Source organism: Streptomyces griseus (genome assembly GCF_900460065.1).
Classification (GTDB): domain Bacteria; phylum Actinomycetota; class Actinomycetes; order Streptomycetales; family Streptomycetaceae; genus Streptomyces; species Streptomyces griseus.
Genome location: NZ_UAVD01000047.1, coordinates 1 through 57,671, shown reverse-complemented (window position 1 = coordinate 57,671; position 57,671 = coordinate 1). Strand labels below are relative to the sequence as shown.

Here is a 57,671-nt window from a genome sequence, read left to right as displayed (position 1 = left end):
GACCGGTCGGCCACTGGTAGGTTGACCCACTCGGGAGGGGAGGGCGGCGGCATGGGCAGACCCTGGGAGGCCGATCCTGACACCGGCTTCAGCAGGCGCCTCGGCAAGTCGGCCCTGGAGCTGCGCGCCACCAGCACCGGACCGGAGTGCCCGGACATCTGGGAGCTGGAGAACGGCGACATCGCCGTGATCGGACGCGACCTCACCGACTCCCTGGGGACACGCCTGCCGGACGGGGTCTCCGTCGGCACGGACGAGCGTCTCGTGGTCATCCCCCGCAGAATGCTCATCGCGGCGAAGGCGGACATCCCCGATGTTTGAGTGCTTCCGCGGCGGTGCCGGTGACGTCACGACAGGTCACTGCGGTCACGGCAGGCTTTCGAGGTGTTCCAGGTGCTCCTCGCCCCACTCGCCGAGCGGCGTGAGTGCGGTGGCGAGAGGAGCGGAAGATGTCCACGCGGCCACAGCAGAAGCCACTCCCGGACCAGGTCCTGACCCCGGTGACCGTCATCGGTCTGGGCGCGATGGGGAGCGCCCTGGCGGCGGCCTTCATGGCGGCGGGGCACCCGACCACGGTGTGGAACAGAACCGCTGCGCGGGCGGTGCCGCTCGTCGCCGGGGGCGCCGCCCATCCGGCGGCGGTGGCGGAGGCCGTCGCGGCGAGTCCGCTGGTGGTCACCTGTCCGACGACGTTCGAGGACACCGTCGAGGCCCTGGGGCCGGCGGCCGGCGCACTGAGGGGCCGGGACCTCGTGACCCTCGACAGCGGGTCCCCCGAGGGTGCCCGCCGTGCGGCACAGTGGGTGCGCGGGCACGGCGCGCGCTTCCTCGGCGGTGCGGTCAAGAACGTGCCGCCGGCGGTGGGCGCCGAGGAGACGCTCCTCTACTACAGCGGCGACGCCGAGGTCTTCGGCACGCACGAGCCGGTCCTGCGGGTGCTGGGCGGGGACACCGTGTATCTCGGCGCCGACCCGGACCTCGCCGCCCTCTACGAAATAGCGGTGGGCGGCACGTTGTTACCCGCGCTCGTCGGCTTCTTCCAGGGCGCGGCGGCGTTGCGGGCACGTGGCCTGGAGGCGGCCTCGATGGTGCGGTTCAGCGAGCGGTGGCTGGAGATGATCGCTTCGGTGCTGCCCGTGCTGGCCCGGGAGATCGACAGCGGCGACTACAGCGAGCCGCTGTCGTCGGTGAACGTCTTCGTGGCCGGGGCCGCGCACGACGCGGAGCTCGGGAGGGAGGCGGGCCTCGACGTGGGGTGGCACGAGCCGTTCCACGAGCTGCTGGACCGGGCGGTGGAGGCCGGTTACGGGACGCAGAGCATCGCCACGCTGACGGAGATCCTCAGGGAGCCCCGGCCCGCCGCCTGAGGGCTGTCCCGCCGAAGTTCGTCGCCGGCGCGCCGCGGGGCGTGCTCATCCCGCCCACCGCCCCGTCAGGAACGTCAGCGCGACGAGCGTCGTCACCGGCGCGGCCACGCTCAGATACGCCGCCCTGAACCACGGCCGCCGCAGGCTCAGCGCGGCCAGCCCGATCCACAGGGGCCACCAGAGCAGCGTCGCGCGCGGGATCGACGTGTACCAGTACGAGGTGCCCAGGGCCCAGAGGCTGAGGGCCACGTACAGCGCCTCGGGCCTGCGACGGCGGTGCAGCAGTACGGCCACCAGGGCGAGCCCCACCAGCATCGCCACGAGTTCCGCCTGGAACATGAGGGCGTACCCGGTCGTCTGCGTGTGGCCGAACGCCCCCTTCCAGGTGTTCGCCCACGCCTCCCACGGGGTGTGGAACGTCCGGTACCACCCCCGTTCCTGCGCGTGCTTCCAGGCCATCCAGTCGCCGGTGCAGGCGTGCAGGTACCAGCTGTACGCGGCCGGGGGCAGCGCCGGGAGCAGCGTCCAGCCGGCGGCCCGCCGGTCCCGCTTCTCCCGGGCGCTCAGCACGAAGAACAGGGCGATGGCGGCGGCGAGGAACAGGCCGCTGACGCGCACCGTCGTCGCCAGCGCCGTCAGCACGCCGGCCCACGCCCAGCGGTGCCGCAGGGCGGCGAGCCAGGCGGGCAGGGCGAACGCCAGGAACAACGCCTCCGTGTAGCCGGCGGCCAGGAACACCGCGCAGGGCGAGAGCAGGAAGAAGACGGCGGTACGGCGGCCCGCCGTGTCCTCCGGCAGATACGCCCGCGCGATACGGGCCAGGGCCAGAACGGCCACCGCCCCCGCGAGGAACGAGATCAGCAGCCCGGCCGCCGTCCAGTCCGGCACCACCGTGTGGACGGCCCGGAGCAGGAAGGGGTAGCCCGGGAAGAACGCCTCCCGGTTGTCCCAGCCGCTCGTCCACGGACCCGTGCCCGCGGGGAAGTAGCCGTCCCGCGCTATGTGGAGGTAGTGGTTCGCGTCCCACCGCTGGAACGGCGCGAGTACGGGCGCCGCCTCCCGTGCGCCGGGGCGGGCCGGGAACAGCCAGCGGGCGAAGTGGGCCGTGATCCACAGGGATATCCGGGTCAGGAGGTAGAGCCACAGCACGGCCCGGTCGTCGGGCGTCAGGCGGGCCGCCGCCCGGCGGAGCCGCCCCGCCCGGGGCTCGGCCGGGCCGCCGGTCCGGTGCCCGGGGCGTGAGCAGGTCCGGGGCTCGGCCGGTCCGGGGCCGTCGGCGGGGGGCCGCAGGCCGGGGGAGAGCGTGGGCATCTGGGGCGCCTTTCGGGCGTGCCTCGCGGATGCGTCGAGGCGTACGGGACAGCCCGGTGAAGCCGCCGGGGAAGGGGAGGGGAGGGGAGCGGAAAGGGCGTGTTCTTCGGTGTGGTGTCAGGGCATCGATGTCGCCCCGCCGGTCGCCGTCGGCGGAGGATACGTCGGCGGCGGCCTCGTCGTGCTCCCGGTCGTCCCCGTACTCGCCCCCGTCTCCGTCCGCGTGCTCGTCGTACGGGTCCCCGCGGGCGCTCCGCCCGGGCCGGTGGACCGGCCGTCCTCCGCCCCCGAGGTCTCCGTACCCCCCGGCGACGTGGAGCTCGGTGTGGGCGGCCGGGACGGCGACTGGGCGGGCAGCCGGTCCGACGGTACGGGCGACGGGTAGCTGGGCGACGGTCCCGTGGCCGGGGCGACCGGCTGCGGCCGGACCGGCAGCAGGCCCACCGCGACCGCGCCGCCCCCGCCGACGACCAGGCAGACCCCCACCGCGACCACGGCCATCCGGCGTCGCTGCGCGCGCATGCCGCGTCGCGTGATGCTCGACGCGTCGTCCGCGACGGAGCCGGTCCGCCCGAACTCACCGGCCTCCCGGAACAGGGACCGCAACGGGTCCCGCGGGTCAGACATCAGGGGCCTCCTCGATGCGGGGGTCCCGCAGACGGTGGGCGAGCGCCGCCCGTCCCCGGACCAGATGCGTCTTGATCGTGCTGCCGGAGAGCCCGGTCTCCCCGGCGATCTGCTCGACCGTGAGGTCGCACAGGTAGTGCAGGGTCAGCGTCCGCCGCTGTTGCGGAGGCAGTTCCCGGAGCGCGTCGACCAGCACCACATGGCCCGGGTCCGGCGGCTCCACGTGCCCGGGCCCACCGCTCCCCCGGTTCCAGGCGTCCGCCGAACGCCGCCGGAAACGCCAACGGCTCACCGCCAGCCGCCAGGCCACCGTCCGGATCCACGCTTCCGGGCCGCCGTCGCGGTCCAGCCGGCCGCGCCGGACCCACGCCTTGACGAACGCTTCCTGCACGACGTCCTGCGCCTCCTGGAGATCGCCGGTCATCACGTACAGCTGGCCTGTGAGACGCGCGACCGCCTGGGCGTAGAACTCTTCGAACTCCTCGACGGTCAACAGTCGCTCCCGGGTCTTTCGCTTCACCGGGTATACGCCCGCCGCAGGTCATCCGGTCGACACTACCCAGGAGGAAATCGGGGTGACGGTCGTCACAGCACCGCGCCGTCGCCCGGCATCACCCCGGACGCCGAGGAGCCCGGGCCGCTACGCCCGCCGGACCCTCACCGCGTGTCCGCCGCCAACTGCGTCGTCGCCAGCTCCCGGTAGAGGTCGTCCCCCTCGATCAGCTCCTCGTGCGTGCCCGCCGCGCGGACCCGGCCGTCCTCCAGGACCACGATGCGGTCCGCGTGCCGGACGGTGGAGAGACGGTGCGCGATGACCAGAACCGTCGTCTGCTCGGCCAGTTCGAGGATCAGGTCGCGCAGCGCCTGCTCGTTGACCGCGTCCAGCTGCGAGGTCACCTCGTCGAGCAGCAGCAGGCGCGGGCGGCGCAGCAGGGCCCGCGCGATGGCGATCCGCTGGCGTTCGCCGCCGGAGAGGGTGACCCCGCGGTGCCCGACCGCCGTGTCCAGGCCCTCCGGCAGCCGGTCGACCAGCGTGTCCAGGCGGGTGCGGGCCACCGCCGCCGCCAACGCCTTCTCCTGCGCGTCCGGGGCGGCGAAGACGAGGTTCTCCCGCAACGTCCCGGCCAGGACCGGCGCGTCCTGTTCCACATACGCCAAGGAGCCCCGCAGCTCGGCCAGCGGCCAGTCGCGGATGTCCCGGCCGTCCACGGTGATGGTGCCGGAGTCGTGGTCGTAGAAGCGTTCCAGCAGGCTGAACACCGTCGACTTGCCCGCCCCCGACGGGCCGACCAACGCGACGAGACCGCCGGCCGGGACGTCGAACGTCACCCCCTGGTGGGCGGGGCCCCGCTCGCCCCCGTACCCGAACGCCACGTCCCGGAACGTGACGCCGAACGGGGTCGCGGGGGTCTCCCGCCCTACGGCTCCGGGCGCGGCGGCGGGTTCGCCGGGCAGGGACTCCACCTCGTCGATCCTGCGCACCGCCGCGAGCCCGCTCTGGAGTCCCGTCCAGCCCTCGACCAGGCCGCCGATCGGGCCCATCAGGTAGAAGAGGTAGAGCAGGAACGCGATCAGCGACGAGATCTCCAGCGAGCCGGACGCGACCCGTGCGCCGCCGACGCCCAGCACCGCCAGGAACGCCAGCTGGATCGACATCGCCATCGTGACGTCGGAGACCGACGACCACCGCGCCACCGAGACGCCCCGGTCGTGCGCGTGCCGGGCGGCCGACGCGACGGCCGCCGTCTCCCGCTCCTCCGCCCCGCTCGCCTTGACCGTGCGGAACGCCTGGAGCACCCGGTCCAAGGCCGCGCCCATCGCGCCCACGGACTCCTGGGCGCGGAGCTGGGCCCGCTGGATGCGCGGCATCAGCAGGGAGGTGACCGCTCCGATGCCGACGATCACCACCAGCGTCACACCGAGCAGCGTGAGGTCCATGTACGCCATGAAGCCGATCGTCCCCAGCAGCATCAGCACGCTGTTGAACGACTCGACCAGGCCGCTGGAGAGGACCGTCCGCAGGAGGTTCGTGTCGCTGGTCACGCGTGACTGGAGGTCGCCCGGGGTCAGCCGGTCCACCGCCGGGACCTTCAACCGCATGATGCGGCCGACGAGTTGGTCGCGTGCGCGCAGGACGACGCCTTCTCCCGTACGGGACATGAGGTAGCGCCCGTACGCGGAGAGGACCGCTCCCAGCAGCACGAGCGCGGTCAGCGCGAGGAGCGGTCCCGCGGGCGAGCGGTCCGCGGCGAACGCGTCGACCGCGTGCTTCGCCGTCAACGGCATCGCGAGGCCCGCGACGGATCCGGCGAGCGAGAGCAGACCGGCGCGGACGAGCACGCCCCGGTGCGGACGGACCCGGGAGAGGAGGAGCCGGAGCGGGGACGGGCCCGCACCCGTGCCCCCGCCCGCCCTCGGCCCTTCTTCCGCGGCGTTCCCGGCGGGCTGTTCCGCTGCCGGCCGCTCCCCTGCGGGCCTTCCCTCGGGCTCCCGCGCCCGCGGCGCTGCGGTCCCCTCGGGCCCGCGGCCCCCGTCCGCCTCCGTCGTCCCCGCCACCGTGCTCACCCGGACCCCCTCCGTCTGCCGTCACCACCGTCAAGAGACGCAGATCCGCCGGTTCCGCCTGCTCGCCGGCCGTACGCCCCCCGTCCGCACCCAAGCATGCGGGGAGAACGGCGGGGCCGCCCGCACCCCCGCGCACCGTCGACGCGGGCCGCCGCCTCGTCCGTGCCGTCCGCGTACGGCTTTCGTCCCGGCGGCGGGAACGCCACAGGGGCGGCACCTCCGCGAAGGAGATACCGCCCCTGTGGGACGTACGACAAACTTCGATCGGCCGGAGGCTCCCGAGGGACCCGGGACTCCGCGGCGGATCAGAAGTCCATGTCACCGCCCGGCATGCCGCCCGGAGCGGCCGCGCCGGCCTTCTCGGGCTTGTCGGCGATGACGGCCTCGGTGGTGAGGAACAGCGCGGCGATGGACGCGGCGTTCTGCAGGGCGGAGCGCGTGACCTTCGCCGGGTCGAGAATGCCCTCGGCGATCATGTCGACGTACTCGCCGGTCGCGGCGTTGAGGCCGTGACCGATCGGCAGGTTGCGGACCTTCTCCACGACGACGCCGCCCTCGAGACCACCGTTGACGGCGATCTGCTTGAGCGGGGCCTCCAGCGCGAGCTTCACGGCGTTGGCGCCGGTCGCCTCGTCGCCCGTGAGGTCGAGCTTCTCGAAGACGGCCGAGGCCTGGAGCAGAGCCACGCCACCACCGGCGACGATGCCCTCCTCGACGGCGGCCTTGGCGTTGCGCACCGCGTCCTCGATGCGGTGCTTGCGCTCCTTGAGCTCCACCTCGGTGGCGGCGCCGGCCTTGATGACGGCCACGCCGCCGGCCAGCTTCGCCAGACGCTCCTGGAGCTTCTCGCGGTCGTAGTCCGAGTCGGAGTTCTCGATCTCGGCACGGATCTGGTTGACGCGACCCTGGACCTGGTCGCTGTCACCGGCGCCGTCGACGATCGTCGTCTCGTCCTTGGTGATGACGACCTTGCGGGCGCGGCCGAGCAGGTCCAGGCCGGCGTTCTCCAGCTTGAGACCGACCTCCTCGGAGATCACGGTGCCACCGGTGAGGATGGCGATGTCCGCGAGCATGGCCTTGCGGCGGTCGCCGAAGCCCGGGGCCTTGACGGCGACGGACTTGAACGTGCCCTTGATCTTGTTGACGACCAGGGTGGAGAGCGCCTCGCCCTCGACGTCCTCGGCGATGATCAGCAGGGGCTTGCCCGACTGCATGACCTTCTCCAGCAGCGGGATGAGGTCCTTGACGCTGCCGATCTTCGAGTTGACGATCAGGATGTACGGGTCGTCGAGCGACGCCTCCATACGCTCCATGTCGGTCGCGAAGTAGGCCGAGATGTAGCCCTTGTCGAAGCGCATACCCTCGGTGAGCTCCAGCTCCAGACCGAAGGTCTGGGACTCCTCGACGGTGATGACGCCTTCCTTGCCGACCTTGTCCATCGCCTCGGCGATCTTGGCGCCGATCTCGGTGTCGGCGGCGGAGATGGAGGCGGTCGAAGCGATCTGCTCCTTGGTCTCCACGTCCTTGGCCTGCTCCAGCAGAGCGGCGGAGACGGCCTCGACGGCCTTCTCGATGCCCCGCTTGAGGGCCATCGGGTTGGCGCCCGCGGCGACGTTGCGCAGACCCTCGCGGACGAGCGCCTGGGCGAGAACGGTGGCGGTGGTCGTACCGTCGCCGGCGACGTCGTCCGTCTTCTTGGCGACCTCCTTGACCAGCTCCGCACCGATCTTCTCGTACGGGTCCTCGAGCTCGATCTCCTTGGCGATGGAAACACCATCGTTGGTGATCGTGGGCGCGCCCCACTTCTTCTCGAGGACGACGTTACGGCCCTTGGGGCCGAGGGTGACCTTGACGGCGTCGGCGAGCTGGTTCATCCCGCGCTCGAGACCGCGCCGTGCCTCCTCGTCGAACGCGATGATCTTGGCCATGTGAAGTGGTCCTCCCGGACAGGGGTGGATTTCTCCGGACCGAGAGGCGCCCGCGACGGACGGCCTGCGTGCGTGGTGGTTCCTTGCCCCACCACACCTGCGGGCCTCACCGGCCCGGTCCACGTTTCTGTCACTCTCACCTGGAGAGTGCTAACGCCAATGATTAGCACTCGACCCCTGCGAGTGCAAGCGTCCCTCTCCGGATGTGGACAGCGGCGCGCGTCCGACGGGGGCGGCGGCGCGCGTCCGGACGGGGGGACGGTGCGCCCCCGGCAGGGCCCCCGGGACGCACGGAGGGCCCGGTCCCCTGATCCGGGGGCCGGGCCCTGCGTGCGTGAGTAGTGTCGTCGGACGACCGCGCCGAGCTCAGCCGACGGCGAGCTTGACCATGTCGGCCTGGGGCCCCTTCTGGCCCTGCGAGATCTCGAATTCAACTCGCTGACCCTCTTCGAGGGTGCGGTACCCGTCCATCTGGATCGCGCTGTAGTGGACGAAAACATCCGCACCACCGTCGACCGCGATGAAGCCGTATCCCTTCTCCGCGTTGAACCACTTGACGGTGCCCTGAGCCATGCCTAACTCCCCTATTACTGGCCCTTGCACGGGACCGCACTTCGCGGGCCCGGGTCGTAACTCACCCCCCGGCAGGAGGGGATGTGCGGCGCCGCAGCGCGTCGACCGCGGCCGAATGTATCCGCCCAACTGCCCTCTGCAACAGGTCAATCGGACGAGAATTCTGGGCACAGAAGAACACGCGAATATGCGGGTTTGCTGAGATTTACGGGCAAGTCGGGCCAGACAAAGGGCACTTATGCCCCAAGAGGTTCACGCACTTTGGCTGCTTCTTATCGGGGCCGGGCGCATTCTCATATGCGGGCGGCACGGGCAGCGGACGGGGCTTCCCCAACTGTACCGTGCTCAACCATACAGAATTGCCCCCTCCGCTTCTCTCGCGGAGGGGGCAACTGTGGTCACACAGAGGTGCGATGGGGCCGCCGTGGAGCGGCCCGGGCGGTCAGCAGCCGCCGGCGACCGCGGGGATGATCGAGACGCCCGCGCCGTCGGGCGTGGCCGCGTCGAGGCCGCCCTCGAAGCGCACGTCGTCGTCGTTGACGTACACGTTCACGAAGCGGCGCAGCTTGCCCTGGTCGTCCAGGACGCGGGCCGCGATGCCCGGGTGGTCCTTCTCCAGGGACTCGATGACCTCGGAGAGCTTGGCGCCCTCCGCCGGGACCTCGGCCTGGCCGCCCGTGTACGTACGGAGGATGGTGGGGATGCGGACCTTGACGCTCATGGTGGTGCCCTTCTTCCTTCGGTACGGGGTGGCCGTCAGGCGGTGCCGAGGCCCGCGGCGCGGAACGCCTCCAGGCTCGGCTTGATGGTCGCCGTGGCCTGCGAGGTCGCGGAGACCGCGTCGAGCGTCTTCAGGCCGTCGCCGGTGTTGACGACGACGGTGGTGAGCGTCGGGTCGATGACACCGGCCTCGATCAGCTTCTTCGTCACGCCGAGCGTCACGCCGCCCGCCGTCTCGCCGAAGATGCCCTCGGTGCGCGCCAGCAGCTTGATCGCGTCGACGACCTGCTCGTCGGTCACGTCCTCCACCGCGCCGCCGGTGCGGCGGGCGATGTCCAGGACGTAGGGGCCGTCGGCCGGGTTGCCGATGGCCAGCGACTTGGCGATGGTGTTCGGCTTCTGGGGCCGTACGACGTCGTGACCGGCCTTGAACGCGGCGGAGACCGGGGAGCAGCCCTCGGCCTGGGCGCCGAAGATCTTGTACGGCTTGTCCTCGACCAGGCCGAGCTTGATCAGCTCCTGGAGCCCCTTGTCGATCTTCGTGAGCTGGGAGCCGGACGCGATCGGGATGACGATCTGGTCGGGCAGCCGCCAGCCGAGCTGCTCGCAGATCTCGTACGCCAGCGTCTTGGAGCCCTCGCCGTAGTACGGGCGGAGGTTGACGTTGACGAAGCCCCAGCCCTCGCCCAGCGGGTCGCCGATGAGCTCGGAGCAGAAGCGGTTGACGTCGTCGTAGTTGCCCTCGATGCCGACCAGCTCACCGCCGTACACCGCGGCCATGACGACCTTGCCCTGTTCCAGGTCGTGCGGGATGAACACGCAGGAGCGCAGTCCGGCCCGGGCGGCGGCGGCGCCGACGGCCCCGGCCAGGTTGCCCGTGGAGGAGCAGGAGAGGGTGGTGAAGCCGAAGGCGCGGGCGGCCTCGACGGCGATGGCGACGACGCGGTCCTTGAAGGAGTGCGTCGGGTTGCCGGAGTCGTCCTTCACGTACAGGCCGCCGGTGACGCCCAGCTCGCGGGCGAGGTTGTCGGCCTTGACGAGCTTGGTGAAGCCGGGGTTGATGTTGGGCTTCTCCGCGACGTCCGCGGGCACCGGCAGGAGCGGGGCGTAGCGCCAGATGTTGTCCGGGCCGGCCTCGATGCGCTTGCGCAGCTCCTCGGGCGAGCCGGTGGGCAGGTCGTAGGCCACTTCGAGGGGCCCGAAACAGGACGCACAGGCGAAAAGGGGGCCGAGCTCGAAACGCTCGCCGCACTCGCGGCAGGAAAGCGCCGCGGCGGGGCCGAGGTCGACGGCCGGGGTGGACGAAGCGGTGCTGCCTGCAACGGTCTGAACAGCCATGATGGCGGAGGTCCCTTTCTCCTCATCTTCCCTGCGACGCATTTCGCCGCAAGACGGAATTGGCACCTTCCCCACCGTGACCTCGCGGTCGGCAGGAGGGTTGCCGGGACTTCAACGGGCCGTTCCCTCAGTCCCTCTGGATGAGCTCTTATGGCGCTGGATCTTCGATCCAGGCGTTTATGTGCGCTCCGACCCCGACATGCGACGGCCATACGCGTTGTTCAAGACTGTAACCGAAGCACCGGACCGTTGAGATAGTCGTCCGAACCGCGAGATGGATCACACACAGGGAGTGCCGACCGTGCTCGAAGAGGTGGAACGCTGGCTGACCAGGCGTTCCTGGTCGTCCGGCGACCGCCCGCTGAACCGGCTCGCCGACGCCCGGGACGCCGATCCGCGCAGCACGTCGGTGAGCGTGGTGCTGCCCGCGCTGAACGAGGAGGCCACGGTCGGCGCGATCGTGGCGGTGATCCGCCGGGAGCTGATGGAGAAGGTCCGGCTCGTCGACGAACTCGTGGTGATCGACTCCGGCTCCACCGACGCCACCGCCGCCGTGGCCAGGGCCGCGGGCGCCCGGGTGGTCCACCGGGACGCGATCCTGCCCCGGATCCCGGCCCTGCCCGGCAAGGGCGAGGTGCTGTGGCGGTCACTCCTGGTGACCAGCGGCGAGATCGTCTGCTTCATCGACGCCGACCTCAGGGACTTCTCCGCGGAGTTCGTCTCGGGCACGGTCGGACCGCTGCTCACCGACCCGTCCGTCCAGTTCGTCAAGGCGATGTACGACCGCCCGCTCGGCGACCGTGCAGGTCAGGGCGGCCGGGTCACCGAACTGGTGGCACGCCCGCTGCTCAATCTGCACTGGCCCCAGCTGGCCGGTTTCGTGCAGCCGCTGGGCGGCGAGTACGCGGTGCGGCGGTCCCTGCTGGAGCGGCTGCCGTTCCCGGTCGGTTACGGAGTGGAGCTGGGCCTGCTGGTGGACGCGCTGCACACGGTGGGCCTGGACGCCCTGGGCCAGGTCGACGTCGGGGTGCGCGTCCACCGCCACCAGGACGGGCAGGCGCTGGGCCGGATGGCGGCGGCGATCTACCGCACGGCGCAGCTGCGGCTCTCCCGGGGCCATCTGGTGCGGCCCGCGCTGACCCAGTTCGAGCGCGGCGAGGACGGCTTCGTGCCCCGCACCCACGCGGTGGACACGGAGGAGCGGCCACCGATGCGGGAGATCGCGGAGTACGCGGAGCGATGGGCCGCTTGACGCGTTGAGGCGTTTGGGGGCTTCCCGAACGGGCTAGGTTCCGCTACATGGTCTCCGAGCACGCCGAAACCGAATCCGGACCCGCGGCCGACTCCACCGCACAGGTCCTCGTCGCGTCCAACCGCGGCCCCGTCTCGTACACGCTCGACGAGGACGGGACGCTCGACGCCAAGCGCGGCGGCGGAGGTCTCGTCTCCGGGCTGAGCGCCGTCGACGACAAGCTGTGGGTCTGCGCGGCCCTCGGCGACGGGGACCGCGAGGCGGTGCGGCGCGGGGTCGGCGAGCCGGGCGTGCGGATGCTCGACATCGACGCCGAGGTGCACGCCGACGCGTACAACGGCATCGCGAACTCGGTGCTGTGGTTCGTCCACCACCTGCTCTACCAGACGCCCGTCGAGCCGGTCTTCGACGCGGAGTTCCGGCGGCAGTGGGCCTCCTACGAGACGTACAACCGGGCCTTCGCCGAGGCGCTCGCCGAGGAGGCGGGCCCCGGGGCGGCGGTCCTGGTGCAGGACTACCACCTGGCGCTGGTCCCCGGCATGCTCCGCGAACTGCGCCCGGACCTCAGGATCGGCCACTTCTCGCACACCCCGTGGGCGCCCGTCGACTACTTCCGGCTGCTGCCCGACGACATCGCCGAGCAGTTGCTGCGCGGCATCCTCGGCGCGGACCGGGCCGCGTTCCTGACCCGGCGCTGGGCGGACGCGTTCATCGGCTGCTGCACGGAGATCCTCGGCGGGACGGGCCGGACCAGGATCGGGGTGCACGGCCTGGGGGCCGACGCGGACTTCCTGCGCCGGCGCGCGCACGAGGCGGACGTGGACGAGCGGATGGCGGCGCTGCGCGAGCAGGTGGGCGAGGGCCGGAGGACGATCGTGCGGGTGGACCGCACCGAGCTGTCCAAGAACATCGTGCGCGGTCTGCACGCGTACCGCGCCCTGCTGGAGACCCGCCCCGAGTGGCGCGAGCGCGTCGTGCACATCGCCTTCGCCTACCCCTCCCGGCAGGACCTCGCGGTCTACCGGGACTACACGGCGGCCGTGCAGACCCTCGCCACGGAGATCAACGGGGAGTTCGGCACGGAGAGCTGGACGCCGGTGGTGCTCCACGTCAAGGACGACTTCGCCCGCTCGCTGGCCGCGTACCGGCTGGCGGACGTGGCCCTGGTCAACCCGATCCGGGACGGGATGAACCTGGTCGCCAAGGAGGTCCCCGTCGTCTCCGACCACGGCTGCGCGCTGGTGCTGTCGCGGGAGGCGGGAGCCCACGAGGAGCTGGGCGAGGACGCGATCGTGGTGAACCCGTACGACGTGACGGGCACGGCCGAGGCCCTGCACGAGGCGCTGACGATGAGCGGCGACGAGCGGTCCGGCCGGACGAAGCGGTTGGCCGAGGCGGCGACCGCGCTGCCGCCCCAGCGGTGGTTCCTGGACCAGTTGGAGGCGCTGCGGCAGGGGTGAACCGGTCCGGGCCCGGGCCGCTGCCGGCTCAGAGCCGCTCGGCCAACGCCGCCAGGAAGTCCACCACGGCGGCCGGTCCGGGCACCGACAGGTCGGCCCGCTCGGCCAGTTCGGGCACCTCGGTGCTGCCGCTGCACACCAGGAGGCCGGGGATGCCGTCCGGGCCCTCGCTGCGCAGCTTCTCCACCGCGGCGAACGCGGCGAGGTCCCCGAGGTCGTCGCCCGCGTAGATCACGGACTCGGCGTCCAGCTCGGCGACGAACCCGGCGAGCGCGACGCCCTTGTCCATGCCGGGCGGGCGCAACTCCAGGACCAGGCGGCCCGGTTCGACGATCAGTCCGTGCCGCGCCGCCAGCTCGCCGAGGGGTCCGCTCAGCGCGTCGAAGGCCGCCTGCGGGTCCTCGGCGCGCCGGGTGTGGACGGCGACGGCCTGCCCCTTCTCCTCGATCCAGGCACCGCGTCCGGAGTCGAACCCAGCCAGCACATCGGGGAGTTCGGCCCGGACGGCGGCCACTCCGGGGTGCGGGGCGGGGGCGTTCACGGTGCCGGTCACGGCGTCCCAGCGTTCGGCGCCGTAGTGCCCGAGGACGACGAGGTGCTCCAGCCCGGGGACGCCCGCGAAACCCCCGTGGCGCACCGCGACGTCCGCCGGGCGGCCGGTGATCACGGCGATGGCGGCCACCTTCGGCGCGAGCGCGGCGAGCGCGGCGACCGTGCCGGGGTGGGCGCGCGCCTGCTCGGGGTCCGGGACGATGTCGGCGAGCGTGCCGTCGAAGTCGAGGGCGACGACCGCGCGGTCGGGCCGGGCGAGAACGGCGTCGAGGCCCTCGCGGCCGGCCGGGGTGGTCGGGTGCGGCAGATGTGCGGAGTGGCTGCCCATGGGGCGAGCCTATGCCCTGGACGGGCTGATCACGAGCGTTGCGACCCGGCCGCCGGCCGCTCACCGGCGTCGCGGGTACGGCGACGGCTCCCCGCGGGCGCCGGTGAGCGGCCGACCGCGTCTGCGCACGGGTGCCGGTGAGCGGTCGGCGACGACTACTCACGGGCGCCCGCGAGTTCGACCGGGCGGGTCCGCAGGGCGAGCGAGGCCGGGAGGACGGCGGAGAGCGCGGCCAGGAGCGCGGCGGCGGCGACCACGAGGCCGAGCGTTCCCCACGGCACGACGATGCCGGAGGTGACGCCGAGCAGTGCCAGCGCGCCCCGCACCACCAGCAGGTTCACCGCCGCGACCCCGCCCCCGAGCACGGCGCCGACGCCGACCGCCACCACCGCCTCGGCCGCGACGAGCCGCAGGACCTGGGCGGTCGTGGCCCCGGCCAGGCGGAGCACGGCGAGATCGCGGCCCCGGTCGGAGGTGGCCATGACCAGGGTGTTGGCCAGGGCCGTCGCCGTACAGAGCAGCGCGATGCCGAGGATCATCCGGAGCCCGGTCCTGGTGGGGTCGTCCGGCCCCGGGCCGTTCGCGGCCAGCCACGCGGCCCGGGTCGTGACCCGCGTGTCGGTGGCGGCCCCGGCGGTGTGCAGCGCGGCGGCGACGGCCCGCGGGTCCGCGCCCTCGGCGACCTTGATGTCGATCCGGTCGACGCCCGCTCCCCCGGCGTTGCGCGGGGTGACGTAGACGCCGTTGTCGCCGGTGCCGGTGGCGAGGACGGCGGCGATCCGCAGGGAGGTCCTGCGCCCGTCGCCGAGCCAGACGGTGACCCGGTCGCCGACCCGGGTGGTCAGCCACTCCTCGTTGACGACGATCGCGTCGTCGTCCAGGTCGGCGAGCCGGCCGGCCGTGACGGGCAGGTCCGACACGGCGGCCAGCCGGGCGGGGTCGACCGCGCGGGCCTCGGAGGTGACGAGGGCCGTGTCCTCTTCGAGGACGGTGACGGCCGTGGACCGCGAGACGCTGACCACGGCTCCCTCGACGGACCGTGCCGCCGCCACGAAGGCGGGCGCCGGCGGGCGGCCCCGCGGTCCCGGCGTCACCACGAAGTCGGCGGTCGTGGCGGTGCGCGCCTCGGTGGCCCGGGCCTCCTCCAGGGTGGCGACGGTGCCCGTCAGGGTGGCGGCGAGGGCGACGGTGATGAGGACGGGCGCGGCCACGGCCGCTGTCCTGCGCACCCCGGTGGCGGTGTTCTCCCGGACGAGTACGCCGGTGGCGCCGGGCAGCCGGGCGGGCGGCCAGGTCAGCAGCCGGGCGACGGGGCGCACCAGGACGGGGGCCAGGAGGGCGCAGCCGACGATGAGGAGCATGGGCCGGGTGACGTAGGACTTGCGGCCCAGCAGGTCGCCGGGGTCGACGGCCAACGCCAGCGCGGGCAGGCCCACTCCGGCGAGCAGGACGAGGAGGGCGGTCGCCCATCGGCTCACCGGCATGACGCGGCTGTCGACGGCCGCCTCGCGCAGCGCCTCGGTCGGGGCGGTCCGCCCGGCCCGGTGGCAGGAGGCGAGGGCCGCCGCCGTGGCGACGGAGACCCCGGTCCAGAAGGCGGTGTGCAGCGGCCAGGAGGCGTCGCCGAGGGCGAACCCGGGCGGTGCGAGGCCCGCTCCGGCCATCCGGCCGACGAGCAGGGGCGCGGCCCGGGCCCCGAGCCACGCGCCCGCGGCCGAGGCGAGGACGCCGATGACGACCGCCTCGGCGCACACCGCACGGCGGAGTTGTCCGGGCGTCGCGCCGACCGTGCGCAGCAGCCCGAACTCCCGGCGCCGCGCGGCCACGGCGAAGGAGAACGTCGAGGCCACGACGGCGGCGGAGACGAACAGGGTGATGCCGGCGGCGGTGCCGAGCAGGGCGTTGACGGAGACCAGGGCCCGGGCGTCGCGGTCGGGGTCGGCGCGGCGGCGGTCGTGGCCGGTGAGGACGTCCATGCCGCTGTCCGGCCCGAGTGCCCGGCGTACGGCGGTGGCGTCGGCGTGCACCACGAGGGCGTCGATGGCCGGGGAGATCCGGGCGGCCTCGTCGCGGGTGAAGAAGACGGCGTCCTCGAAGCCCCGGCCGGCCACGGTGCCGACGACGGTCCGCAGGCCGTTCCCGGCCGGGGTGCGGACCCGGACACGGTCGCCGGTGCGGAGCCGGTCGCCGCCGGGCCCGGTGGTGACGACGACCTCGCCGGGGGCGGCGGGGGGCCGGCCCGAGGTGAGGCGGTACGGGGCCGCGGCGGCGACCGGCCACGGGTGACCGACCCGGGCGTCGGGGCCGGTGCGCGGCTCCTCGGCGTCGGGGCCGGTGCGGGGAGCCGTGACGTCCGCCGGGAACGTCCGGTCCTCCACCGTGCGGCCGAGGGCGGCCAGCCGGTCGGCGATCGGTGCGCGGACCGGTCCGGGGTGGCGGAGGGGCTTGCTCCGGGTCCCGGTCGGGGTGTCGACGCGGAGGTGGTCGGTGGCCCGCACGACGACGGGGGCGGCGGCGAACCGTTCGGGGCCCCGCTCCGGGGCGCCGAACGTCGCGGCGAGGGCGAGTCCGGTGGCCGCCATCAGGCCCACCCCCAGGGCCAGGGCGACGAACGAGCCGACGAAGGTGACCCAGCGCCGGCGCATCCCGCTCCGTACGTGCGTCAGCACGGGACCACCGCCGAGCCGGTGGAGCGCGTCGGGGCGGCCGGGGCGGCGTCGGCCGCCATGCGGGCGGCGACCCGCTCCGCCGTGGGCCCCTCCAACTCGTCCCGGATCCGGCCGTCGGCGAGGAAGACGACCCGGTCGGCGAAGGAGGCGGCGACCGGGTCGTGGGTCACCATGATCACGGTGCGCCCCTCGTCGGTCATCTCACGCAGCAGGCCGAGCACCACGCGGCCGGCGGTGGAGTCCAGGGCCCCGGTCGGTTCGTCGCCGAACAGCACCTCGGGGCCGGTCATCAGGGCGCGGGCGATCGCCACCCGCTGTTGCTGGCCGCCGGAGAGTTCGCCGGGCCGGTGGCCCGCCCGGCCGCGCAGGCCGACCCGGTCCAGGGCGTGGAGCACCTCGGCCCTGCGTGGCCGCCGGCCGGCCAGCCGCAGGGGCAGGGCCACGTTCTGCGCGGCGGTCAGGGAGGGCAGCAGGTTGAACGCCTGGAAGACGAAGCCGATCCGCTCCCGGCGCAGCCGGGTCAGCCGGGCCTCGCTCAGCCCGGTCAGATCGGTGTCGCCGAGCAGCACCCGGCCGCCGGTCGGCCGGTCCAGGCCTGCGGCGCAGTGCAGGAGCGTCGACTTGCCGGAACCGGAGGGCCCCATGACGGCGGTGAACGTGCCGCGGCGGATGGTCAGGCTGACGTCGTCGAGCGCCTTCACCGTGCCGCCGTCGCGGCCTTCGCGGCCGTGGGTACGGGTCACGGACCGGAGCCGAACGGCGCTCGGCCGGGCGGCACTTGCTGCTGCTGGATTCATGGGGTCGACTCAACCGGCCGGGCGCGCCCGGCACATCGCAGCGAGCGGGGGCTCCTGTGGTGGAGCCAGCTCCACCACAGGAGGGCAGAGAGCGGGGTGGCCCGCCCGGGGGACCGTCTCGTAGCGTGCCCGGCATGCTCTCCCCCAGCCCGCCGCCCGCGTCCCCGGAGCCCGGGTCGACCGCTTCCCAGGAGCCCGGGTCGCCCGCGTCTCCGGAGCCCGGGTCGGCCGCGTCCTTCGGGCCCCGGCCGGCCCCGCGCCGGGCCGCCCCCGGCGTCCGGGCCGCACCCGGGTCACGCCCGCGGGCCCTGGCCCGCCGGCTCCTGGCCGGGCGGCCGTGGCGGGCCGGGCTCTACCTCCTGACCAGCGTGCCCCTCGGCGTCGCGACGCTGGTGGCGCTGCTCCTGCTGGCGGTCGCGGGCAGCGCGCTGACCGTCCTCGTCATCGGCGTACCGCTGCTGCTGACGCTCGTCCTCGCCGGGATTCCGCTGGCGGCGCTGGAGCGGCGCAGGCTCCGGCTGATCGACCCGGCGCCGCTCCTCGATCCGCACCGCGAACCGCCCGGTCCGGGCCTGGCGTCCTGGCTGCGGACCCGGCTCCAGGAGCGGTGTACCTGGCGGGAGTTGGCGTACGCGCTGCTGTTCGCCTTCGTCCTGTGGCCGCTGGAGGCGCTGGCCGTGGGCAGCGTGCTGCTGGTGTGCGGCGGCCTGATCGGGACCCCGGCGATGATGGCGGCGGGCGGGGACGGGGAGGCGCGCGTCCTGAAGCTCTGGCTCGCCGACTCCTGGCCGGAGGCGTTCGGGGTGCTGCTGGCGGGGGTGGTGCTGTTGCCGTTGCTGACCTGGCCGCTGGGGGTGGTGGCCCGGGGCCGGGCGGTACTGACCCGGGCGCTCCTCTCGCCCCCGCACTCCGCGCTCGACTCCCGGATCGCGGAGCTGGACCGGTCGCGGACGCGGCTGGTGGACGCGTTCGAGGCGGAGCGCCGCCGTATCGAGCGCGACCTGCACGACGGGGCGCAGCAGCGGCTGGTGGCCCTGTCCATGACGCTGGGTCTCGCCCGGCTGGAGCGGCCCGCCGGACCGCTGGGCGGTCTGCTGGACCGGGCGCACGAGGAGGCGTCGGCCGCGCTGGTGGAGATCCGCGAGCTGATCCACGGGATCCACCCCCACATCCTCACCGACCGGGGCCTGACGGCCGCGGTCGAGGACCTGGCCGACCGCTCGCCGGTCCCGGTCGAGGTGCTCCTGGACGTACCGGGGCGGCTGCCCCGGGCCGTGGAGACCGCGGTCTACTTCGCGGTCAGCGAGGCGTTGGCCAATGTGGCGAAGCACAGCGGGGCCACCCGTGTGACGGTGACCGGCGGGCACGCGAGGGGGCGGCTGACGGTGGACGTCGAGGACGACGGACGCGGGGGCGCCCGCGTGGGCGGGACGGCCGCCGGGAACGGGAGCGGGCGAGCGGGCGGGGACCGCGGTGGGGGCCCCGACGGGAGCGGGCCGGGGGGCGGGGGCGTCGGCGGGACGGGCCTCCAGGGCGTCGCCGATCGCCTCTCGGTGCTGGGCGGGACCCTGCTACTGTCCAGTCCGCCCGGGGGGCCGACGGTGTTCGGGCTGGAGGTTCCCTGCCCGCCCGCGGATGGAAGGACCTGATGCTGCGCGTCGTACTGGCCGAGGACAGCGTGCTCCTGCGCGAGGGGCTGGTGGGCCTGCTGGAGCGCTTCGGGCACCGGGTCCTCGCCGCCGTGGGCACCGCCGATGAGCTGACGGCCGCCGCCCTGGAGCACCGCCCGGACATCGTGGTGACCGACGTCCGGATGCCGCCCGGCTTCTCGGACGAGGGCCTGCGGGCCGCGGTCGCGCTGCGCGAGAGGCTGCCGGGGCTGCCGGTGCTGGTGCTCAGCCAGTACGTCCAGCGCGCCTACGCCGAGGACCTGCTGGACGCCTCGGACGGTACGGGGGTGGGCTACCTGCTCAAGGAGCGCATCGGCCACGTCGAGGAGTTCGCCGACGCGCTGCGCCGGGTGTCCGAGGGCGCCACGGTGGTGGACCCCGAGGTCGTACGGCAGCTGATCCGGCGCCGCCGCGACCCGCTCGCGCGGCTCACGGCCCGTGAGGTGGAGGTGCTCGCGCTGATGGCGGAGGGGCGGTCCAACGCGTCCGTCGCCGAGGCCCTGCACGTCGGCGAGGGCACGGTCAGCAAGCACTTCGGTTCGATCCTCGTCAAGCTCGGCCTCGACGTCTCGGACGCCACCAACCGCCGGGTGCTCGCGGTCCTGGCGTTCCTGCGCGGCTGAGCCTCCCTCCCTCCTTCTCTTCTCTCCTCACCCTTCCTCCCCCCTCCCCCCTCCCCCCTCCCCGCGGGCCGACGGGCTTGACAGCCATTCCCCCATGACTCCATGATTCCATTAATTGACTAATGGAATTGAGGTGAGGCGCGTGGCGGACACGGGCACTCCGAACGCGACGTCCGGCAGCTGGGCGCTGGAAGCCCGCGGCCTGGGCAAGCGCTACCGGCGCGGCTGGGCGCTGCGCGACTGCTCCTTCCGGATCCCGGCCGGCCGCATCTGCGGTCTGGTCGGCCCGAACGGCGCGGGCAAGAGCACCCTGCTCGGGCTGGCGACCCGGCAGGTGCAGCCGACCACCGGCGAACTGCGGATCTTCGGCGTACCGGTCGACGACCCCGCCGTGATGCCTGCCTTCGCCTTCCTCGGCCAGGAGAAGCCGCTGTTCAAGCGGTTCACCGTGGCCGACACCCTGCGCATGGGCGCCGAGCTGAACCCCGCCTGGGACGCCGCCGCGGCGACGCGGATCGTCCGCTCGGGCAACGTCCCGCTGCACGCCAGGGTCGGCACGCTCTCCGGCGGCCAGCGCACCCGCGTGGCCTTCGCGCTCGCCTTCGGCAAGCGGCCGGAGCTGCTGCTCCTGGACGAGCCGATGTCCGACCTCGACCCGCTGGCCCGCGACGAGATGAGCACCCTGCTGATGGCGGAGGCCGTCGAGCGGGGCACCACGGTGGTGATGTCCTCGCACATGCTGACCGAGCTGGAGGACATGTGCGACTACCTGCTGGTCGTCTCCGAGGGCCGGATCCGGATGGCCGGTGACGCCGACGCGCTGGTCCCGGCCCACGCGCTGGTCACCGGGGTGGCCCGGGACGGCTCGCTGCCGCCCGAGCTGGCCGACCACACCGTCGTCGAAACCCGCCTCCAGGGGCGGCAGTTCCAGGCGATGATCCGGCCGAGGGCCCCGCTCCCGGACGACTGGGAGAGCGCCGAGCCCTCCCTGGAGGAAGTCCTCCTCGCCCATCTCCGCTCCCCGGACGCGCCCTCGCTCTACACCCAGGGCGCCCGCGTCGAGGCCGAAGGGACCCAGGCCGCATGAGCACCGCCCTCACCGAGAAGCCCGCCGCGACCGACTCCGGGCGCCGCCTGCTGCGCGGAATGCCGTGGCTCGTCGTCCGCCAGCACCGGACCGCGCTGGTCTGCGTCCTCGGCCTCACCCTGCTGGCCGCGCTCTGGATCGTGTACGAACGGGCCGAGCTGGTCCAGCTGCTCGACGCGAAGGGCTGGCCCGAGAAGGACGCCGGCCAGCCGCTGGACGACAGCCGCGGCTACCGGTACATCACCTCGATCCTCGGCGGCCTCCCCCTGATCCTCGCCGTCTTCATCGGCGCCCCGCTGATCGCGGGCGACCAGGAGAACGGCACCGCGCAGCTCGTCACCACCCAGTCGGCGACCCGCCGCCAGTGGCTGATCGCCAAGCTGGGCCTGGCCTACACCCTCGCGCTGGTCTCCGGAGTCGTCCTCTCGGCCCTGTTCACCTGGTGGTGGAAGCCGTACCGCTCGGTCTTCCTCAGCGACTGGATCGACGGCGTCATCTTCGACAACACCGGCCCCGTCCTGCCCGCGTTCCTCCTCTTCCTCACCGCAGCGGGCATCACCATCGGCACCCTGATCCGCCGGGTGCTCCCGGCGATGGTCGTCACGTTCCTCTTCACCGTGATCACCACCTTCGTCTGGGACGAGCTGCGCGTACGCCTCGGCGAGACGCGGATGTTCACGTACCCGATGGACACCGAACTCCCGGCCCGCTACGCCGAGGCGTACGAGGTGGACCGCTGGGTCGGCAGCGCCGACGGGACCCTGTACGGCTGGGGCACCTGCGCCGAGGCGACCGAGAAGGCGCAGAACGCGTGCATCGAGAAGCACGGCATCGTCAACGACGTGATCGAGTACCTCGACTACAGCCAGATGGCGCCGATGCAGTGGACCGCCGCGGGCATCCTGCTCGCCGGAACCGTCCTGCTCACGGCGTTCACCCTGTGGCGGGCCACCCGCCGCCCGCTGTGAGCGCCCCGCTCTCCCCCCACGTAAAATGTCGCAGTCGAGCGGAAGGTGAAGACGGTGGTCGTGTTCCGCATCGACCGGCGCAGTGGAGTGGCCACCTACCTCCAGATCGTCCGGCAGGTCGAGCAGGCGCTGCGCATGGGCGCGCTGGAGGAGGGTGACCGGCTGCCCACCGCCGCCCAGGTCGCCTCGACCACCAAGGTCAACCCGAACACCACCCTGAAGGCCTACCGCGAACTGGAACGCATGGGCCTCGCCGAGGTGCGCCAGGGAGCGGGCACCTTCATCACCCGCTCCCTCGCCCAGCCCCAGACGGGCCCCGGCTCACCGCTGCGCTCCGCGCTCGCGGAATGGCTGGACCGGGCCCGCGCCGAGGGCCTCACCGGGCAGGACGTCACGGCCCTGTTCCACGCGGCGTTCGAGAGCGCGTACCCGGGCGAGAACCCGGACTGACCGCCCCGCCCCGACCGCCCCGCGCCCGGCCGGGGCGCGGTCAGCGGGGGGCGCGGTCAGCGGGGGGCGGGGGCGCCGTCGGCGGAGCCCAGCCGGGCGCGGACCGACCGGAGCAGCGGTTCGTGCTGCTCGACCAGGTAGAAGTGGCCTCCGGGCAGGACGTCCAGGTGGAAGCCGCCCGACGCGACGTCGGACCACGCCGCCATGTCCTTGGCCGATGTGCCCGGGTCCTCGTCCCCGATGTACGCGTACACGGGACAGCCGACCGGGTCGGCGGGGCGCGGCCCGTAGGTCCCGACGATCGTGAAGTCGGCGCGGATGGCGGGCAGGACGATCTCCCGGAGTTCCGGGTCGCCGAGGACCGACTCGTCGGTGCCGCCGAGCCGGCGCACCTCCTCGATCAGCGCGTCGTCGCCCTGTTCGTGCAGGGCCCGCGGGGTCAGCCGGTGCGGTGGCCTGCGGCTCGACACGTGCAGGGCCGCCGGAACCCTCCCGTGCCGGCGCCCCAGGCGCAGCGCCACCTCGTGGGCGAGCGAGGCGCCCATGCTGTGACCGAAGATCGACAGCGGTACGTCGAGGAAGGGCAGGACCGCCTCGGTCACCCGGTCGGCCAGCTCGTCCATCGCCGTGACGCAGGGGTCGCCCAGGCGGTCGTGGCGGCCCGGGTAGCGCGCGACCAGCAGCTCCGTGAAGCTGTCGAACGCGGTGCCCCAGGAGTGGAAGAAGCCGGCCGAGCCGCCCGCGTGCGGCAGGACCAGCAGCCTGCGGCGGACGTCCGCCGTCGGGGAGTAGCGACGCAGCCATCCGCCGGCGACGACGTTCGCCGGGGGCGCGGTACGGGGGGCGACGACGTTCATCCGGTCATCCTCGGGGCTGTGAGGGTCGGGGCGACGGGCAGCCGGCCGACGGAGAGCTGGGTGATGGGGTGGATCCGCGGCAGGGCCATGGCCACGTAGTCCTCCGTGGCGAGCGCCACCGACCGGTCGAGACGGGCCGCGTTGAAGAAGATCTCGTCGTGGACCAGCAGTTCGGGGTCGGCCACCAGGTCGAGTTCGGGGTGGCGGGCGAAGGGCATCACCGATCCGCTGACGCTGCCCGCCAGCCGCTCGGCCACGTCGCGCGTCGCGAACGACGCCTCCCTGCCCGCGTACATGTCCCGGAGCACGTCCAGGTCGACCTTGCGGTCGCCGGGCACGACCGCGAGGACGTACCGCCGGGACCGGCGGCCCGTGGCGACCCGGACGACCAGGCATTTGGCCGCCTGGGCGAGGGAGTGCCGGCGCAGGGCGCTGGCGAGATCCGTGCGGCCCTCCGGGACGTGGTCCATCAGCCGGAACCGGGCCTGCCTGCGTTCCAGCTGGTCCAGCAGCCAGTCATGGCCGTTCATCCGGTCCGCTCCAGGCCCCAGGCGCGGGCGGCGTCGAGCGCGGCGGCCCCGTCGTCGAGCCGTTCCTGGCCGGCGGGGCCGCCCAGCCCCAGGGCGACCAGGGCCGTCTCCCCCGATCCGCCGCCCCGGCCGATCCACAGGGATTCGACGGGGATCCCGGCCCGGGTGAAGACCTCGCTGACCGCGCCGATCGAGCCGGGCCGGTCGGGGGCGAGGAAGAAGGCCAGGTCGCCGTCGAGCGCCACGTCGGTCGCGTAGCCGCAGATCTCCACCAGGCGCGCTCCGGAGCGGAGCCCGTTCAGGGCGCCGGTCACCGACACCGGCTCGCCGGACGCCAGGGTGCCGTCGATCCGGACGAGACTGCGGTGGACGGGGCTGTCGGGGTCCGTGTGCACCTCGGTGCCCAGACCACGCTCCTGGGCGATCAGCGGGGCGTTGACATAGCTGACGCCGCCGTCGACCACCGGGCCCAGCGCCCCCTTGAGCAGGGCCAGTTCGAGAGGGCCCGCATCGTGGCGGGCGATCTCGCCGCGGACCGTCACCCGCAGCCGCGGGGGCAGCCCGCCCGCGGTCGCCGTGAACAGCCGGCCGAGCCGCTCCACCACGGCCAGCCACGGGGCGAGTTCGGCGTCCACCTCGCCCATCCGCACGTTGACCGCCTCCGGCACGAACCGGCCGGCCAGCGCCTCCCGCACCGAGCGGGCGACCGCGACGCCCGCCCGCTCCTGCGCCTCCAGGGTGCTCGCGCCCAGATGCGGGGTGACGACCACGTTGTCCAACTCGTACAGCGGGGAGTCGAAGCAGGGTTCGGTCGCGAAGACGTCGACGGCCGCGCCCGCGACGCGCCCCTCCTTCAGCGCCGCGTACAGCTCCGCCTCGTCGACGATCCCGCCCCGCGAGGCGTTGACGATCCGTACGCCCGGCTTGACCCGGTGCAGGGCGTCGAAGCCGATCAGGCCCTCCGTCTCCGGGGTCCGCGGGAGGTGGACGGTGAGGAAGTCCGCCTCGTCGAGGAGGGTGTCGAGCCCGACGCCGGACACCCCCGCCCGCTCGGCGTACCCGGCCCGCACATACGGGTCGTGGGCGAGCACCCGCATCCCGAACGCCGCCATGCGGCGGGCGACCAGGGAGCCGATCCTGCCGAGCCCGATGATCCCGAGCGTCTTGTCGGCCAGCTCGACACCGGTGAAGCGGCTCCGCTCCCAGCGGCCTTCCTTGAGCGCCCCGTGGGCCTGCGGGATGTTCCTGGCCACCGCCAGCAGGAGGCCCACCGTGTGCTCGGCCGCGCTGACGATGTTGGAGGTGGGCGCGTTGACCACCATGACGCCCGCCCGGGACGCGGCGGCCACGTCGACGTTGTCCAGACCGACCCCGGCCCGGCCGATCACCTTCAGCCTCCGGCCGGCCGCGATGGCCTCCGCGTCCATGCGGGTGGCGCTGCGGACGAGCACGGCGTCGGCCCTCGGCAGCGCGGCGAGGAGCGCGCTCCGGTCGGCGCCGGAACAGCTCAGGATCTCGAAGTCCGACCCCAGGGTGTCGACGGTGGCGGGAGAGAGCTCCTCGGCGATCAGAACGATTGGCTTGTGCACGACGCTGTTTCCTTGTCTCGAAGGGAGCGATGAGGTGTCCCGGGCGGTCCGGTGCGGGCTCAGCCGGCGCTCGTCACCAGAGGAGGCAGGTCGTCGGCCGGGGCCGCCGGAACGGCGTCCCAGGTGTGCGGTGCGCCGAAGCGCTCCTCCACCCACGCGGGGTCGTACACCGAGTCGAGATAGCGGTCGCCCTGGTCCGGGGAGAGGGCCACCGCGGTGAGCCGCTCCCCCTCGGGCCGGCCGGCCAGCCAGCGCAGCGCGCCGCTCACGACCGTCCCGGTGGAGCCGCCGAACAGGAAGCCTCGCTGCGCGAGGGTCTGGCAGCTCTCCAGGGTGTCCCGCTCGGGCACCATCACGACGTCGTCGACGAGCCCGTCGTCGAGCAACTGGGGCCGCACGCCCGCCCCGAGGCCGGGAATGTGCCGGGTCAGGGCGGGGCCGCCGAAGGTCACCGAGCCGACGCTGTCGACGGCCACGATCCTGGTCTGCGGCCGTGTCTCCCGGAAGTAGCGGGCGCAGCCCATGAGGGTCCCGGTCGTGCCGGCGCCGACGAAGAGGACGTCCACCTCGGGGAACTGGGCGGCGACGGCGGGGCCGGTCGACCGGTAGTGCGCCAGCCAGTTGTGCGGGTTCACGTACTGGTTGAGCCACACGTAGTTGGGGTCGTAGTCGACGAGCCGCTGGACGTAGTCGATGCGCGCGCCCAGCAGCCCCCGGTGCTTGTCGGGGCGCGAGATGACCAGCACCCGGGCGCCGAAGGACTCCATCAGCCGGCGGCTGGCGGGATTGCAGCGGCTGTCGGTGACACAGACGAAGCCGTATCCCCGGTGGGCGGCGATCATGCTGAGCGCCACACCGAGGTTGCCGGACGAGGACTCCACGAGCACGTCGCCCGGGGTGAGCGTGCCGTCGCGTTCGGCGGCCAGCACCATCTCCAGGGCGGCCTTCAGCTTGACCGAGCCCGCGAGATTGATCCCCTCGCACTTGAGGAAGAGGGGGACGTCGAAGACGGGCAGCAGATCCACGAAGACGTCGTCGACGTTGATCTCGTAGGGAGCGGATATGACCGTCACTTCATCACCGTTTTTCTGTCGGTCGGACAGCCCTCAGGCGCGGCCGTAGCGGTCCAGTTCGTGGAAGAAGCCGTCGACGACCCCGAGGTGGCCGGCGTCGCGCAACTGGTCGTGGACGTAACGGCCGAGGGCGATGTCGAGCACGCCGAGACCGAACGGCGAGAACACGACGGGACGGTCCCCGGGCGGCTCGACCCGGCCCTCCAGCACGTCGCAGAGGGTGCCGTCGATGAAGTCGCGGTTCCCGGTGAGCTGTTCGGTCAGGTGCGGGGAGGTGTCCGCCTTCAGGCAGTGCTCGACGTCGTCGACGATGTTGGCGGAGGCGAGCAGGATCTCCGGCGCCAGGTCCCGCAGCGACACGTTGAGCACCAGCGGGTTGTGGGCGAACCAGGAGGGGTCGTGCACGTGCGGGCTGCCGGCGACCGTGGCGAAGACCACCAGGTCGCTCTCCCGGATCAGTTCCTCGGCCGTCCCGTGTACCACGACGGGGGCGTCGCCCCGCCCGCCGAGGTACTCCGCGAAGGCCGCGCCGTGCGCCGCGGACAGGTCGTGGACGCCGAGCCGGTCGAAGGTCCAGCCGGTGGCCTCCAGGTAGTGGTGGACGTAGCGGGCGATGAGGCCGGTGCCGACGAAGCCGATCCGGCGCGGGCGCTTCGACCCGCTGAGCCGGTCGGCGGCGAGGGCGGCCGAGGCGGCGGTCCTGGAGGCGCTGATGATGGAGCTCTCCAGGCAGGCGAACGGATACCCCGTCGCGTGGTCGTTGAGGATGAGGACGGCGGAGGCCCGGGGGATCCCCGCGGCCACGTTCTCCGGGAAGCTGGAGATCCACTTCAGGCCGTCGGTGGGACGGTCGCCGCCGACCGAGGCGGGCAGGGCGATGATCCGGGAGCTCGGGCGGTCGGGGAACCGCAGGAAGTACGAGGGCGGGTTGACCGAGTCGCCCCGGCCGTGCAGCCGGTAGACGTCCTCGACCAGGTCGACGACCTGCTTCTCGCTGCCGGTGAGAACCTGCGCCACCTGCGCGCCGGTGATGACGGCGAAGGGCGGCACGAGCGGCTCGTGGGACATGGGACTCCATCCATGGGCTGGGATTGCGGTGGGAAGGGGCTGTTCAGTGGTGGGCCGGCACGGTGACCGGGTCGCCGAGGACGACCGCGATCCGCCGGTCCCCCTCGTAGGGCTCCCTGCTGTGCGCCATCCGGAGGTTGTCCACCACGAGGAGGTCGCCCGCCCGCCACGGCTCGCGGAGCGTGTGCTTCTCGTACACCGCGTTGATCGTGAGCACGGTCTCCTCGTCGAGGCCCGCGCCCTTGCCGTAACGGCTGTTGAAGGGCAGTCCGGCGTCACCGAACTCGAACATGAGGTACTCGCGGACGATCGGGTCGAGGGTCCACTCGTTGAGGAAGGCGATCTGGTTGAACCAGCCGCGCCGGCCGGTCACCGGGTGGGTGAGCACGGCGGGGGCGTACTGCCGGGTGAGCAGGTCGCCGTTGGACTGCGGGCGGCACTCGATGCCCCGCTCCGCGCAGTAGGCCTCGACGGCCGCGCGGTCGGTCGTGCCGAAGGCGTCCGCCAGGCCGACGCCCACCGTTTCGGTGTAGTTGCGGTCGACGAGCCAGCCCTCGGCCTCGAAGCGCGCCACCAGCTCGGCCGGGAGCGCCTCCAGGACGTCGGCGGAGTCCGCGACACCGGTGACGCCGCCCGATGCGGGGGCGGTGAGGCAGGCGAACAGCAGGGTGCCGGGCACCTCACGGGCGTAACTCAGCTCGTGGTGCATGCACATGGGCTGGTCGGCCGGCCACTCGGAGGAGGTGTGGACGCCGTCCGCGAGCCGTTGCCTCGGCGCGAAGCCCTCGCGTTCGGTCATCACCTGGTGCAGCAGTCCGCGGCCGACCCGGCCGACGGTGTCCGCGTCCCGCAGGCCCAGTCCCCGCACCAGCAGCGCACCGTGCTCCGCCACGGTGGCCCGTACCCGGCCGGCGTTCCGCTCCGCCCAGGCCGCCGGGTCCTCGGGGGCGGGGCCGTCCAGGGTGAGCACGGCGGGCCTGCCCTCCGTCCTGACCACGTCGAACGGGGCCGCCGCCGGGGCGGTGCGCGGCGGGGCGGCGGTCGCGGGGGACACGCCGCCGGCGGCGGGCCTCTCCCGGCCGGTGTCCGCGGGCGCGCCGGCGGCGCCGTCCCCCGGATCGTCGAGGAACGCGGCGAGGGCGTCGAGCCTCGGGAGCCGCACCACGTCGCGCAGGGTGAACGCCCGCTCCATCCGCACGACGAGCCGCACGGCGGAGAGGGACGTGCCGCCCAGCAGGAAGAAGTCATCGGTGCGGCCGATCCGCTCCGGGGGCAGCTTCAGCACGGCGGCCCACGCCTCGGCGAGCCGCAGTTCGGTGCCGGGGCGGGGCGCCTCGTACGCCTCGGCGTGTCCCCGCTCGGCGGCCAGGGCGAGCTCGGCGGCGAGGGTGCGCAGGGCGCGCTTGTCGGTCTTGCCGTTCGGGGTGAGCGGCAGGGCGTCGAGGGGCTCGAACCGGTCCGGCACCATGTACGCGGGCAGCGCCTGCTCCAGCCGCTCGCGCAGGGCGTCGGACGGTTCGGCCGAGCCGACCTGGAAGCCGACCAGATGGCGGCCCCGGTCCGGCGACTCGACGACGACGACCGCGCCGTCGCGGACCCCGGGCAGCCGCAGCAGCTGGTTCTCGATCTCCCCGATCTCGATGCGGAAGCCGCGGATCTTGATCTGCGCGTCGCGCCGGCCGAGGAACTCCACGGAGCCGCCCGGCAGCCGGCGGCCGAAGTCGCCCGAGCGGTAGAGCCGCCGGCCGGGCCGGTGCGGGTCCTCGCCGAAGGCCTCCGCGGTGCGTTCGGGGTCGTTGACGTACCCGCGACCCACGCAGACGCCGGAGAAGACGATCTCGCCCGGCGCGCCGAGCGGCACCGGCCGCAGGTCCTCGTCCACGACGTACACGGCGACGTTGCCGACCGCGTGCCCGAGCGGCACCGAGTCCCACACCGGCACGGAGGTCATGACCTCGTGGTTGGTGTCGTCCGACGTCTCCGTGAGGCCGTAGGCGTTCATCAGGGCGATGTGCGGGAAACGCGCGAACCACCGGACGGCCAGTTCCTTCTTGAGCGCCTCGCCGGTGACCGAGACGCAGCGCAGGGAGGGCAGCGCGCGGGGGCGTTCCTCCAGCCGGCTGAGCACCACCTCCAGATAGGAGGGCACGGCCTGGAGGACGGAGACCTCGCCCCGCTCGATCGTGTCGAGGTAGCGGTCGACGTCGAGGACGGCCTCCTGTCCGACGATCAGGGTGCGTCCGCCCACGACCAGGGCGGCGACCAGCTGCCACAGGGAGATGTCGAAGGACTGCGGCGCGGTCTGGGCGACCACGTGGCCCGCGCCGATCCCCTGGTCGTCGATCTTGGCGTACAGGTGGTTGAGGAACCCGGCGTGCTCGCACATCGCCCCCTTGGGCTCGCCGGTGGAGCCCGAGGTGAAGTACAGGTAGGCGAGCCGGCCGGGACCGTAGCGCACGCCCGGGTCGTGGCCGGGGCGGTCCTCGGCGAGGGCGGCCCCGACGGGGAGGAGTTCGACGCCGGGCGGTGCGGCCCGCCGCGCGTGGTCCGGGCCGCCCTCCTCGGTCAGGACCAGCCGGCAGCCGCTGCGGACGAGGGTGCGGGACATCCGGTCGACGGGGGCGTGCGGCTCGATCGGCAGATAGGCGGCACCGGCCTTGAAGACGCCGATGACCGAGGCGAGCCAGTCCAGGTTGCGCTCGGTGACGACGGCCACGACGGCCTCGTCGCCCAGGTCCCGGGCCAGGAGCGCGTGGGCGATCCGGTTGGCCCGGGTGTTGAGCTCCTCGTAGGTCCAGGCGTCCTCGCCGTGCACGGCGGCGAGGTCCCGGGGCCGTAGCGCGACCTGCTCCTCGAAGAGTTCGTGGAACCGCTTGTCGGGCAACTCCCTGTCGCGGCCCGACAGTTCGACGGTCTGGTGGTGGTGTTCGGCGGCGGAGAGCAGGCTCTTGGCGCGGGCCGGCGCGTCCGGCTCCGCCACGAGCTGCCCGACGGCCGCGAGGCAGTACCCGGCGATCCGGCCGGCCGCTTCGGCGTCCAGCACGTCGGTACGGTGGCGGATCACCAGCACGAGACCGCCGGAGCGGCGGCGCAGCGCGGCCGTGAGCACGGTGTCCGCGAGCGGCTCGGCGGGCCCCTCGTCCGTCCGCCCCGGGTCCAGGTCCAGTACGGCCTCGAACGCCGCATCGGCGGGGGTGGCGGCGGCCTGTCCGGCGGCGACGGCCAGCTCGCGCCAGGTCTCGCCCCGGAGCGCGAGCTTCACCGGGCGGGGCGCGTCGGCCCGGCCGGGCGCGCGGTAGCCGCTCACCACCGAGGTCCCGCCGGCCAGGGCGGTGAGGACGGCGGTGTGGGCGGCGAGCAGGAGGGCCTCCCAGCCGACGCCCGTGCGGCGGGCGAGCAGCCGGACCCGGGCGGCGAGCCGGAGCGGAACGGGGTGGATCAGATCCTCGTGCGCGGTCCGCGCCGGCTGTCCGGGCGGCGGCGGTGGCACCCAGCGCGGAACGGTCCGCTGGGGTGTTCCGGTGACGGTCATCGCTCTCTCCTGTCGGACGGGTCGCCCTGGTCCGGGACCACCGCGGTGAACGGGGGCGCTGCGAACGGCGCGTCGCTGAGGCCGTCCCACTCCTCGCCGCGCACGGCGGCCACGAACGCCCCGACCCGCTCGGCGCCCCAGAACGCCTCACGGCCGTGCAGGAAGAACGGCACCCCGAAGGCGTCGTCGTGGTAGGCGGCGATGAGGCACTCCACGCCTCTGATCCGCAGGTCGGGGTCGTCGACCGCGTCGGCGACCGACGGGTCGAGACCCAGCTCGTCCGCGATGCCGGCGATGGTCGAGCGCTCGGCGAGGTCCAGGCCCCGGTTCCAGCGCGCCCGGTAGGCGAGGTCGACGAACTGACGGCCCAGGCCGCGCTCCTCGGCCGCGAGGTAGGCGAGGTGCGACACCTCCCAGTGCGGGGCGCGGTCCACCGGCCAGGTCACCTGCCAGCCACGGGCATGGGCCCAGCGGCGCGCGTCCCGCAGGATGTAGAAGTTCTTGGAGCGGTGCATGGGCATCACCGGCAGGGTGACCCCGGCCCCGGCGAGTAGGCGGGTGGACTCCTCGTCCGGTTCCCAGTACGGAATCCACTCGATCCGGTCGAGCACGTCCGGGTGCTTCTCGCTGAGGTCGCGGTAGGCGAACCACGAGTACGGGCTGCGCAGCGAGAAGTACCACCTGGGGTTCTTCTTCCTGCGGTGGGCGCTGCTCACAGGGCGATCCCCCCGTCGATCTGGAAGACGGACCCGGTGATGTAGCTCGCGCGGTCGGAGGCCAGGAAGGCGATCAGCTCGGCGACCTCGTCGGCGGTGCCCATCCGGCCGAGCGCGACGCCCGCGAGGGCCTCGTCGCGGATCTTCTCGGAGACGGCGGCGACCATGTCGGTGTCGACGAAGCCGGGCGCCACCGCGTTGACGCGGATGCCGTAGCGGCCGACCTCCTTGGCCAGGGACCTCGACAGACCGATGATCCCGGCCTTGGACGCGGCGTAGTTGGTCTGGGTGGCGTTGCCGTAGACGCCCGCCACGGACGAGAGGGTGACGATGCTGCCGCGCCGGCGCTTCATCATCCCGAAGGCGACCGCGCGGCAGAGGTGGAAGACGCCGTCGAGGTTGGTGGAGAGGACGGAGCTCCATTCGTCGTCGGCCATCATCACCAGCGCCTTGTCGCGGGTGACGCCGGCCGAGGGGACGGCGGCCTCGATGGGGCCGAGGTCCTTCTCGGTCGCGGCGACCCAGTCGCGTACGGCGGCGGCGTCGCTGACGTCGACCCGGCGGTGGAGCACCCGGGCGCCCAGCACCTCCGCCTCCTTCGCCAGGACTTCCGCCGTCTCCGCCTGCGAGCGGTAGCAGAAACTGATGTCGTAGCCGTCCGCCGCGAGCTTCAGCACGGCGGCACGGCCGATTCCGCGGGAACCCCCGCTGATCAGGGCCACGGGCCTGGTGTCGGTCATCGGACGGCCTTTCCTGGGGACGAGGGGGTGGAGGGCCGCGTCCCGGCGGGGGCGGCGGCGGGGTCGGCGGGGCGGAGCAGTTCCGCGGCGCGGAAGGCCATCACCATCCGGGTCACGGTCATCACGGTGTCGTCCCCCCGGTGGCTGCTGCCCTCGAAGATCACCGAGTCGGTGAGGGCCCGGGTGATGCTCACCCGGTGCTCGATCACGTCGCCCGGGAGGACGGGCAGGTGGAACGCGGCGTCCGCGACGGAGCCGAACAGCATCACCTGGCCTCGCGGCGCCGCGGCCACCGCCGAGGCGAGGAGTCCGGCCGACTGGCCCCAGGACTCGACGAGCAGGGACGGCGGGTAGTCGAACGGGGCGTCGGCCGGCATCCCCGCGTACCAGGGCTCGTTGAGCGTGACGGCCTTGACGGTGCGGATCCGCTCGCCGGGCACGAGTTCGGTCACCCGGTCCACGAGCAGCATCGGGTAGCGGTGCGGCAGCAGGTCGGTGACCCGGGGCAGGGCGGGTGCGGGCGCGGTCATCGCTCACCTCCGGCGGTCGTGTAGCGCAGCCGTACGGTGGCGGCCCTGCCCCGCTGGGTGAGTGCCACCGCGTCGCAGCGCAGGCCCCCCTCCGTGGGGCGCCACGTGAGGGTCAGGTGGAGGGTGTCTCCCGGGTAGACCGCCCCGGCGAACCGCGCCGACTCGACGGCGGCGAGGTCGGACGGGGCGGGGGCGGCTTCCCCGTCGGTCGCCGCCCGCTGCACGCACTCCAGCACGCAGACTCCGGGGAAGATCGGGAAGTCGGGGTAGTGGCCGGCGAAGACCGGTTCGTTCTCCCGGATCTCGGCCCGCGCGACGGCGGTCAGACCGTCCTCGGTCCGGGCCTCCACCCGCACCTCGGCGGCGACCGGGCTCACGCGGGCCCGGGTGGCGGCGGTCATCGTGCGTCCCGGAGCTTCAGCACGGCGCAGGCGAGGGAGCCGTCGCGGTCGGCGGACGTCACCAGGGCGATGCTCCCGCCCGTACGGGGCGCGGCGGCGAGGACGGTGGCGATCTGGAACGAGCCGGAGGCGGCGGAGACGTCGCCGAGCCGGCCGACGGCCGGAATCCGGCGCACCGCCGCGTCCCCGCAGATCTCGGCGAGGACCTCGCGCTCCACGTGGCCGAGGAGCCCCGGAGCGTCCGACGGGCTCGCGGCCCACACCTCGGGGCCCGCCACCCCGGCGGCCTCCAGCGCGGAGCGCACACAGGCCTCCAGGGCCGGGCGGACCTGATGGCCGGTGGCCACCCGGGTGCGCACGGCGAGCACGTCGGCGAGGGCGGGGCGGTCGGGCGTGACGGCGGAGGCCGGCTGGACCAGGAGGACGGCCGCGCCCTCACCGAGCGCGACGTTGGGCGCCTCGGGTCCCCGGCTGTGCCTCTCCAGCCAGTAGCGGGCGGCCGAGAACTCCTCGGCGGCGGCGCAGAGCACCGCGTCCGCGCGGCCCGAGGCCAGCAGCCGGGTGGCGTAGTTGAGCGCCAGCAGTCCGGCCGCGCGGCCTCCCGCCAGCGTGGTGTTGGGGCCCTTGATGCCGTACCAGATGGCGCACTGCCCGGCCGCGCAGTTCATCACGGCGTTGGGCATGACCGCCGGGTCCACGTCGTAGGGCCGGTCGCCCACGAGGGAGCTGCGGGTGAAGTCCATCATGCTGGCCGCGCTGCCGGTGGTGGTGGCCAGCACGAGGCCGGCGCGCTCCCCGGTCTCCGTCTCCTTCACCGAACCGGGCTGGTCCAGGAGGGAGCCGACGGCGGCGACGGCCAGTCCGGTGACCCGGTCCATGGAACGGGTGCCCTTCTTGCCCAGCACCTCCCGGGTCTCGAAGCCCGGCACCAGGTGGGCCCGGGAGGTGGGCACCTGCCAGCGGGCGGTGTCCACGGGGGCCACCGTGGAGCGCTGTTCGCGCAGTCCCTCGGTGAAGGCCTCGGCCCCGAGTCCGAACGGGGAGACCGCGGACCAACCGGTGATCACCGGGCGGTCGGTCACCGGGGTGCTCATGACGCCGCCTTGCGGGGGGTGGTGAGCGCCTCCACCGTGGTCCGGTCGAACTCGGCCATCTCCCACTGGTTGGGGGCGGCCTCGTGGAGGTAGCCGTGGGTGATGGAGCCGGTGGCGGTCTTCACCAGGTGGCCGTCGCGCAGCACGTAGCAGTCCATGCGGCAGGTGTAGAGGAGGGTCTTGAAGACGTTCTCGACCGTGTAGACGGTGTAGAGCTCCTCCTCCATCACGGTCTCGTCGAGCAGCTCGATGCGGGACCGGGTCACGACGGGGATCCAGCCCCGGGTGTCGAGGACCTCCTTGATGGCCAGGCCGCGGTCGGCGAGGAAGAGGTCCTCGACCTCTTCCATCACCCGCAGGAATCCGGACATCTGGACGCGTTCGTTGAAGTGGCAGTAGAAGTAGCCCATGCGCCGGCGCCAGCCGAACGCGTTGGTCTCCCCGATGACTTCGTTCAGCACCGGGTCGGCCGTGGCGCCGCGGCCCGCGGTGAAGTCGCCGTACGGGAGCGGGGTCGCCGCGATCTCCAGGCGCTCGCCGTCGCCCAGACGGGCGGTGGTGAACCGCTCCAGGCCGGCCGGCCAGGGCTCCTCGGCGGTGATGTGGTCGTCGATCCGCAGGGCGACCAGGATCGTCGAGCCCGCGCACTTGACCCGCTTGCCGTCGCGCTCGACGAACTGCTCGACCTTGAAGCGGAGCCGGTCGGCGCCGTCCTCGGTCACCGGGGTGACCACGGCCTCGACCTCGTCGTCGACGGCGAGCAGGGCGCCGAGGCGGGAGTGGAGGTCGACCACGTCGAAGCCGAGGCCGAACCGCCGGTACAGCTCCCCTACGGGCAGTCCCGCCTCTCGGAAGTGGTTGAGCACCGCTGCCTCGGCAACGTAGTTGATGTGCTTGAAGCCGATGGCGAAGCTGATGTTGTTCCCCTCGAAGAGGGGGCGCAGGCGCCCCGTCGTCGAGGTCTCCAGCAGCGCCGTGACAGCGGGATGGGGCGTCGGGCCCATCACGGACTCCTTCGGGTCGGGGCGGATCGGGGTGGGATGAACGCGGGCCGGGATCAGGTGACGGCCAGGGGGTGTTCCGGGGTCCGTTCGAGGAAGGCGTGCACCGTGCTCGTGAACCAGGCGGGTCGTTCGAGCATCGGGAAGTGACCGCAGCCGGGGACGGTCAGCGACCGGCCGGCCGGCAGCCGGGCGGCCAGTCCGCGCGCCTGGTCGGGCGGTGCGGACCGGTCGTCCCCGCCCCCGATGACCAGGGCCGGGGTCTCGATCAGGTCCACGCGGAACAGCGGCGTGCGCAGGTAGGCGTCGAAGAAGCGGAGCCAGCCGTAGGGGCCGATCCACTCGGTCATCCGCCGGGCCATGTCCGCGAGCAGTTCCGCGTCGACGGTGCGGCCGGGTGTGCGCAGCCGGATCGACTCGGCCATGGTGCGCGGGAAGTCGGCCAGGGTCGGGGCGATCATGTCCCAGTGGAAGTCGTCCGCGTCGCCCCGGTAGAACGGGTTGACGAGGACCACCGCCGCCAGGTCCGGCGGGTCGCCGGCCGCCGCCCGGCGGGCGAGCAGGTCGAGCAGGACCACCGAGCTGAACGAGTGCGCCACCACCACGTCCGGGCCGCCGGGCACGGCGTCCAGGACGTCCCCGAGCCGGGCCGCCGAGTCGGTCTCGTGGCGCCAGTCGGCGATGCCGCCGCCGTGCCAGGGCAGCCGGGGGGCGTGGACCTCCAGCTCCGCCGGCCAGTGCCCCTTCAGGCCCGACCAGACGGCCTCGTTGTTGGCGAGCCCGTGGAGCAGGACGACGTTCGTCATGGGGTGCGCTCCGGGTGCAGCAGGACGGCTCCGGCCGCACCGGCCACGGCGTACGCCGGACCGTCGTGCCCCTCGGCGAACCAGCCGGCGGCCGCGGCGCACTGCACCACGCCGAGGGCGCCCGAGAGCTCTCCCCAGCCGGTGAGCCCGAGCAGTCGCGCGGAGGCGGGCGCCGGGCCCCCGTCGGCGCGGAGCCAGAGGTCGCCCCCGGGCGCCAGGAGCGCCAGCCGGGCGGCCGTCCCGGCCGGGTCCGCCGTCCGGAACACCGGGCCCAGCAGCGCCCTGGCCCGCCCCGTGTCGCGGCTGAGGACCACGGCCGCGCCGCCGTCGGCGACCGGTCCGTCGACGAGCCTGCGGGTCACCTCGTTGTCCGGTTCGACTCCGGTCACCAGGACGTGGTCGGCGCGTCCGGAGCGCAGCATCAGGGCGGCCCAGCGCACCGCGTCGAGCCCGGAGCCCCGCCCGTTGCACACGGTCAGGTTGGGGCCGCGCAGGCCGAACCGGATCGCGGTCTCCGAGGCGATGATGTTGCTGGAGGCGTTCGGGGTGTCCATCGGGCTGAGGCCGCCGGTGGACTCCTTGGCTATGGTCTCCACGGCCCGGCACACGGTGTCGGTGTTGCCGAGGTTGGAGCTGACCACGGTGGCCAGCCGGTCCCCGGCGGCGGCCGGTCCCCCGGCCGCGAGCAGTCCGGCGTCGGTGAGCGCCGCGTGGGCCAGGTGCAGGCCCAGCCGGGTGGCCCGGTCCTTGAACCGCAGCCCCTTCTTGCCGATCACGGCGGCGGGGTCGACCGGTTCGGCACCGGGGCGGGCGGGGAGCAGCAGGGCTTCGGGGCCGGACGCGCCGGGCAGGGCGACGGCGACACCGGTGACGGCGATCCTCATGCCGCGCCTCCCACGACGGCGACGGCGTTGACCCCGCCGAAGCCGAAGCTGTTGACCTGGGCCAGCCGCACGGGCCCGACCAGGGGTTCGCCCGCCACCAGCCGCAGCCCCGCGCCCTCGGGCAGCGGGTCGGACAGGCCGGCGACGTGCGGTACGGTCCCGCTGTCCAGGCAGCTCAGGGCCACGACCAGGCTGAGCAGCCCGGCCGATCCCGAGGTGTGCCCGGTGAGGGACTTGATGCCGGTGAGGGCCGGTCCCGGCGCGTCGAAGACCTCCGCGGTCACGGCGGCCTCCGTACGGTCGTTGAGCGGGGTTCCGGTGCCGTGCATCACGACCAGGTCGATCTCGGGCGGGGTCACACCGGCCTGCTCGTGGGCCTGCCGTACGGCCGCCTCGACGCCCGCCGCGTCCGGCGCGGTCTGGTGGTGGGCGTCGCAGTTGACGGCGACCGAGCGGAGCAGGCCGCGCGCCGGGCGGCTCCCGGCGGAGCGGCTCAGGACGACGGCCGCCGCGCCCTCGCCGAGGATGGTGCCCCGGCGGTCCTTGTCGAAGGGGCGCACGGAAGGCGGCGGATCGAACTGGACCCGGTCGGCCTGGCCGAACATGCTCTCGGTGACCACGTCGCAGCCGGCCACGACGACCGTCTCCGCCTCCCCCGCCGCCAGGAGGTCCCAGGCGAGCGCCAGGGCGTAGAGGGAGGCGGAGCAGGCGCCGGCGAACGTGTGGGTGTCGACGGCGCCGAAGCGGGAGCGCAGCGCGTCCTCGAAGTGCAGCCCGTCGGCCTCGAACGGGACGCCGTCGCGCCACCACAGCTCCAGGGAGCGCAGTTCGCGCAGGCCCGTGCCGACGAGTACGGGGATTCCCGCGAGGTCCTCGGGCAGCCCGGCGTCCTCGACGGCCTGGCGGACCGCCTCGACGAGGAAGCGGGTGGCCCGGCCCGGTTCGTCGACGCCTTCGGTCTCCCGGTCGTCGATCTCGAAGAGTCGCTGGGCGTTGAAGCGGGAACGGTCGAAGGCGCGGAGGGGGGCTAGTCCGCTGCGGCCCTCGCAGAGGCTCGCGAAGATCGCGTCCGGGTCGCCGCCGATGCTGCTGACCGCTCCGGCGCCGATGATCGGGTAGTTCATGGACGGCCGCCGTCCGCACCGTACTTGCCCAGGATCACGATGGCGTTGTTGCCGCCGAACGCGAGGCCGTTGTTCTGGACGATCCGCAGGTCGGCGTCGACGGCGTGGTTGGGCACGCAGTCGATGTCGCACTCCGGGTCGGTCCGGTGGTGGTTGATCGTCGGCGGGATGAAGCCGTGGGTGATGGCGAGGCCGCAGGCGATGGCGCCGAGGGCGCTGGCCGCGCCCATGGTGTGGCCGAGCATCGACTTCAGGGAGATGGTGCGGGGGGTCGCGTCGCCGAAGACGCCGCGGATGGCGCCGGCCTCGGTGATGTCGTTCGCCTTGGTACCGGTGCCGTGGGCGGAGATCAGGTCGACCTCGTCGGGCTTGACCCCGGCGTTCGCCAGGGCGATGCTCATGCACTGCGCGACGCTCTCCCCGTTCGGCGCGACCTGGTGGTACGCGTCGCAGTTGAGGCCGTAGCCGAGGACTTCGGCGTAGATGGTGGCGCCGCGGGCCAGGGCGGAATCCAGGCTCTCCAGGACCAGGATCCCGGCGCCCTCGCCCGTGAGGATGCCCTTGCGGTCGGCGTCGAAGGGCTGGCAGTAGTCGGGCGCGATGGTCCCGAGCCGGTAGAAGCCGGTGAACGTCTTGCGGCACATCGCGTCGGCGCCGCCGCACAGGGCGAACTCCGCCTCGCCCGAGCTGACCGCGTCGAAGCCGTACCCGATGGCGTAGTTGCCCGCGGAGCAGGCCGTGGCGATGGTGGGCGCCTCGACGTCGGTGAGCTCCAGTTCCTGCGCGATGGCCGTGGAGAGCCGGGCCGCCGAGACCCGCCGGACGACCTCGGCGTCCATGCCGTCAGGTCCTCCGGCGAGTTCGGCGGCCACCAGCTGGTCCAGCTCGTAGGACTCGCCGTCCGTGGTGCCGACGGAGATGAGCCCCCGTCGGCCGGCGAGTTCCGCGAGGTCCAGACCGGCGTCCTGCACCGCCATCCGCGCCGCCGCGACGGCGAAGCGGCTGGCGCGCCCCAACTCCCGTACCGGGGTACGGGAAATCCACTGCTCGGGATCGAATCCGGTGACCTCGCAGCCGTTGACATGGGCGAAGCCCTCGACGTCGAACACCGATATCGGGCTGACACCGCTACGGCCCGCCCGCAGACTTTCGGTGAATTCCTCGGCCCCGATGCCGATACTGGAGATCACTCCGAAGCCGGTGAGAACCACCCGGCGTTTCCCGGTTGCGGCGCCGGGGCTTGCTGAGGACATGCTGATTCCCCTTCAGTCCTTCAGACGTGAGATCGAGAGGGCGGGAGCGGTCAGCGGGCGGGCGCCTCGGCGACCACCTTGTAGACCGCCTCCAGGTTGATCATCTGGGCGAGCTCGGACTGGTCGATGGTGATGCCGAACTCCTTCTCCAAGGAGGCCAGGATCTCGATGGCCCGCAGGGAGTCGGCGCCGTGATCGTCGATGAAGAGGCTGGTCTCGGTCACGTCGCCCTCGTCGAGCTCAAGGATGTCGCAGACGATTTCCTTGATCGCGGAACGGCGGTCGCTGGTGATGGTCGACATGTTTTCTTTCCTCCAGGATGGTTCGGTCGCCGCGGGGCCGGCACAGAAAGCGGACCGCGGAAATGCTGAGCAGGAAGGGGGGGCTCGTTCGGTACGGGCCGCGGTTCAGGCGGACTGGGACGTCATGGCCTCGGCGAGACTGCGCGGACGCATATCGGTCCAGTTCTCGTTCACGTGGTCGAGGCACTCCTGACGGGAGGCCGCACCGTGCACCGTTTTCCAGCCCTCCGGAATCCGGGCGAACACGGGCCAGATCGAATACTGCCCCTCGTCGTTCACGAGCACGTAGTACTCGGCATTGTCATCCTCGAATGGATTGGCCATGGAGCTCTCCTCTTCCTGGCGCTGTCACCGAATTCGAGTCGACCCTAGGCGTCGGAGAATCGAGCTAACAAGAGCTTCCGGCGACCACTTCGGCCGCACGTTCGAGACTTTGCATTGAGAAGAATTGAATATTGCGTTGCACAACTTTCGGCCACTCCTCCGCCGGGCCGGAAGTGCCGCGAAAACGATCGGTCGCGGGCTTCGGCGGCCGGTTCTCCGCCACCCCGGTCACTCTCCCGCCACGTCCCGTAGCCGAGCGTCACCCCGGGGGATCGAAGATTTGTTGGCCCCGGGAGGGCGGCCCGGCCGGCGCCGGTACATTCCCGGTGACACCGACGGCCGTCGAGAGGACCTACCGTGCCCGGGCCACTGTTCCGGCCGCTGCCCCGGCCGCGGGCGGAGCGCACCCTGTTCTGCCTCAGCTTCTGCGGGGGCGGTACGGCGCCCTTCCGGGCGTGGGCCGACGCCCTGCCCGAGGACACCGAACTGGTCCTGTACTGCTATCCCGGGCGGGAGGGGCGCTACGGCGTCCCGTTCGCACGGACCTGGGACCAGCTGCTCGACGGGGCGCTCACCGCACTCGCCGGCATCGCCGCCCGCCCCTACGTACTGGCGGGCCACAGCATGGGCGCGTGGGTCGCCTTCGATCTGGCGGTGCGCGCCGGGCGGGCCGGGATCGCCCCGCCTCGGGGGCTGGTCGTCTCGGCCGCGGGCGCCCCCGACCGCCCGGCCGACCGGGACGCGCCGCCCCACACCCGGAACACCGACGAGGAGTTGCTCGATTGGATGTTCGCGGTCGGCCAGGTCGCCGGCGCGGTGCGGGAGGAGCCGGAGCTGCTGCGGATGGCGGTGGAGGTGCTCCGCGCGGACCTCAGGGCGGTGGAGGACTACCGCCACCGGCCCGGGGACCTGGTCGACGTGCCGCTCCAACTGCTCCGCGGCGAGGACGACGACGTGGACGAGGCGGACCCGGAGGGCTGGCGGCGCCTGACCACGGGCCCGTTCGAGGCGACCCTCCTGCCGGGCGGGCACTTCTACACGCCCGAGGTGTGGAGCGCGCTGCCCGGGCACATGAGCGTGCTCCGCCCGGTGAAGCCGGGCGGAGCACCGGGAAGGGCGTGGTGAACGCCGGCGCCGGGGGCCGCTGGGCGGCGGGCGACGGCGACATCCGCCGTACGTCCGTCGACGACCGGCTCCGGACGTCCGCGCCGGGCGTCAGGCGGCGTCCGCCTCACGCAGTACCCGGGCCCGGATCGCCCTGAGCATGGACGTACGGGTCAGCCCGCTGCCGAACCTGATGAACAGCCAGTAGGGCAGGAACCGGCGGCGGGTGCGCTCGTCCGTGGCGAGGATCCGGGTCTCCGTGGTGAGCACGCCCGCCGTGTGGCGGACGTTCATCCCGACCTTGAGGATGCCCGGCTGAGCGCAGCCGGTCACGATCTCCACGACGCTGCCGTCGGGGCGGGGGGTGTCGCCCATGCCCTGGACCGCCGCGAGCAGGAACTCCTCGTCCCCGGCGGGCAGCACCTCTCCCATGCCGCTGAGGAACTCGGAGACGATGAGCCCCCGGCCCGGGACGTCCGCCCCGGTGATCGCGACCAGGGCCCGGGCGATCGGGGCCTCCGACCAGGTCGTCGCGTGCGCGGCCGTCATGACGTCGGCGGCGGCGCCGGGGACCGGAACCCGATGGATTTCCCTGAAATGCCATTCCGGCAGCAGCCGGTCCAGTCCGGACTCGCCCTCACCAGACACAGCGCCCTCCCGGACGGACCGTCGTCGACGTTGTTCCCACGGCATGCCCCAGGGATGATTCCGCCACCGAATCGTCCCCGGCCCACCGGTGGCAACTAGCTGTCAACAGGCGTTCCGACCGTGCGTTTTCCCGCCCTCTCTCCTCGCCCGAACCCCTTTCGACTTCACCAAGCTGACAGAAAAGGGAGAAGAGGACGGGTGCGTAGACTCGCGGGAATGGGGACGAACACGGGGAACCGCATCCACAGCCGCTTACGGGAGCGTGCCGTGGGACCCGCCTGCGCGGTCCTGGCGCTCTGCGTGGTGCCGGCCGGTCTGCTGGCGGGCCCCTCCGCGGGCTGGCGCGCGGTCCTGCCCATGATGGTCGCGGTGCTGGGCGCGCTCGCCGCCGCCTCGCTGCACACCCGGGACCGGGTCGTCCCGGCGACCGCCGTCGTGGTGGCCGTGGGCTCCGCCCTCGGCACCCTGTTCGGGGACCCTCCGGCCCTGGAGGAGGCGACCGGCGTGGCCACTCTGGTGGAGATCGCCGGGCTGCTGCTGCTCGTCTGCCTGGTCGCCCGGTACGCCGGCGCCCGGCAGGCCGTCGTGCTCTGCACCGTGCTCGGGGTCCTCGCCTCGACGGCGCTGCTGCGGCTCCAGGTCCCCCCGACCGCGCTGGAAGCCGCCGCCCAGAGCGCGTTCTTCGCGCTCGGCGCCATCGCCGCGGCGGCCACCGGCGGCGGTCTGCGCACCCTGGAGACCCGCCGGATCCGGGCGGTGCACGAGGCCCGCCGCAGCCAGCGCCTCCAACTGGCGGCCGATCTGCACGACTTCGTGGCCCACGACGTGTCCGGCATCGTCGTGCTGGCGCAGGCGGCGCAGGTGATCGGCGCGGACCGGCCGGAGCAGGTTCTGCCGCTCCTCCAGCAGATCGAGGCCTCCGGCCGCCAGGCCCTCGGCTCCATGGACCGCACCGTCCACATGCTCAGGTCCTCCGACGGGACGACCCCGGCCGGCCGGGGCGCGACGGACGAGGCACAGCCGGTGGCGTACGGGCTGGAGGACATCGAGGACGTCGTGGACCGGTTCCGCGCGTCCGGCCGGGCCGACGTGCGCCTGGACCTCGACCGGACGCCCGAGCACGTCGGCCGGGTCCCCCGCGAAGTGGCGAGCACCGCCCACCGGGTGGTGGTGGAGGCGCTGACCAACGTGCGCCGGCACGCCGGGACCACGCCCTGGGTGACCGTGTCCGTGGCGCCCGGGCCGGAACACCGGGAGGCGGTGCTCGCCGTGTCCGTGACCAACGGCTCCCCCTCCATCAGCGAGGCGGGCGGCGGCCACTTCGGCGACCGGGGACGGCACGGGGCCAGCGGCCTGGAGGGGCTGGCCGAACGCGTCCGGGCGCTCGGCGGGACCCTGGAGTCCGGCGTGCACGGTGAGCACGGCTGGCGGGTCACCGCGATCCTGCCGCTGGGCTGAGAACGACTCCCCGGTCCGCGCGTTTCCACAAGGCCACTTTCAGAGTTCTGATCGGCCCTCCTGAATTCCCTCCGCCGCCACTACGTTACGTCTGCGGGCGACGCCCCACGCAGTCCCTTTCGGTCTTCCCCGAATACGCCCGGCGGCCGGTGGTGGGCTTCCGGTGACGAGGGAAGGGCCTTTCATGGACACGATGATGATCGAAGTCTCCGACGTGACGAAGTCGTTCGGAGCCACACGAGCGCTCGACGGCGTGAGCTTCGCGGTCCCCCGGGGCACGGTGCTGGGGCTGCTCGGGCACAACGGCGCGGGAAAGACCACCGTCGTCGGCATCCTGAGCACCCTCTCGCTGCCGACGTCGGGCGAGGCCCGGGTGGCGGGGCTCGACGTCACCCGGAACGCCGAGGAAGTCCGCCGCCGGATCGGCCTCACCGGCCAGTACGCGGCCGTGGACGAGACGCTCTCCGGCCACGCCAACCTGGTCCTCATCGCCCGGCTCCTGGGCGCCTCCCGCGCCCAGGCCGCCGCCCGGGCCGAGGAGTTGCTCGAACTCTTCTCCCTCACCGACGCCGCCCCGCGCAAGGTGAAGGGCTACTCGGGCGGCATGCGCCGGCGGCTGGACCTGGCGGCCGGCCTGGTCGGACAGCCGGAGGTGATCTTCCTGGACGAGCCGACCACCGGGCTGGACCCCTCGGCCCGCCGGGACCTGTGGTCCGTGGTCAAGCGGCTGGTCCACAACGGCACCACGGTGCTGCTGACCACGCAGTACCTGGACGAGGCCGACTTCCTCGCGGACTCGATCACCGTGCTGTCCTCCGGCCGCGTCATCGCCTCGGGCACCGCGGCCGAGCTCAAGGACCGGGTCGGGCACCGCTCCGTCTCGGTCACCCTGCGCGACGCGCAGGACCGTCCGCGGGCCGTTCGGGCGCTGGAGGCGGCGGGTCTCGCGCCCGCCCACGAGCAGGACGGCCTCGTGCTCACCATGCCCGTCAAGGACTCCACCGATCTGGCCGGCGTCGTCCGGGCGTCCGACGAGGCCGGTGTGGAGCTCGCGGGGCTCGCCTTCTCCGAGCCCTCGCTGGACGACGTGTACATGGCCCTGAACCACTCCGGCGCCCACTGACGCCCGGCGTCGGTCCGTACGGCCACCGCCCTCCCCCTCCGGCAGCCCGAACCGCCGGACAGACTCCAGGCAGGGATGCCCAGATGACCACCACCACCAGCCCGCCGGCCCTCACGAAGGCCCCCGCCCACCCCCCGTCACCGCGGTTCAGCGGGAGCGGTGTGCTCCGGCAGATCACCGTGCTGTCCGGCAGATCGCTGCGGGTGCTGCGCGAACCCGCCATGGTCCTGCCCGGTGTCCTCGAACCCATCCTGATGCTGACCGTGTTCAGCCAGGTCTTCAAGAGCGTCTCGCAGACCTCGTCGTTCCCCCCGGGCGTCAGCTACATCGACTACCTGTTGCCGGCGTTCCTCGTCACCAGCTCGATCAGCGCCGGGCTCAAGTCGGGGGTGGCGCTGACGACCGAGATGAACAACGGCATCGTCTCCCGCTTCAAGGCCATGCCGATCCACACCGGTTCGGTCCTGGTGGGCCGGAGCATCGCGGACACGATGCTCAACGTCGTCAACCTGATCGTCATGCTCGCGGCGGCCACCCTGGTCTTCGGGTACGGCCCGGAGGGCGGTGTGCTCGGCTCGCTCGGCGCGGCGCTGATCGCGGTGGTGCTCGGCTGGTCCCTGGGCTGGCTGTTCATGGCGCTCTCCGCCTGGTTGCGCCGTCCCGAGTCCTTGCAGCCGATCGGAGGCATGGTGAACATGGTCCTGCTCTTCGCCTCGAACGCGTTCGTCCCGGCCGACGGACTGCCCGGCTGGCTGAAGGCCGTCGCCGAGGTCAACCCGATGTCGCACGCGATCACGGCGGCCCGCGACCTGGCGCTCGGCGACCCCGACCCCGGCACCATCCTGGCGACCCTCCTGTGCTGCCTGGTGCTGGTCGTCGTCACCGTGCCCCTGGCGATCCGCAGCTTCCGCCGGGCGACCTGAACCCCCACGGCCGACGGGGCGGGCCCGGAACCAGTCACCTGGTTCCGGGCCCGCCCCGCGTCGTGCCGCGCGGAGCCGCGGGTCAGCAGGGAATGAGGCGCTCGTAGCGGTTGGCCGACCACATCGCCTCGCTCGTCGAGACCGACTTGCCCGGGGCGACGGTGTGACACTTGTCGGGCACGAACGGCTCGCCGCCGAACGTGTACGCGACGTTCACCTGCTGCGTGGTGGCGCAGTTGTTGGTGATGGTGACGATGACGCCGCCCAGCAGGGTCCACTCCCCCTTCACACAGCTCGGCACCGCGGTCGCGCCCCGGTCCTGGGCCGGGTCCTGGGCCTGGGCGACGCCCTGCGCAGCGGCCAGCAGCCCGAGAGCGGCCACGCCACAAGCCATCGCATGAGCAAGCTTCTTCATCGCATACCTCCGGTAGTTGGAGGCTTCAGTGAATAAGAGAACGCCGCGCGCCCTCAATGCCGCATCGAACACGTGAGAAAAGGAAAAGCACAGGGCCCGGAACCGACCGTCCGGTTCCGGGCCCGGGAATTCCTCAGCCGCGTTTCCCGGCCGTTTCCTCGGCGATCTCCCTCGGCGATTTCCCTCAGCCGCGGTCGCAGCGCTTGCACACCCCGCGCCGCCGGAAGTAGTAGGCGAGCGTGGCGGCGGCCAGGGCGATGCCCCAGACCGGCCAGACCATCTCCGGGACCGTGGCTCCCCAGTCCTCCTTCTGATTGTCGAAGGCTCCCTGGAAGTGCAGCCGGATGTACATGATCCCGGCGATCGTCACCATCACGGAGACCAGCGTGGCCGGGACGACGGCCAGGGACAGCGGGACCCGCCGGCCCCGGAGGCCGAGCATCCACCGGGGGAAGACCTCGCCCCAGCGCTGGACCAGGCCCAGGGTGAGCAGCGAGCCGAGCGCCCCCATGGTGGCCAGCGCGGCGCCGGCGATCCAGAGGTTGTCCTCCTTGCCCTCCTCCCACAGCTTGTCGGAGATGCCGAGCGGGAAGCCCAGGGCCCAGGCCCACCGGGTGCTGGCGTACAGCAGGGGGACGATGACCGCCGTGTACGCCGCTCGCCTGCCCCAGCGGGCCGCGGCCTGTGGCGAGGTCCAGCCGGCGCCCGAGTCGCCGCGCCCGCAGCCGGTGCACACGCCGGACGTCCGGCGCTGGTAGACGACGGCGGAGGCGACCAGGAGGCCCACCGAGACCACCGCGAACAGCTGGTTGATCACGGTCCAGTTGATCGCGCCGAACTTCAGCATGAAGACGTAGGCGAGATTGCCGAGGATGCGGAAGTCGGCGAGCGTGCCGAAGACCGCGGCGGCCGAGAACACCGAGGCCCCCACCAGCACCGGGGTGGGGATGCGCCGTCGGCCGGGCAGGGCCAGCAGGAGCGCCACCGCGGAGCTGGCCAGGAACCCGCCCGCGATCCACGGCGCCAGCCGGTCGCGGCCGACGTGCTCGAAGGCCGAGTACTCCGGGTTGGCGTCGTCGGCGCCGAACGGGAAGCCGTCCCCGCCGAGGGCCCAGTAGGTGTGGGCGAGCCCGTAGGCGAGCAGCGCGAGAAAGGCCACGTAGCCGATCAGGGCCGTCCGGTTGAATCGTCCGCGCACCGGACCTGGGGCACCGGCAGCCGTCCGCGATGACATGTGCTCGGTCACCTGGGTCATGATGCTTCCTCCTCGGATCTTCTCTCTGATCAGCATTCCTGGCCGGGCCGCCCGGCACATCTGCCGAACGGCAGATCCCGTACGCCCGGACCGGGCAGCGGGACGGCCCGGGGCCGTCCGCGCGAGCGGCGGGCGGCACCGGGCCGTGGTACGGGCCCCTCGGGCCACCGCGACGGGGCGTCCGGGTCAGTCCTGGAGGCCGTCGAGCCGCTGCTGAAGGGCGCGGCCCACCTCGGCGACCGGCCCGGCCTGCAGGAGCCGGCGGTGCTCGCAGTCGATCTCCTCGACCTCGACCTTCCCCGTGACGAAGGGCTGGAGCCTCGCGACGGAGCGGCCGGTCTTGTCCCGCGGGCCGTCCTCGTCGCGGGTGGCGACGAACAGCAGGACGTCCCCGTCGAACACCTCCGGTTCGTAGCCGATGGTCAGGGACCAGTTGTTGTTGTTGACCCCGCCGATCCGCAGGATGTGCTCGTCGTCGAAGGTGGCGAGCGCGCTGCCCTCCTCGCGCAGGACCTCGATGACCCGGTCGCGTTCGAGCGGACCGTCCCCGAACATCCCGGGGTCGCGCCCCACGAAGTCGAGGAGCGCCGCGTAGACCTTCTGGTCGTCGGCGGCGACGTACTCGCCGTCCAGCTCCTCCGCGCTGACCGGCGGCTGGTCGAGGTTGGCGAGCAACGCGACCTCCTGGCCCTGCTGTTGCAGCCGGACCGCCACCGCGTGGGCGAGCAGCGAGCCCATGGACCAGCCGAGCAGGTGGTACGGGCCCGAGGGCTGGACCTCGCGGATCCGCTCGGTGTAGTCCTCCGCCATCTCCGCGATGGAGGCCGGGAGCCGCTCCTGCCTCGCCAGGCCGCGCGCCTGGATCCCGTACAACGGGCGGTCGCCGTCGATGTGCCGCATCAGCCCGGAGTACATCCAGCTGACGCCGCCGACCGGGTGCAGGCAGAACAGCGGGGCAGCCGACCCCCCGGCCCGCAGTTCCAGGACCACCTCGAAGGAGTCGTCCCGCTGGCCGCCCGCGCCCATCACCTCCATCAGGGAGGCGACCGTGGGCGCCTGGAAGACCGCCCGGTTGGACAGCTCGACCCCGAAGACGGAACGGACCCTGCTGGTGAGCTGGAGGGAGACGATGCTGTCGCCGCCGAGTTCGAAGAAGTTGTCGTCGATCCCCACCCGGTCCAGCTTCAGGGCCTCCGCCCAGAGCCGGCACAGGAGTTCCTCGCGGGGGTCGCGCGGTCCGCGCCCTCCGGCCGCGGGGCCGAAGTCGGGTGCGGGCAGGGCCTTGCGGTCCACCTTGCCGTTGGCGTTGACGGGCAGGTCCGGCAGGTACACGAAGGCGGACGGGACCATGTAGTCCGGCAGCCGTCGGGCGACCTGCTCCCGGAGGCCCGCGGTGTCCGCGCCGGGCACGGGCACGAGATAGGCCACCAGCTTCTTGTCCCCCGGCGCGTCCTCCCGGACGGTCACCAGGGTCCGGGAGACCTGCGGCTGGTCCTGGAGGACGGACTCGATCTCCCCCAGCTCGATCCGCAGACCGCGGATCTTCACCTGGTGGTCGGCCCGCCCGACGAACTCGATGAGCCCCTCGGCGTCCTGGCGCACCACATCGCCCGTGCGGTACATCCGCTCGCCCCCCGCCCCGAACGGGTCGGCAAGGAAGCGCTCGGCGGTCATGCCCGGCAGCCCGGGGTACCCGCGCGCCGTGCCGGCCCCCGCCAGGTAGAGCTCCCCGGCCACCCCGAACGGGACGGGCCGGAGCCGGTCGTCCAGGACGTACGCCCGGGTGTTGTCCATCGGGCGTCCGACCGGCACCGTGCGCAGGGCGGCGACCGGGGCGCGCAGCGGGACGCAGAGGGCGTACACCGTGGTCTCCGTCGGCCCGTAGACATGGACCACCGCGGTGTCCGCGCAGGCGGCGAGCACGCGTTGGAAGGCGGCCGGGGAGACCTGCTCGCCACCGGTCCAGATCTCGCGGAGCCCGGCGAAGGCCCCGGGGTCCTCCTCGGCGATGAGGTTGAACAGCGCCGTGGTCATGAAGACCGCGGTGAGCCCCTCCTCCTCGGTGAGCCGCCGCAGACCGGAGGCGTCGAGCTGGCCGGGGGGCGCGACCACGAGGTGGGCGCCGCCCAGCAGGGTCGCCCAGATCTCGTACGTCGAGGCGTCGAAGGCGTGCGGCGAGTGGAACAGCACCTTCTCGTGCCCGGACCGCCACCGCTCGTCCGCGGCGAAGGCGACGACGTTGGCGTGGGTGACGCCGATGCCCTTCGGCTTGCCCGTGGAGCCCGAGGTGTACATGACGTACGCCAACTCGTCCTGGTGCGGCGCGATGTCCGGGCTGCCCGGGTCGGGGTCGGTTGACCGTGCCGCTTCCCGCCCGCCGTCGACCACGATGACCTCGGCGGGGCCGTCGACCGCCACCTTGGACAGGGCCCGGTCGGTCAGCAGCACGCGGCTGCCGGTCTCCTCGACGATGAGCCCGAGGCGGGGCAGCGGATAGCGGGCGTCGAGCGGGACGTACGCCGCGCCGGCCTTCAGCACGGCGAGCGTGGAGACGACGAGGTCGGCGGAGCGCTCCTGGAGGACCGCCACCCGGTCGCCGGGGGCGACGCCCGCGGCGATCAGGCGGTGGGCCAGCCGGTTGGCGCGGGCGTCCAGTTCGGCGTAGCCGATCGTCACCCCCCGGTCGGAGACCGCCGGCGCGTCCGGCTCGGCGGCCACCCGTTCCGCGAACCGCGAGACGATCGTCCCGGCCGGCCGGGCCCGCGCGGTGTCGTTGCGCTCTTGGAGCACCGTGCGCTCGCGGGGCGAGAGCAGGTCGACGTCCGCGACCGGGAGGCCGGGGTCCGCGACGACGGCGGCGAGCAGCCGCACCAGCCGGTCGGCGAGGGCCTCGGCCGTGGAGTGGTCGAACAGGGCCGCGTTGTAGTCCAGTTGGCCGCCCAGTCCGGCCGGACCGCTGTCCGGGCGGATCTCGCCGAAGGTGAACGACAGGTCGAACTTGGCGAGGTCCGCCGTGGTCGGCTGCGGGGCCAGGGTGAGACCCGGCAGTTCCAGGTCCGCCTCCTCGTTGTTCTCCAGGCTGACCGCCACCTGGAAGAGGGGGTTGCGGCCCAGGGAGCGCGCCGGGTTCAGCTCCTCGACCAGCCGCTCGAACGGTACGTCCTGGTGGCTGAAGGCCGTCAGGTCGGTGTTCCGCACCCGCCGCAGCAGCTCCCGGAAGTCCGGGGCGCCGGAGAGGTCCGTGCGCAGCACCAGGGTGTTGACGAAGAAGCCGACGAGTTCGTCGAGCGCCTCGTCGCCCCGGCCGGCCACCACGGTGCCCACCGGGATGTCCGTGCCGCCGCCCACCCGGTGCAGCGTCGCGGCCACGGCGGCGTGCAGCACCATGAACAGGCTCGCGCCGCCCTCGTCCGCCAGCCGGTGGACGCCCTCGACGACGGCGTCGGGGAAGCGCAGCTCCACCTGTCCGCCCGGGCTGCCGGCCTCGGCCGAACGCGGCCGGTCGACCGGCAGGTCCAGCTCCTCCGGCAGCCCGGCCAGGGCCGTCCGCCAGTGGGCGAGCTGCCGCCCGTAGGGGCTCTCCGGGTCGCTCTCGTCCCCGAGGGTGCGCCGCTGCCACAGGGCGTAGTCGGCGTACTGCACGGGCAGGGGGGCGAACTCCGGCTCCGTGCGCTCCAGTCGGGCCGCGTAGGCCAGGCCGAGGTCCCGGGCGAGCGGCGCCAGGGAGGAGCCGTCTGCGGCGATGTGGTGCAGGACGAGGTCCAGGACGTGCTCGCGCGGTGCGAGGCGCAGCAGCCGCGCCCGCAGCGGGACATCGGCCGCCAGGTCGAACACCGACGCCGCCGACTCCTTGAGGGCCGCCTCCAGGCCGTCCTCGGCCACCGCTTCGACGGGGAGCGGGACGGTGTACTCGTCCGGGGTGAGGATCCGCTGGCGCGGTGCGCCGTCCTCGACGGGGAAGACCGTGCGCAGGCTCTCGTGGCGGCCCACCACGTCGGCGACGGCCGCCTCCATCGCCCCGGGGTCCACCTCGCCGAGCAGTCGCACGGCGAGCTGGATGGTGTACGAGCCGGTGGCGTCCTCCTCCACCGAGTCGATGAACCAGAGCCGCCGCTGGGCGTGCGAGAGCGGGATCGCCGCCGGCCGTTCGCCGGGGACGAGTCGCTGCTTCGCCGCCTCCGCACCGGTCAGCCGGCCGGCCAGGGCCGCGACCGTCGGCGCCTCGAAGACCAGACGCACCGGCACCTCCGCTCCGAACGCGGACCGGATCCGGTTGACCAGCCGGGTCGCGAGCAGCGAGTGGCCGCCGAGGTCGAAGAAGCTGTCGTCGATGCCGACCTCCGGCACCCCGAGGATCTCGGCGTACAGGGCGCACAGGGTCTTCTCCCGCTCGTCGCGCGGCGCGCGGCGCTCCTGCGCCCCGCCGTACTCGGGCGCGGGCAGGGCCCTGCGGTCGATCTTGCCGTTGGCGGTCAGCGGCAGCGCGGCGACGGCCACCAGCGCGGACGGCACCATGTAGTCCGGCAGTTCGCCGCTCAGGTACGCCGTGAGGTCCGCCGTCGTGGCCGGTCCGTCCGGATCGGCCAGGACGGCGTAGCCGACCAGCCGCCTGTCACCGGGCCGGTCCTCGCGCACGAGCACCGCCGCCTGGGCCACGGCGGGGTGGCGGGCCAGCCGGTCCTCGATCTCACCGGGCTCGATCCTGAAGCCCCGGAGCTTGATCTGGTCGTCGGCGCGGCCCGCGAACTCCACCACGCCGTCCGCCGTCCACCTGACGAGGTCGCCGGTGCGGTACATCCGGGCGCCGGGCGGGCCGAAGGGGTTCGCCACGAAGCGCCCGGCGGTCGCCGCCGGCCGGCGGGTGTAGCCCCGGGCGAGGCCGGCGCCGGCGATGTACAGCTCGCCCGCCACCCCGGCGGGCACCGGGCGCAGGCTGCCGTCCAGCACGTACACGCGCGTGTTGTCGAGCGGTCGCCCGATCGGCACCCGCGCCGGCACCGGTTCGGCGGCCGTCAGGGGGTGGCTGAGGGCGAACGTGGTCGTCTCGGTGGGCCCGTAGCCGTCCGTGACGACGATGCCGGGGCAGGCCGCCAGGACCCGTCGGACCGCCTCGGCGGGGACCACGTCGCCGCCGGTCCACACCTCGCGCAGGCCCGACAGCGCGCCCGGGGACTCCTCGGCGACCAGCCGGAAGAGTCCCGCCGTGAGCCAGAGGCCGGTGACCTCGTGGGTGGCGAGGAGCTGCTCCAGGGCGGCCACGGACAGGGCCCCCGGCGGGGCGACCACGACGGCGCCGCCGCGCAGCAGCGGCACCCAGCTCTCGTAGGTGGAGGCGTCGAAGGCGGTCGGGGAGTGCATCAGCACCCGCCGGTGCGCCCCGCTCTCCCAGCGCCGGTCGAAGGCCAGCCCGACGATGTCCCGCTGGGTGATCTCCACCCCCTTGGGCAGCCCGGTGGAGCCGGAGGTGTACATCACGTAGGCGAGCTGGTCCGGAAGGACGGTGACCCGCGGCGCTTGCGCCGGGGAGTCGTCCCGGGCGTCGAGCACCGTGACGCCCAGCTCCCCGGCGAGGGGGGCCGAAGCCCCGTCGGTGACGACGACCCGGGCCCCGGTGTCGGCCAGGAGCCGGCGCAGCCGCGGGGCCGGGTCGGTGTCCCGCAGGGGCACGTACGCGCCGCCCGCCTTGAGGACGGCGAGGAGCACGACGGGGAGTTCGGCGGAGCGTTCCATCAGGACGCCGACCGGGGTCTCCGGGCCGACGCCGAGTCCGGCCAGGAGTCCGGCGAGCCGGTCCGACCTCGCGTCGAGGTCCCGGTAGTCGAGGCGGGTGTCGCCGAAGACCACGGCGGGGGCGTCGGGGGTGCGCCGCGCCTGGGCCCGGAACAGCTCGGGCACGGCGCCCGCCGGGACCTCGGCGGCCGTGTCGTTCCACTCGACGAGCAGGGTCCGGCGCCCGGCCTCCGTCAGCAGGTCGAGGGAGTCGGCACGGCACCCGGGGTCGGCGGCGAACGCCTCCAGGATCGCCCGGAGCCGTGCCCCGAGCGCCTCGGCCGTCCCGTCGTCGTACAGGTCGGGGCGGTAGTCGATCGTGAGCGTCAGGTTCCGCCCGTCGTCGCTGGCCCCGAGCGCCAGCGGGTAGTGGGTGCCGTCCTGGATCTGGGCGTCGACGATCCCGATGCCCTCGGCCGTCCGCTCCAGCGTCTCGGAGTCGACCGGGTAGCTGCTGAACTCGGTGGAGGTGTCGAACAGCGCCCCGGTCCCGGTGATGCGCTGGATGTCGGTGAGTCCGAGGTACTTGTGCGGCAGCAGCTCCAGCTGCTGGTCGCGCAGGCGGTGCACCACGTCGAGCAGGGTGTCCCCGCGCCCGGCGCGCACCCGCACGGGCAGCGTGTTGATGAACAGCCCCACCATGGTCTCGACGCCCGGGAGTTCGGCGGGGCGGCCGTTGACCGTCTCGCCGAACGTCACGTCCTCGCGCCCGGTGAGCCCGCACAGCAGGAGCCCCCAGGCGGCCTGCACCACCGTGTTCTTCGTGACCCCCGAGCGGCGTGCCCGCCCGGTCAGGGCGGCGGTCTCCGCGGCGGACAGCTCCAGCCGGTGGGACCGGGGGCGCAGCGGGGCCCGCGCCGGGTCGGCGGGGGCGACCAGGGTCGGCTCGTCCACACCGTCCAGCGCCTCGCGCCACGCGCTCTCGGCGGCGGCGCGGTCCTGTCCGGCGAGCCAGCTCAGATAGTCCTTGTACGGCGTCACCGCGGGCAGCGCCGCGTCGTCGCCGCCGGTCCGGTAGAGCTCGAACAGCTCGGCGGAGAGCACCGGTCCCGACCAGCCGTCGAACAGGATGTGGTGGTTCGCCAGCAGCAGCCGGTGCGCCTTCGCCCCGGTCCTGACCAGGGTGAACCGCAGCAGCGGGGCCTGTCGCGGATCGAACCGCTCGGCCAGCGCCTCCGCCGTGAGGCGGTCGAGCTCCCGCGTGCGGCGCTCCTCGTCGTACCCGCTCAGGTCCACCTGCCGCCAGGGCAGTTCGACCGTGCGCGGAATGACCTGGAGCGACTGGCCCGCCGCTCCGGGGCGGAAGGCCGCGCGCAGGTTGTCGTGCCGGCGCAGCAGGGCCCCGGCCGCGTCCCTGAGCGCGGAGGCGTCCAGTTCGCCGCGCAGCTCGAAGGCGAGGAGGGTGGTGTAGATGTCCGCCCCCCGCTCGTCGTACAGGGCGTGGAAAAGCAGCCCCTCCTGGAGCGGTGAGAGGGGCAGTACGTCGACGACGTCGTCCCCCGCGGATGCGAGGCGGTCGATCTCCTCCTGTCCGAGGTCGACCAGGGTGAGGTCGGACGGGCTCAGACCGCCCGCGCCCTCGGGCCGTTCGGCGTGCAGGACCAGGGCCTCCAGCGCCCGGAACCAGGTGCGGGCGAGGTCGCGCATGTCGTCGTCCGAGAACAGCTCGCCGGCCCAGATCCAGTGGGCGACCAGGCGCGGGCCGTCGGGGTAGGTGACGGCCGTGGCGGTGAGGTCCAGGGCGTGCGGCAGGGCCATGGCGGCCTCGGCCACGTTCGACAGGCCCCGGTTGACCTCCGGCTCCCGCCCGGTGCCGGCGCCGTCGTCGGCCTCGCCGAGCCGGCCCAGGTAGTTGAAGCCGATCTGCGGCTGTGCGAACCGCCCGAGGACCTGGGCGGTCTGCGGGTTGAGGTGGCGCAGCAGCCCGAAGCCGATCCCGTTGTCGGGCAGGACCCGGCGCTGCTCCTTGATCCGCTTGACCGCGCGGCCCACCGCCGGTCCGCCCGACCACACCTCCTCGCCGGGCGTCTCGCCCGGGGTGAGGCGCAGCGGGTACAGGCTGGTGAACCATCCGACGGTACGGGAGAGGTCGACGCCGTCGGCGATCTCCTCGCGGCCGTGCCCCTCCAGGTCGATGAGGACCTCGGGGTCGTCCCCGCGTCCGGTGCGCCCCCGCCAGTCGATGACGGCGAGCGCCAGGGCCGTCAGCAGTACGTCGTTGATCCCGGTGTTGAACAGCGCGGGGATCCGCCCGAGCAGGGGCGCGGTGAGCTTCGCCGGGAGCTGGACGCTCAGCTGGGCGGCCGTGCCGAAGGTGTCCCGCTTCGCGTCCAGCGGGCGGTCGGTCAGGGGGGTGTCGGAGCCGTCGAGGATGTCGCGCCAGAGCGGGAGCTCCCGCATCCGGTCCGGGGCGGCGGCCAGGTCGGTCAGCCGCCGGGACCAGTCGCGGAACGAGGTGCCCACGGGTTCCAGGACGGCGGTGCGGCCGGCCGCGAGCGCTTCGAGGGCGGCCTGGAGGTCGGGCAGCAGGATGCGCCAGGAGACGCCGTCGACGACCAGGTGGTGGGCGATCACGGTGAGCCGCCCGGGGGCCTTCGCTCCCGTGTCGAACCAGACGCAGCGCACCATCGCCCCGGCCCCGGGGTCCAGGCGCGCCTGGGCGGCGGCGATCTCCTCGCCGGCGCGCAGGTCGAGCTCCGCCTCGGTGAGGCCGGAGGCGATCAGCGCGGCTGCGTCGACGCGGTGGACGCAGTCCTCGGCCCGCACCGTGCCGGGCGGGTCGATCTCCAGCGACCAGCCGAAGTCCTCCCCGAGCCGGTCCAGGCGCATCCGCAGCGCGTCGTGGTGGTCCAGGACCGCCTGCACCGCCGACGCCACCGCGGCGGGCTCCGTGCCGGCGGGCACCGGCAGCGACATGGTCTGGTTGAACTGGTCGATCGCGCCGCCCCGTTCGCGCACCCAGTGGACGATCGGGGTCAGCGGCACGTCGCCGACCGCGTCGCTCCGCGAGACGTCCGGCGCCACGGGTCCCGCGGCCTCCGCGAGGACGGCCGCCGCCAGCGCCTGGGGGGTGCGGTGCTCGAACACGTCGCGCGGGCTGAACCGCAGCCCTTCCTGCCGGGCCCGGCCGACCAGCTGGATCGAGCTGATGCTGTCCCCGCCGACGGCGAAGAAGCTCTCCGCCACATCGACCCGCTCCAGGCCGAGCACCTCGGCGAAGATCGCGCACAGGGTCGCCTCGGTGGCGTTGCGCGGCTCCCGGGACGGTTCGCCGCCGTCGGTCTCCGGAGCGGGCAGCGCCTTGCGGTCCACCTTCGCGTTCGCGTTCAGCGGCAGCTCGTCCAGGACCACGAAGGCGGCGGGCACCATGTAGGCGGGCAGCGCCGCCGCGGCGTGCTCGCGCAGCACCGCGGCGTCCACGGTCCGCCCCTCGGCCGGCATCACGTGGGCGACCAGGCGGCGGTCGCCGGGACGGAACTCGTGGACGCCCACGACCGCGCGACCGACGTCCCCGTGGCCGCCCAGCACCTCCTCGATCTCGCCGAGTTCGATACGGAAGCCGCGCAGCTTCACCTGGAAGTCGGTGCGGCCGAGGTAGTCGAGCCGTCCCTCGTCGCCCCAGCGCACCAGATCGCCGCTGCGGTACATGCGGGTGCCGGCCGGACCGTACGGGTCGGGGACGAACCGCTCGGCGGTCAGCCCCGGGCGCCCGTGGTAGCCGCGGGTGACGCCCGCCCCGGCGATGTACAGCTCCCCGGGCACGCCGGGCGGCACCGGGCGCAGGGCCGCGTCGAGCACGTGCACCCGGGTGCCTCCGATGGGGCCGCCGATGGTGACCGGGGCGACGCCGTCCATCTCCGCGCCGGTGGCGCACACGGTGATCTCGGTGGGCCCGTAGAGGTTGAACACCGGGCCGCCGAGGGCGACGAGCCGGCGGGCCAGGTCCGGGGCGAGCGCCTCGCCGCCGGTCATCTTGCGCAGCCCGCGGAGCGCCTGCGGGACCGTCTCCTCCAGGACGTGCCACAGGCTCGGCGCCGCCGCGAGCACGGTCGTCCCGGTCCGGGTCAGCAGCGCCCCCAGCTCCTCCGGGTCCTTGACCGCGTCCGACCCGGCGAGCACCAGGGTGCCGCCGCTGGTCAGCGGCAGGAAGATCTCCATCACCGCGATGTCGAACCCGACGGTGGAGACGGCGGCCGTGCGGTCGTCCGGGGTCAGCCCCAGTCGCCGCACGAGCGAGTCCAGCAGGTTGACCATTCCGCCGCCGGGCACGACGACGCCCTTCGGGCGGCCCGTGGAGCCGGAGGTGTAGATGACGTACGCGGGGTGGTCGGGGTGCCGGACCGGGGCGGGGGCGGCGGTCGGGGCGCCGGCACGGTCCGCGCGGGCCATCTCCTCCTCGGTGAGGACGAGGAGCGGCTGCGCGTCCCGAAGAAGATAGGCGATCCGGTCGGCCGGGAGCGCCGGGTCGACCGGCAGGTAGGCCGCCCCCGACTTGAGGACCGCGAGCAGCGCCACGACCAGGTCGACGGTGCGCGGCAACCGGACGGCGACGAACCGCTCGGGGCCCGCGCCCTGTTCGCGCAGCCAGTGGGCCAGCCGGTCGGTGCGGGCGGCCAGTTCGGCGTAGGTCAGCTCCTGGTCCTCCGTCACCAGGGCGGTGGCCCGCGGCCGGGCCGCCGCCCAGGCGTCGAAGCGTTCGGCGACCGAGCCCTCGGTGCACGCGGGTGCGCCGTCGCTCCACTCCCCGAGCACCAGCCGCCGCTCGGCGGGGGCCAGCAGGTCGAGCGCGGCGGCGGGCCGGCCGGGCCCGTCCGCGAAGGCGCGCAGCACGGCGACGAAGCGCTCGGCGACGGCCTCGACCCGGGCC

46 protein-coding genes and 1 riboswitch are annotated in these 57,671 nt (G+C 73.5%); of the genes, 13 read left to right on the top strand and 33 right to left on the bottom strand.

The window, feature by feature from the left end; translation table 11 throughout:
• Positions 1-51: 51 nt before the first annotated feature.
• On the top strand, positions 52-321 hold the full coding sequence (locus tag DTB53_RS31235; protein ID WP_042496511.1) for a hypothetical protein: 270 nt from the start codon (positions 52-54) through the stop codon (positions 319-321).
• 128 nt (positions 322-449) lie between these two features.
• Positions 450-1,367, top strand: coding sequence for an NAD(P)-dependent oxidoreductase (locus tag DTB53_RS31225; protein ID WP_012379736.1), 918 nt, complete (start codon positions 450-452; stop codon positions 1,365-1,367).
• Between the two features lie 45 nt (positions 1,368-1,412).
• Here DTB53_RS31225 and DTB53_RS31220 read toward each other — a convergent pair whose 3' ends face one another.
• The 8 genes from DTB53_RS31220 to thrC form a co-directional block, all read right to left on the bottom strand.
• Positions 1,413-2,678, bottom strand: a complete 1,266-nt coding sequence (locus DTB53_RS31220) for a mannosyltransferase family protein (RefSeq protein WP_012379737.1) — start codon at positions 2,676-2,678, stop codon at positions 1,413-1,415.
• Between the two features lie 117 nt (positions 2,679-2,795).
• Entirely contained in the window at positions 2,796-3,305 is a 510-nt protein-coding gene (locus DTB53_RS31215; protein ID WP_075025227.1) for a hypothetical protein, read from the bottom strand.
• Positions 3,298-3,798 (bottom strand): SigE family RNA polymerase sigma factor, encoded by a 501-nt coding sequence (locus tag DTB53_RS31210; protein ID WP_030704621.1) that lies wholly within the window; start codon positions 3,796-3,798, stop codon positions 3,298-3,300. The genes DTB53_RS31215 and DTB53_RS31210 overlap by 8 nt, the downstream gene beginning before the upstream one ends.
• A gap of 164 nt (positions 3,799-3,962) precedes the next feature.
• The gene (locus DTB53_RS31205; RefSeq protein ID WP_012379740.1) at positions 3,963-5,870 is read right to left on the bottom strand and encodes an ABC transporter ATP-binding protein; all 1,908 of its coding nucleotides are present in this window, start codon (positions 5,868-5,870) and stop codon (positions 3,963-3,965) included.
• Positions 5,871-6,175: 305 nt separating this feature from the next.
• Positions 6,176-7,798 carry a chaperonin GroEL gene (groL, locus tag DTB53_RS31195; protein ID WP_003967345.1) on the bottom strand — a complete coding sequence of 541 codons (1,623 nt, stop codon included), beginning with the start codon at positions 7,796-7,798 and terminating at the stop codon, positions 6,176-6,178.
• Positions 7,799-8,164: 366 nt separating this feature from the next.
• Complete coding sequence (locus DTB53_RS31190) at positions 8,165-8,371, bottom strand: cold-shock protein (protein WP_003967346.1); 207 nt, start codon at positions 8,369-8,371, stop codon at positions 8,165-8,167.
• Between the two features lie 442 nt (positions 8,372-8,813).
• Positions 8,814-9,092, bottom strand: coding sequence for a MoaD/ThiS family protein (locus DTB53_RS31185; RefSeq protein ID WP_003967347.1), 279 nt, complete (start codon positions 9,090-9,092; stop codon positions 8,814-8,816).
• Positions 9,093-9,127: 35 nt separating this feature from the next.
• Positions 9,128-10,429, bottom strand: a complete 1,302-nt coding sequence (gene thrC / locus DTB53_RS31180; RefSeq protein ID WP_012379741.1) for a threonine synthase — start codon at positions 10,427-10,429, stop codon at positions 9,128-9,130.
• 19 nt (positions 10,430-10,448) lie between these two features.
• Positions 10,449-10,576, bottom strand: a riboswitch (SAM riboswitch).
• A gap of 154 nt (positions 10,577-10,730) precedes the next feature.
• On the opposite strand from thrC, the gene DTB53_RS31175 reads away from it, so the two are divergent.
• Positions 10,731-11,681: a glucosyl-3-phosphoglycerate synthase gene (locus DTB53_RS31175; RefSeq protein ID WP_003967349.1), complete on the top strand. Its 951-nt coding sequence runs from the start codon at positions 10,731-10,733 to the stop codon at positions 11,679-11,681.
• Between the two features lie 47 nt (positions 11,682-11,728).
• Positions 11,729-13,141 carry an alpha,alpha-trehalose-phosphate synthase (UDP-forming) gene (locus DTB53_RS31170; RefSeq protein ID WP_012379742.1) on the top strand — a complete coding sequence of 471 codons (1,413 nt, stop codon included), beginning with the start codon at positions 11,729-11,731 and terminating at the stop codon, positions 13,139-13,141.
• Between the two features lie 28 nt (positions 13,142-13,169).
• Here the strand turns inward: DTB53_RS31170 and otsB are convergent, their stop codons facing one another.
• The 3 genes from otsB to DTB53_RS31155 all read right to left on the bottom strand — a co-directional run bounded on the left by otsB (position 13,170) and on the right by DTB53_RS31155 (position 17,487).
• Positions 13,170-14,021 carry a trehalose-phosphatase gene (gene otsB / locus DTB53_RS31165; protein WP_003967351.1) on the bottom strand — a complete coding sequence of 284 codons (852 nt, stop codon included), beginning with the start codon at positions 14,019-14,021 and terminating at the stop codon, positions 13,170-13,172.
• 155 nt (positions 14,022-14,176) lie between these two features.
• Complete coding sequence (locus DTB53_RS31160; protein ID WP_012379743.1) at positions 14,177-16,690, bottom strand: FtsX-like permease family protein; 2,514 nt, start codon at positions 16,688-16,690, stop codon at positions 14,177-14,179.
• Positions 16,684-17,487, bottom strand: coding sequence for an ABC transporter ATP-binding protein (locus DTB53_RS31155; protein ID WP_003967353.1), 804 nt, complete (start codon positions 17,485-17,487; stop codon positions 16,684-16,686). The genes DTB53_RS31160 and DTB53_RS31155 overlap by 7 nt, the downstream gene beginning before the upstream one ends.
• 134 nt (positions 17,488-17,621) lie before the next feature.
• On the opposite strand from DTB53_RS31155, the gene DTB53_RS31150 reads away from it, so the two are divergent.
• From DTB53_RS31150 to DTB53_RS31130, 5 genes are all read left to right on the top strand, one after another.
• Positions 17,622-19,136, top strand: coding sequence for a sensor histidine kinase (locus tag DTB53_RS31150; protein ID WP_172595313.1), 1,515 nt, complete (start codon positions 17,622-17,624; stop codon positions 19,134-19,136).
• On the top strand, positions 19,136-19,780 hold the full coding sequence (locus tag DTB53_RS31145; protein ID WP_012379746.1) for a response regulator transcription factor: 645 nt from the start codon (positions 19,136-19,138) through the stop codon (positions 19,778-19,780). The genes DTB53_RS31150 and DTB53_RS31145 overlap by 1 nt, the downstream gene beginning before the upstream one ends.
• Positions 19,781-19,922: 142 nt before the next feature.
• Complete coding sequence (locus DTB53_RS31140; RefSeq protein ID WP_042496520.1) at positions 19,923-20,867, top strand: ABC transporter ATP-binding protein; 945 nt, start codon at positions 19,923-19,925, stop codon at positions 20,865-20,867.
• Positions 20,864-21,835: an ABC transporter permease gene (locus tag DTB53_RS31135; RefSeq protein WP_012379748.1), complete on the top strand. Its 972-nt coding sequence runs from the start codon at positions 20,864-20,866 to the stop codon at positions 21,833-21,835. The genes DTB53_RS31140 and DTB53_RS31135 overlap by 4 nt, the downstream gene beginning before the upstream one ends.
• Positions 21,836-21,880: 45 nt before the next feature.
• Complete coding sequence (locus tag DTB53_RS31130) at positions 21,881-22,285, top strand: GntR family transcriptional regulator (RefSeq protein ID WP_003967358.1); 405 nt, start codon at positions 21,881-21,883, stop codon at positions 22,283-22,285.
• Between the two features lie 56 nt (positions 22,286-22,341).
• On the opposite strand, the gene DTB53_RS31125 is transcribed toward DTB53_RS31130, so the two are convergent.
• The 18 genes from DTB53_RS31125 to DTB53_RS31040 all read right to left on the bottom strand — a co-directional run bounded on the left by DTB53_RS31125 (position 22,342) and on the right by DTB53_RS31040 (position 40,109).
• Complete coding sequence (locus DTB53_RS31125; protein ID WP_012379749.1) at positions 22,342-23,142, bottom strand: thioesterase II family protein; 801 nt, start codon at positions 23,140-23,142, stop codon at positions 22,342-22,344.
• Positions 23,139-23,672, bottom strand: coding sequence for a YbaK/EbsC family protein (locus DTB53_RS31120; protein ID WP_003967360.1), 534 nt, complete (start codon positions 23,670-23,672; stop codon positions 23,139-23,141). The genes DTB53_RS31125 and DTB53_RS31120 overlap by 4 nt, the downstream gene beginning before the upstream one ends.
• Positions 23,669-25,261 carry a phosphoglycerate dehydrogenase gene (gene serA, locus DTB53_RS31115; RefSeq protein WP_012379750.1) on the bottom strand — a complete coding sequence of 531 codons (1,593 nt, stop codon included), beginning with the start codon at positions 25,259-25,261 and terminating at the stop codon, positions 23,669-23,671. Before serA ends, DTB53_RS31120 begins: the two co-directional genes overlap by 4 nt.
• 59 nt (positions 25,262-25,320) lie before the next feature.
• Complete coding sequence (gene sbnA, locus DTB53_RS31110; RefSeq protein ID WP_003967362.1) at positions 25,321-26,334, bottom strand: 2,3-diaminopropionate biosynthesis protein SbnA; 1,014 nt, start codon at positions 26,332-26,334, stop codon at positions 25,321-25,323.
• A 33-nt stretch (positions 26,335-26,367) separates the two neighbouring features.
• Positions 26,368-27,402, bottom strand: a complete 1,035-nt coding sequence (gene sbnB / locus DTB53_RS31105) for a 2,3-diaminopropionate biosynthesis protein SbnB (RefSeq protein ID WP_003967363.1) — start codon at positions 27,400-27,402, stop codon at positions 26,368-26,370.
• Between the two features lie 43 nt (positions 27,403-27,445).
• Entirely contained in the window at positions 27,446-30,934 is a 3,489-nt protein-coding gene (locus DTB53_RS31100) for a non-ribosomal peptide synthetase (RefSeq protein ID WP_012379751.1), read from the bottom strand.
• Positions 30,931-31,650, bottom strand: a complete 720-nt coding sequence (locus DTB53_RS31095) for a 2-hydroxychromene-2-carboxylate isomerase (protein WP_003967365.1) — start codon at positions 31,648-31,650, stop codon at positions 30,931-30,933. Before DTB53_RS31095 ends, DTB53_RS31100 begins: the two co-directional genes overlap by 4 nt.
• Complete coding sequence (fabG, locus tag DTB53_RS31090; protein WP_003967366.1) at positions 31,647-32,390, bottom strand: 3-oxoacyl-ACP reductase FabG; 744 nt, start codon at positions 32,388-32,390, stop codon at positions 31,647-31,649. The genes DTB53_RS31095 and fabG overlap by 4 nt, the downstream gene beginning before the upstream one ends.
• A complete protein-coding gene (locus DTB53_RS31085; RefSeq protein ID WP_012379752.1) occupies positions 32,387-32,920 on the bottom strand; it encodes a 3-hydroxyacyl-ACP dehydratase FabZ family protein in 534 nt (177 codons plus the stop codon). Before DTB53_RS31085 ends, fabG begins: the two co-directional genes overlap by 4 nt.
• On the bottom strand, positions 32,917-33,321 hold the full coding sequence (locus DTB53_RS31080) for a 3-hydroxyacyl-ACP dehydratase FabZ family protein (protein WP_003967368.1): 405 nt from the start codon (positions 33,319-33,321) through the stop codon (positions 32,917-32,919). The genes DTB53_RS31085 and DTB53_RS31080 overlap by 4 nt, the downstream gene beginning before the upstream one ends.
• A complete protein-coding gene (locus DTB53_RS31075; RefSeq protein WP_012379753.1) occupies positions 33,318-34,415 on the bottom strand; it encodes a beta-ketoacyl synthase N-terminal-like domain-containing protein in 1,098 nt (365 codons plus the stop codon). Before DTB53_RS31075 ends, DTB53_RS31080 begins: the two co-directional genes overlap by 4 nt.
• Positions 34,412-35,419, bottom strand: a complete 1,008-nt coding sequence (locus DTB53_RS31070) for a hotdog family protein (protein WP_012379754.1) — start codon at positions 35,417-35,419, stop codon at positions 34,412-34,414. The genes DTB53_RS31075 and DTB53_RS31070 overlap by 4 nt, the downstream gene beginning before the upstream one ends.
• A gap of 53 nt (positions 35,420-35,472) precedes the next feature.
• The gene (locus DTB53_RS31065) at positions 35,473-36,222 is read right to left on the bottom strand and encodes an alpha/beta fold hydrolase (protein WP_003967372.1); all 750 of its coding nucleotides are present in this window, start codon (positions 36,220-36,222) and stop codon (positions 35,473-35,475) included.
• Complete coding sequence (locus DTB53_RS31060) at positions 36,219-37,106, bottom strand: beta-ketoacyl synthase N-terminal-like domain-containing protein (protein ID WP_012379755.1); 888 nt, start codon at positions 37,104-37,106, stop codon at positions 36,219-36,221. Before DTB53_RS31060 ends, DTB53_RS31065 begins: the two co-directional genes overlap by 4 nt.
• A complete protein-coding gene (locus DTB53_RS31055; RefSeq protein WP_012379756.1) occupies positions 37,103-38,230 on the bottom strand; it encodes a beta-ketoacyl-[acyl-carrier-protein] synthase family protein in 1,128 nt (375 codons plus the stop codon). The genes DTB53_RS31060 and DTB53_RS31055 overlap by 4 nt, the downstream gene beginning before the upstream one ends.
• Positions 38,227-39,483, bottom strand: coding sequence for a beta-ketoacyl-[acyl-carrier-protein] synthase family protein (locus DTB53_RS31050; protein WP_003967375.1), 1,257 nt, complete (start codon positions 39,481-39,483; stop codon positions 38,227-38,229). The genes DTB53_RS31055 and DTB53_RS31050 overlap by 4 nt, the downstream gene beginning before the upstream one ends.
• A gap of 50 nt (positions 39,484-39,533) precedes the next feature.
• Entirely contained in the window at positions 39,534-39,785 is a 252-nt protein-coding gene (locus DTB53_RS31045) for an acyl carrier protein (RefSeq protein WP_003967376.1), read from the bottom strand.
• 105 nt (positions 39,786-39,890) lie between these two features.
• Positions 39,891-40,109: an MbtH family protein gene (locus DTB53_RS31040; RefSeq protein WP_012379757.1), complete on the bottom strand. Its 219-nt coding sequence runs from the start codon at positions 40,107-40,109 to the stop codon at positions 39,891-39,893.
• A gap of 357 nt (positions 40,110-40,466) precedes the next feature.
• On the opposite strand from DTB53_RS31040, the gene DTB53_RS31035 reads away from it, so the two are divergent.
• Positions 40,467-41,234: a thioesterase II family protein gene (locus DTB53_RS31035; protein ID WP_012379758.1), complete on the top strand. Its 768-nt coding sequence runs from the start codon at positions 40,467-40,469 to the stop codon at positions 41,232-41,234.
• A gap of 90 nt (positions 41,235-41,324) precedes the next feature.
• Here DTB53_RS31035 and DTB53_RS31030 read toward each other — a convergent pair whose 3' ends face one another.
• Positions 41,325-41,861, bottom strand: a complete 537-nt coding sequence (locus tag DTB53_RS31030; RefSeq protein ID WP_042496526.1) for a hypothetical protein — start codon at positions 41,859-41,861, stop codon at positions 41,325-41,327.
• Between the two features lie 216 nt (positions 41,862-42,077).
• Between DTB53_RS31030 and DTB53_RS31025 the strand changes: the two genes are divergently transcribed.
• The 3 genes from DTB53_RS31025 (at position 42,078) to DTB53_RS31015 (ending at position 45,365) form a co-directional block, all read left to right on the top strand.
• Positions 42,078-43,319, top strand: coding sequence for a sensor histidine kinase (locus tag DTB53_RS31025; protein ID WP_012379760.1), 1,242 nt, complete (start codon positions 42,078-42,080; stop codon positions 43,317-43,319).
• A gap of 184 nt (positions 43,320-43,503) precedes the next feature.
• Positions 43,504-44,442, top strand: a complete 939-nt coding sequence (locus DTB53_RS31020) for a daunorubicin resistance protein DrrA family ABC transporter ATP-binding protein (protein WP_012379761.1) — start codon at positions 43,504-43,506, stop codon at positions 44,440-44,442.
• 83 nt (positions 44,443-44,525) lie between these two features.
• Positions 44,526-45,365, top strand: a complete 840-nt coding sequence (locus tag DTB53_RS31015; protein ID WP_012379762.1) for an ABC transporter permease — start codon at positions 44,526-44,528, stop codon at positions 45,363-45,365.
• An 82-nt stretch (positions 45,366-45,447) separates the two neighbouring features.
• On the opposite strand, the gene DTB53_RS31010 is transcribed toward DTB53_RS31015, so the two are convergent.
• From DTB53_RS31010 to DTB53_RS31000, 3 genes are all read right to left on the bottom strand, one after another.
• Positions 45,448-45,780, bottom strand: a complete 333-nt coding sequence (locus tag DTB53_RS31010) for an alpha-amylase inhibitor (RefSeq protein WP_003967383.1) — start codon at positions 45,778-45,780, stop codon at positions 45,448-45,450.
• Positions 45,781-45,964: 184 nt separating this feature from the next.
• The gene (locus DTB53_RS31005; RefSeq protein WP_052295624.1) at positions 45,965-47,035 is read right to left on the bottom strand and encodes a hypothetical protein; all 1,071 of its coding nucleotides are present in this window, start codon (positions 47,033-47,035) and stop codon (positions 45,965-45,967) included.
• Positions 47,036-47,221: 186 nt separating this feature from the next.
• Positions 47,222-57,634: a non-ribosomal peptide synthetase gene (locus tag DTB53_RS31000; RefSeq protein WP_256656859.1), complete on the bottom strand. Its 10,413-nt coding sequence runs from the start codon at positions 57,632-57,634 to the stop codon at positions 47,222-47,224.
• Positions 57,635-57,671: the final 37 nt, after the last annotated feature.

Coding starts and splice junctions, on each gene's coding strand:
- DTB53_RS31040 (WP_012379757.1), bottom strand. CDS start 40,109: ATGGCCAATCCATTCGAGGATGACAATGCCGAGTACTACGTGCTCGTG.
- otsB (WP_003967351.1), bottom strand. CDS start 14,021: ATGGGCAGCCACTCCGCACATCTGCCGCACCCGACCACCCCGGCCGGC.
- DTB53_RS31150 (WP_172595313.1), top strand. CDS start 17,622: ATGCTCTCCCCCAGCCCGCCGCCCGCGTCCCCGGAGCCCGGGTCGACC.
- DTB53_RS31170 (WP_012379742.1), top strand. CDS start 11,729: ATGGTCTCCGAGCACGCCGAAACCGAATCCGGACCCGCGGCCGACTCC.
- DTB53_RS31045 (WP_003967376.1), bottom strand. CDS start 39,785: ATGTCGACCATCACCAGCGACCGCCGTTCCGCGATCAAGGAAATCGTC.
- DTB53_RS31120 (WP_003967360.1), bottom strand. CDS start 23,672: ATGAACGGCCATGACTGGCTGCTGGACCAGCTGGAACGCAGGCAGGCC.
- DTB53_RS31215 (WP_075025227.1), bottom strand. CDS start 3,305: ATGTCTGACCCGCGGGACCCGTTGCGGTCCCTGTTCCGGGAGGCCGGT.
- DTB53_RS31100 (WP_012379751.1), bottom strand. CDS start 30,934: ATGACCGTCACCGGAACACCCCAGCGGACCGTTCCGCGCTGGGTGCCA.
- DTB53_RS31235 (WP_042496511.1), top strand. CDS start 52: ATGGGCAGACCCTGGGAGGCCGATCCTGACACCGGCTTCAGCAGGCGC.
- DTB53_RS31070 (WP_012379754.1), bottom strand. CDS start 35,419: ATGGGCCCGACGCCCCATCCCGCTGTCACGGCGCTGCTGGAGACCTCG.
- DTB53_RS31050 (WP_003967375.1), bottom strand. CDS start 39,483: ATGTCCTCAGCAAGCCCCGGCGCCGCAACCGGGAAACGCCGGGTGGTT.
- DTB53_RS31220 (WP_012379737.1), bottom strand. CDS start 2,678: ATGCCCACGCTCTCCCCCGGCCTGCGGCCCCCCGCCGACGGCCCCGGA.
- DTB53_RS31025 (WP_012379760.1), top strand. CDS start 42,078: ATGGGGACGAACACGGGGAACCGCATCCACAGCCGCTTACGGGAGCGT.
- DTB53_RS31015 (WP_012379762.1), top strand. CDS start 44,526: ATGACCACCACCACCAGCCCGCCGGCCCTCACGAAGGCCCCCGCCCAC.
- DTB53_RS31190 (WP_003967346.1), bottom strand. CDS start 8,371: ATGGCTCAGGGCACCGTCAAGTGGTTCAACGCGGAGAAGGGATACGGC.
- DTB53_RS31085 (WP_012379752.1), bottom strand. CDS start 32,920: ATGACCGCGCCCGCACCCGCCCTGCCCCGGGTCACCGACCTGCTGCCG.
- DTB53_RS31225 (WP_012379736.1), top strand. CDS start 450: ATGTCCACGCGGCCACAGCAGAAGCCACTCCCGGACCAGGTCCTGACC.
- DTB53_RS31060 (WP_012379755.1), bottom strand. CDS start 37,106: ATGAGGATCGCCGTCACCGGTGTCGCCGTCGCCCTGCCCGGCGCGTCC.
- DTB53_RS31075 (WP_012379753.1), bottom strand. CDS start 34,415: ATGAGCACCCCGGTGACCGACCGCCCGGTGATCACCGGTTGGTCCGCG.
- fabG (WP_003967366.1), bottom strand. CDS start 32,390: ATGACCGACACCAGGCCCGTGGCCCTGATCAGCGGGGGTTCCCGCGGA.
- DTB53_RS31080 (WP_003967368.1), bottom strand. CDS start 33,321: ATGACCGCCGCCACCCGGGCCCGCGTGAGCCCGGTCGCCGCCGAGGTG.
- sbnB (WP_003967363.1), bottom strand. CDS start 27,402: ATGTCCCACGAGCCGCTCGTGCCGCCCTTCGCCGTCATCACCGGCGCG.
- DTB53_RS31010 (WP_003967383.1), bottom strand. CDS start 45,780: ATGAAGAAGCTTGCTCATGCGATGGCTTGTGGCGTGGCCGCTCTCGGG.
- DTB53_RS31145 (WP_012379746.1), top strand. CDS start 19,136: ATGCTGCGCGTCGTACTGGCCGAGGACAGCGTGCTCCTGCGCGAGGGG.
- DTB53_RS31055 (WP_012379756.1), bottom strand. CDS start 38,230: ATGAACTACCCGATCATCGGCGCCGGAGCGGTCAGCAGCATCGGCGGC.
- thrC (WP_012379741.1), bottom strand. CDS start 10,429: ATGGCTGTTCAGACCGTTGCAGGCAGCACCGCTTCGTCCACCCCGGCC.
- DTB53_RS31155 (WP_003967353.1), bottom strand. CDS start 17,487: ATGAATCCAGCAGCAGCAAGTGCCGCCCGGCCGAGCGCCGTTCGGCTC.
- DTB53_RS31185 (WP_003967347.1), bottom strand. CDS start 9,092: ATGAGCGTCAAGGTCCGCATCCCCACCATCCTCCGTACGTACACGGGC.
- groL (WP_003967345.1), bottom strand. CDS start 7,798: ATGGCCAAGATCATCGCGTTCGACGAGGAGGCACGGCGCGGTCTCGAG.
- DTB53_RS31005 (WP_052295624.1), bottom strand. CDS start 47,035: ATGACCCAGGTGACCGAGCACATGTCATCGCGGACGGCTGCCGGTGCC.
- DTB53_RS31135 (WP_012379748.1), top strand. CDS start 20,864: ATGAGCACCGCCCTCACCGAGAAGCCCGCCGCGACCGACTCCGGGCGC.
- DTB53_RS31020 (WP_012379761.1), top strand. CDS start 43,504: ATGGACACGATGATGATCGAAGTCTCCGACGTGACGAAGTCGTTCGGA.
- DTB53_RS31065 (WP_003967372.1), bottom strand. CDS start 36,222: ATGACGAACGTCGTCCTGCTCCACGGGCTCGCCAACAACGAGGCCGTC.
- DTB53_RS31125 (WP_012379749.1), bottom strand. CDS start 23,142: ATGAACGTCGTCGCCCCCCGTACCGCGCCCCCGGCGAACGTCGTCGCC.